The organism is Dysgonomonas termitidis (assembly GCF_042654545.1).
Lineage (GTDB): Bacteria > Bacteroidota > Bacteroidia > Bacteroidales > Dysgonomonadaceae > Dysgonomonas > Dysgonomonas termitidis.
In genome coordinates this window covers 1-56,074 of record NZ_JBHSGN010000061.1, presented here as the reverse complement: position 1 = coordinate 56,074, position 56,074 = coordinate 1, and the positions used below count along the sequence as shown (strand labels likewise).

The following is a 56,074-nucleotide window of genomic DNA, read 5'->3' as shown; positions in this document are numbered from 1 at the left end:
ATATCAAATGATTATATAAAAAAATAGTCGGAAGATATTTCTTCCGACCACTCCTGGCCGGATGGCCGGCTTTATTTTAGTTTGCAATATTCTTGATAAATAAGGGGTCTGCCTTATGTATTTTTAGAAATAGCTATAAGCGGGATAATCAGAACCCGAAATCGTCAACCTTAACTTCTTCCTTCTTCTCAACTTCGAATTCTTTCCTCTTTTGATGAATGATATTACCTTCTACAAAAATCGCCCGGTTAGGTCGTACCGGACAGATAAATTCACAACCGCCACATCCTACACAAATGTCCGGTGTGATGTGCGGTATGGTAAGTCCTTCATGGCCCTCATACGGAACCATCGTTACAGCCTGTGTCGGACAATGCTCGGCACAAGCCCCGCAATTGGTTTCTTCTACATGCACCACACAAATATCTTCGACAAAATGCACGCGTCCGATCTGTGTCATATGTTTCTCTTCCATTGTCAATGGAAGCAATGCCTGATTGGGACATACATCTGCGCATACTGTACAGTTATAGTTGCAGAAACCTTTTTCGTAAGTCATCACAGGTTGCATAATCCCCCCGATGCCATACTCCATAAAGGCCGGCTTGATTACTCTTGACGGACAACGACTTATACAAAGATGACACGATGTACAGCGATGCAGCAGATGTTCTGCGCTTTTTGCCCCCGGCGGGCATATAGGATTCTGCCGTGTAGGGACTTTGCCGTCTGTAATAATCTCTACTATTTTTTCTTGCGCCAGTACAGCGGGTACAGATACAGCGGTTGTTATCGCTGTAGCCAGAAACTGCCTTTTTCCCGAATCGGCTGTTTTTTCGATCTTGGTATCTGCTGCTCTCTTCATGTAAGGTGTGTATTTTAGAGCATTCCGGGAACAGCTGTCGAGGCAATTGAAACAATCTACACAGCGGCTATGGTCTACAGTGTGATTTTTACTGTCTATACACGAGGCCTTGCACTTCATGGCACACGAGCCGCAACTGTTGCACAGGCTGTCGTCTATTTGTACCTTGAATAATGAGAATTTACTGATAAAGCCCAGTACAGTTCCGACAGGACATATCGTATTACAAAACGTGCGTCCGTATTTCCAAGCAAAGAAACCTATGCCAAGGAAAGTGAGAATAGCAATAATGAAAGAGAATATGCTTAGTATTGCGACTTCCATTTTGTAGAATGTATAATTGCCAAAACTGGTAAAGACAGACTCCAGCACATTATTCCCGGCCATGTAAACTGGCTTGAAGACATTACTGATAATACGTCCGTAGGCGCTGTAAGGGTCTACCAAGCCTAATAAGACAGGATAGCCCGCAAAGAATGCAATGAGGACGACTACTATTACCGACCATCTGAGTATATTCTTGGCCTTACTGTACTTATATCTTTTTTTCTTCCTGGCTGTTTTTTTCGATAGCCATGCCACTATATCCTGATAGACACCCATCGGGCAGATGGAAGAACAATATACCCGCCCGAATAATAGAGTCAATATAATAAGTACAGTCAATATAATAAAGCTACTTCCCAGTATTGCCGGAATAAACTGTATGTGCGCCAGTGCATGAAACTGGTCAGGCATCAGGGCTGCAAAATCAAGGAAATAGAACGTTATCAGGGTGAATAAGATGATAGATACACCCACTCGTAGTTTTTTTAGCATTGTCGATCTTTATGAATTATATTTTTATCCTCTTGATGTTCAGTTTGTCTATGTCCATCGTTCCAAGCTTATGGGATTGTCCTCCCGCTATGTGGCCTACATGGTCGAGAGGCATTGCCCGCACCTGGCCGAAGAATTTGGCGGCTGCCGTATCTACTGCTACGATATCCTGAGAAATAAAAAGCCCCTTCGGATTTGCCACATCGGCAGTCGAACGTCCTTGCGGGCCGTTTGTTTTCACTATCCTGTATGCGTCTACAATATTGAGAACAGGTTTTTTCGAATATGTACATACATCGGCTATACACTGCTGCAAATCGGTGCTGTGGAAAATACGCCTGTCCCAGACGATACCCATATAGTTTTTCATGGAAATTGTCAGGTTGGCTCCTCCATGATGTTTCAGTACAGGAAGGTTTATCCAGGCATCACAATCGACGATAGCCTGATGTATCTTTGCGCTTTTCAGTTTCTTTCCCTGTGGGAGGGCAACCTCACGATAGTATGATTCTTCGTGTGCAGGGACTACTTTTGCTCCGGCGGCTTTAGCTGCGGCTTCAATTCCACTGTTTTTATAGCACTTGATCCAGTCGTCGCAGGTATGGTCGAATACAACCACTTCTTTTGCGCCGGCCGACAGGCACTGACGGACAACTTCGCTTACCAGTTTCGGATTGGTATTTCCTGATTGTTCGGGAGTCTTATCCCATCCGATATTCGGCTTCACGACTACTTTCCATCCTTTTTTGATGAATTTGCCCATGCCACCCATCTCTGTTATAGCGCGCCTGAACATAACCTCAGGCTCACCGCCCATGACGGCAACCATATCCACGGCAGCAGCCGATTCGGAACTAATGAGCTTCTCTGATAGTATATCTATGTTTCCGCTAGCCTTAATAGTGGCTGCGGCCCCCGTGAGCGCTATCGCTCTTAAAAAATTACGTCTATCCATAACCAATTTTTCACTTTATTTATTTTTACCTTTAATTCTTAGAATTTAAAATTGACGCCACCGAATACTGTTGCCCGTGGCATCGGATAACCTGCATTTATTTCGTATTCCTGTGCTAACAGGTTTTCACCTTTTGTGAATATTTCGACAGTTGTTATCGGTTTATAAGCAATTCTTATATTCCAAAGGGTAAATGTATCCTTTATCTCAGGCATGGCGTTTTTTGCATCGGCTAGCTGGGTATAGAGGTTACGTATAAACTGTACTCCTGTCGATAAATCCCATTTATCTTTCGAATAATTTATCCCGGCATATAATTTATGTTCCGGTGATGCAACTACTTTATTTTCCATATGCAACCAGCTATAATTAGCCGACAGGCTCAAATACGGATTAAACTGATAGCGAGTAGCAAATTCGAGTCCGTAATTTTCTATTTCCCCTGTATTCATATATATCATACCCGTTCCTGCTTCTTTCGGTACGGTTATTATGCTGTTGTCACCTTTGATGTAATACAGGCTCAAGTCGAGGCTTAATGCCTTGTTTAGCATTTTGTGCGATGCCGATAATTCATAATTCATCAGTTTTTCCGGTTTCAAACCGGGATTCTGTGTCGGGAACATAAACATCTCACGAATGGTAGGATTACGGAATCCTTTGCTTACAATCCCTTTCAATACCGTGTTGTCGGATGCTATGTAGCTGAGTCCGAACTGGGGAATCCATTCATTTCCGGTATAAGCATGGTGGTCGAATCTTATTCCTGCATTCAGCACCAGTTTATTGATAAGGATTTGCTGGAAGTTCAGGTAACCTGCGACTTCATTAAAACTTTTATCTATAATCTGAGCGTCTTCCCGTTCGTCGAGGTACCTGTTCCATGCATGGCCTCCGAAATGCTGGTAATCTATACCGGCAGTTGTCTGATTACCATCGAAAAAACTGTATGTCTGGAAGAATGTTACGCCTAACATTCTGTCGTTCGAGCGGAATCTGAAATCTTTAGGCTGTGCATCCGCCTTGTATCCGTCATTTATGTTATGTGCCCCGAAGTTGTAAAAGAACTTCAATGCTCCGGATGTTTTATCATAACTGTTTTCCAGAGAAAAAGACGTTACCCCGCGGGTAATTTTCGAATCGTTATCTATCATAGGAGCGGATTCGGTTCCCGGATTGGCTGCGTCGAATTTTGTCAAATCCAGATCTGCAAAGCTTTTCCAGTTGGGCGTGAAATCATATCCGATTTTAGTATAGCCGCTATACTGGTCGAAATCCGAGTTTAGCCTGTGCCCGTCGGTATGATTGTAACTCAACGAGACATAGCTGTTGAACTTTCCGGAACGTACAGCATTATTAACCTCCGTGCTTAATGTATTGTATGAGCCGTACATGGTTCGGACACCTGTTTGTACTCCGTCTCGCTTTTGTTTCTTAGTAATTATATTTATAACGCCCCCCATTGCATTAGAACCATAAAGGACAGAGGCCGGACCACGCACAACTTCAACACGTTCGGCCATCAGCGACTGATATGAATCGGCCAGCGGATGACCCATTAATCCCATATATTGCGGATGCCCGTCTATGAGCATCAGTACCTGCCCTGTCGGACTTCCGCCGATACCACGTATGGTCATTCCTCCCGCTGCTCCATTGGAAACGCCATAACCCATAACTCCCCGCGATGTGATGAACAATCCCGGCACTTCTTCTGTAATAATAGGTAATAATGACGGTTCGAAACGGTTCTCTATCTGTTTACTTCCTACAATTGTAATACTCATAGGCAGGTTGTTAACACTTACTGCCGGACGGCTGCCTGTGACTATAACTTCTCCTAACTGAACAGAATCACGGATTGGGGCATCGGGAGTTTCGTCTGCATAGATATTCGGCAAAGACAGCAACAACGATGCAATAACACACAATGTTTTTTGCATAAATTTTTATAATAGCCAGGGGAACTTGAAGCAGGTTTCATCGTACAATGAATAGTCTGCTTTTCCGTTGACTGCAAATGTTTTTATTTGTTTGGCTCCTTTCAGAAGTTCACATGCTTTAGTGAGGGATGCACCTGTTTTTACACGGTCTTCTACCAGCAGGATCGTTTTGTCCTTAAAGTCGAAGTCTATCGGTGCCATCAATTGCGGGCTGTCGTAGATTGGTTTCTGATTGCTGTCCCTCAGATTGATTTTTAATAGTTGTATTTCAATCCCGAGCCGTTGATTAAGTATTGCCGCAGGTATTATCCCCCCGTTGGCAATAGCCACAATCATATCGAACTCTTCGGAAAAAGATATTGCGCGGAACCGCTCCAATACTTCTTCGAATGTTTTATCATACATATGATTTGGATTTCAGGATTTCGAAATTTCAAGTTTCCAGAATATATTATTCTCAGTATAATTATATTCTAATCTTCAAACTTGAAATTTTGAAATCTTGAGATTATATATATTATCAGAGTTTAGCAATAGCTTTCAGTACGGCATATCCGCCAAATATCTGAATTAACATACCCGGTATGCCAATGCGGAAATCCTGCACAGCTACGAAGAAATCTTTTACAATCGCCCATTCAGCAAATGTACCTGCTACCTGATAAGCCAATACAGCGCCAACGATGGCCAATAAAGAAACTTTATCGGAGCGGTGAGCAGCATATGCGGCAGCAGCAGCCAGTAACGACGATTTAATAAGGATGATTGGGAGCACATCTACCGGAGGCATGCCGAATAATACATTATTGGCAAGCGGAGAAAGGATAGCTGTCAGCAACCCTACGCGAAAGCCATATTTGTAGGCGGCAATCAAGGTAAAGAAATAGATAGGCAACCACGTCAAGCCTCCACCGGGAACCAAATGGCAGATTTGAGGAAGAGCTATATTACCGGCGATGAACAGTAGGGCAAACATATATGTTTTAGCCTCTTTGTAGTTGAGAGAATAAAGTTTTACTGTTGTTGTTTCCATAATCAAAGTGAATTAAGTGCGGTGTTTATTATTTATTGAATATACTTTTGTTAAATCAGAAGAAATATACACTTCTCCTTCTTTCTGTTTTTCAGGTTGCTGCTGATAAAAAATGTAATTCCGGTATTTGTTTTACTCTGTACCCATAATATTCAAAACCAATACAATACTATATATTATCTTTGAATTAAGCAAAAAACGTGTTGTTTTTTTTATATCCTTAAGATAGTGTCACGGTAATCAGGGACAAATATAGGTAGAAAGAGAATGGCTTGCTTTGCTTATAGGCTCAAATTTACTTTTCTTGAAAGTCCATTTTATTAGAGGGTGGATATCCGAATTCTTTTTTGAATGCGGTAGAAAAGTGTGAGAGGTTTTTAAATCCTACTTCCTGATATACTTCAGACGGCTTTTGGTTTTTATTTACAATCTGATTATACGCGTCATGTAATCTCTTTTTTACAAGCCATCTGCCCGGAGGTTCATTAAAGATGGATGCAAAATCGCGCTTGAAAGAAGTGAGGCTCCGGCCTGTATAATGGGCAAATTCCTGAAGCGACAGGTCATATTTGTAATTTTTGTTCATGAACTCGGCGAGATCCGTTTTCCATGGTTCAGCAAAATCGAATAAGACACTGGCGAGCGAAGGATCTACTTCTAAAAGGACGAGGGCAGCTTCTTTCAATTTAGTTGTCATCAGTTCGTTGGATGGATATTTTTGCGAATCAAAATACTGTTCCAACGACATAAACAGGCCGGTTAAGAATGGATGTCTGGTAAGCATTGTATAACTTTTATCTTTATTTCCCGTATAAAAGTTGGTGGATATTGGAAATTTAGCTTCAGTCATCAAGGTCTTTAAGAGAGGTGTCCTAAGCTGTAAGAAAAGTCCTTTGAACGGCTCTCCGTTCTTAGTCGGCCGTTTTGTCTTTTTTGCGAGATGATTGCGTTTCATGAATACGGCATCTCCCTTTTTGAAGATGGTGCGTTTTTCTTTTGTCTGCAAAATCATTTCGCCGGAGCATATATATACCAGCATATGGTCTGTGATCATTTCTTCGCAGAGTTTGTCTTTTTCTACACAGCAACAGAAAAAGGTGTCCATGTAATTGTAAATAATCGTATCCGATTGAGTGTTCATGAGGCTAGATTTTTTTGTAAATTAAGAGAATTTATTTTTAATGGCCAAATTATAAAAAGGGTTTGTTTACTTTACTCTGAAGGCCGGAGCCGGTTTGCTGTTCCTTTTTGTTTAAAACAGGGAATATTTGTCTGTTTTTAATTGTAATATGCTTGTAGTCAGTTGGTTGATGTAAAAATGGGAGAGGCGCTTCTGAAAAAGGTTTAATATTCGTACCTTTGATAAAGTTTTTAATAGATTCTAATCAAATGAATAAAATGGACATTACAAATCTGAAAAATGATAATTTCTTCCTGCTTGCGGGACCTTGTGTTATTGAGGGGGAAGAAATGGCATTACGCATTGCCGAAAAAATAATAGGAATTACATCAAAACTTGATATACCTTATGTTTTCAAGGGGTCGTATAAAAAAGCAAATCGCTCTCGGGTCGATTCTTTTACGGGTATCGGTGACGAAAAGGCTTTGAAAATATTGCGTAAGGTGAACGAAACTTTTGGTGTGCCTACAGTTACGGATATTCATGAGACGCATGAAGCTGCGATGGCTGCCGAATATGTGGATGTATTACAAATACCTGCATTTCTCTGCCGCCAGACCGACCTGCTTATTGCTGCAGCTAAGACCGGGAAAATAGTGAATATCAAAAAAGGTCAGTTTCTTGCTCCGGGTGGGATGAAATTTGCCGCACAAAAAGTTGTGGATTCGGGAAATAATAATGTAATTATAACGGACAGGGGAACGTCTTTCGGATACTCAGATCTGGTCGTTGATTTTCGCGGGATACCCGAAATGAAAGGATTCGGTTTTCCCGTAGTTCTGGATGCTACCCATAGCCTTCAAAAGCCTAATCAGGCTTCGGGTGTTACAGGAGGGCAGCCACAGTTGATAGAAACGATGTGTAAGGCGGGGATTGCTACCGGTGTTGACGGATTGTTCATAGAAACGCACTTCGATCCTGCGAATGCTTTGTCGGATGGGGCAAATATGTTGCCACTCGACCAGTTAGAAGGATTATTGATAAAACTTACACGGATTAAAGCTGCGTTAAAAGAATGAAAGTAGAAGTTTGTTTTTCTCCGGCCTTGTATCCGTTTTATACAAATGATAACAATCATATTACGGTTGTTGTAGATATTTTCAGGGCAACGACCACTATGTGTGCCGCATTGAGAAACGGCGCGGAATCTGTTATACCTGTCGCATCTATAGAAGAAGCGCAGGATTATAAGGCTAAAGGTTATCTTGTCGGTGCAGAGCGTAATGTGAAGCGTTGTGATTTCGCAGATTTTGGGAACTCTCCATTTGATTATACAGCTGATAGAGTGAGCGGTAAGGATATTGTTTTTACTACCACAAACGGAACACAGGCTATCGATATGGCGAAAGATTCGGATATACTGACTGTTGGTGCTTTTTCCAATATTAGCGCTTTAGCTGACTTCTGTGTAGATAAACAAAAGGATGTAATAGTGCTTTGTGCCGGATGGAATAACCGTTTTAATATTGAGGATTCTCTTTTTGGTGGTGCCCTGGCCCGGAAACTGATAGACAGAGGAGGGTATGCTCCCGCCTCGGATGCAACGCAGGTAGCTTTGTCAATGTGGAAAGAGGCTTTGCCGGATGTTCGCAGTTATATTGACCGTACAGAGCATATTAAGCGGCTGGAAGCCCATAACCTGCAAGATTCGGTAGAATACTGTTTAACAGAGGATACCGTAAATTTGGTTCCTGTTTACAGCAAAGAAACCAGGAAAATAACAATCGGCTGATTTTGCTTTATGGCTGAGCATAATGATCTGGGGAAAAAGGGAGAGGATGCAGCGGAGCATTATCTCAGGCAGAAGAGTTATGAAATAATAGAGCGTAATTGGCTATATGAAAAATATGAAATAGATATAATTGTCCGGAATGAGGAATATATTGTTTTTGTAGAAGTAAAGACCCGTAGCTCAAGCCAATGGGGAAACCCGGAGGAAGCAGTATCGAAGGGAAAGATAAAACGGATTGTTGAAGCTGCCGATTTTTACCTTCGGGAATATGATATAGATCAGCCTGCCCGTTTTGATGTGGTTGCTGCAGTCTGGAATGGAGAGAAGTTTGAGATAGAACATATAGACGATGCATTCTTAGCACCTGTAAATTAAAGAAAATGAATATAGAAGAAGTTCGTGAGGCATGTATATCTATAAAAGGAGCAACCGAAAGCTTTCCTTTCGGAGATGATACACTGGTTTATAAAGTAATGGACAAAATGTTTGCCTATATGGGTCTGGAATCAAGAGACGGCGAATTCTGGCTGAATGTGAAATGTGATCCGGAGAAAGCTATTGAACTGAGAGAGTGTTATAATGGCGTCCGACCGGGCTATCATTCGAATAAAAAATATTGGAATACTATTGTTATTGAGAGTGATGTATCTGATGTATTGATAAAGGAACTTATCCAACATTCTGTTGATGAGGTGATAAGGAAATTGCCAAAAGTAAAGCAAGCCGAATATAATAATTTGTCTAATACCTAAATAATCGAACATAACTATGCCTCTGATTATTCACCTTGTCGACGAAATTGACTCTACAAATAATTACCTGAAAAGCCTGTTGTTGAAGCAGAAAGTAAAGGAAGGAACCATTATCTCGGCCGATTTTCAGACCGGAGGCAGGGGGCAGCGTGGTAATGGCTGGCTATCGGAGAAAGGGAAAAACTTATTGTTCAGTATTGTCCTGTATCCGGATACAGTGAAGGCGAACGGGCAGTTTGTTATCTCGCAGATGGTATCGTTAGCGGTAGCAGATTTTCTCCGGAAATATACTGACGGTATTACAATAAAATGGCCTAATGATATCTACTGGCAAGATAAGAAAATATGTGGAATTTTGATAGAGAATACCTTAGAAGGGGATGAGATAAAAGAGTCTGTCTGCGGGATAGGTATTAATCTTAATCAGGAAAGTTTCGGTAGCAGTCTGCCTAATCCTGTTTCTTTAAAGCAAATAACAGGAGAATATTATGAGCAGAGTATTATGCTTGAAGAAGTCAGAGAACTCCTTTTTTCTTATTACGAGCAGTTGAGGAGGGGAGAGATACAGATTATTGCAGAGAATTATAGAGATTCTCTGTTCAGAAAAACAGGTTATCATTTATTTAATGACAACACAAATGATTTTATAGCCAGGATAAAGGATGTAGTCTCCGATGGAACGCTTGTTTTGCAAACGGAAAACGGCAACGAGAGGCGCTTTGCGTTTAAAGAAGTGAGATATGTTCTGTGAATGTGACTTGCTTTAAATCAGGATGTTGTATATTGTATAAGAATGTGTTTCAACTCCCTCGTTTGTACGCTCATAGTGTTTGTCAATATCAATTTTTATACATTTCCTGATATTCAGAAGCAGGAAAATCTCATCGTTCGTCAGATCCTCCTTTTCATATACTACAATACGTGCAAAAGAGTCATCAATTGTGACTTTGGTCGCTTTCTTTTCCGGAGCATCTGACCGCAAGACAGATATTATCGGCTGCTTTTTCTCTGGTTCATCCATTCGATTTCAATAATATATAGGTTTATTTCAAGGCACGATATGCCCTGAAGTGCGAATGCACAAATATAGAAAAATAAATTAAAAAAAGGGATGTTTAACATTTTGCAGATGTGTTATTTACATTATAATATTTTTTATACATTAAATATTTTACAATATGCATAAATATGTGTAAATTTGCGCTATTATTTGCATATTTATACGAAATGACAAAAAAATACAGACATAAAATAATAAGGGAGGTATTGCAGACCAATGAGGTGAGTAGTCAGGATATGCTTCTTAAGCTGTTGATAGATAAAGGATTTGAGCTTACTCAGGCTACCTTGTCCCGTGATATAAAGGAATTGAAAATAGTGAAAGTGCCCACGGCAAGAGGCAGTTATGTGTATCAGTTTTCCGGGTCGATACAGAATGTGGAAGAAGAAACACCTCTGTCTTCTTTTGGTTTTGTAAGTATGGAATTCTCAGGGCAACTGGCAGTAATAAAGACCCGTCCGGGTTATGCTATGGCCATAGCAGGAGAAATAGACCGCAGAGCGACACGTTATATATTAGGTACAGTAGCCGGTGATGATACTATCCTTCTGATACCGAGAGAGAATATAAGCAGGGAGGAGGTAATAGCTTCACTTTCTGAGTTTATACCGAACATTGAATGATAAGACAACAATGAACAACATAGAAGAACTTGTGGTAGAAAAGCCAATGGAGCAACAACAACTTACTATACAGATAGCCAACGAAAGCCATGTCGGATACGTGCAAACGATATTGGATACAATTGAGGCTGCGGCTAAGGTGCGGGGCACGGGAATTGCAAAACGTACACCGGAATATGTGGAACTTAAAATAAAGGAAGGTAAAGCTATTATTGCCCTGATGGGAGATGAATTTGCCGGATTCTGCTATATAGAATCATGGGGAAATAAACAGTTTGTTGCCAATTCCGGGTTAATTGTAGTTGAAAAATTCAGACAGCACGGACTGGCAAAAAAAATCAAACAGCATGCCTTTTCCCTGGCTAGAGCTATGTTTCCGACAGCGAAAGTATTTGGCCTGACATCGGGTGCTGCGGTAATGAAAATAAATACAGAACTGGGGTATGTGCCCGTGACTTTTGCGCAACTGACTGATGATGAGTCTTTCTGGCGTGGTTGTCAGGGATGTGTCAATTATGATATCCTTACCCGTACCGACAGGAAATACTGTATCTGTACTGCGATGCTCTTCGATCCCGAAAAGCAGAAAGACAAGAAGGAGATAAAAGAGATAATCAAAGACCTCAAAAAGCAATTGAAATAACATAACATATATGAAAAAGAAAGTCGTTTTAGCATTCAGTGGAGGATTAGATACATCGTTCTGTGCAAAATATCTGTCCGCTGATATGGGATATGATGTATATACAGCCATAGCCAACACAGGAGGTTTTACCCCCGAAGAATTGAAAGTTATAGAGGAAAAAGCGTATAAATTAGGTGCTGTAAAGCATGTAAGCCTCGACATAACACAGGAATATTACGAAAAGAGCATCAAATATATGATTTTCGGAAATGTATTGCGTAATGGCACATATCCGATTTCGGTCAGCTCGGAACGTATATTTCAGGCGATAGCCATTATTAACTATGCAAAGGAAATAGGCGCTGACGCTGTTGCTCACGGCAGCACAGGAGCAGGAAACGATCAGGTTCGCTTCGACCTGACATTTGATGTGCTTGCTCCCGGCATTGAGATTATTACACCTACCCGCGATATGATTCTTACCCGTGAGTATGAAATCAATTATCTGAAAGAACATGGGTATGAAGCCGATTTTACAAAGATGGTGTATTCCATTAATAAAGGTCTTTGGGGCACAAGCATAGGTGGCAGGGAAACGCTGAAGTCTGAGCAGACTTTACCGGAAGATGCCTATCCGTCCCAATTGAAGAAACAAGGACAGGAAGTTCTTACGATTGATTTCGAAGAAGGTGAAATAGCAGCAGTAAACGGTGAAAAATATGCTGATAAGGTAAAGGCTATCCAGAAGATAGAAGAGATTACATCGGCTTATGCTATCGGCCGCGATATGCATATAGGTGATACTATTATCGGCATAAAGGGGCGTGTGGGCTTTGAAGCCGCGGCTCCGCTGGTAATTATCAATGCGCACAAAATGCTGGAAAAGCATACACTAACCAAATGGCAACAGTATTGGAAAGAGCAGGTAGGTAACTGGTACGGAATGTTTCTTCACGAAGCGCAATATCTGGAACCAGTTATGCGTGATATAGAGGCTTTCCTATCGAGTTCGCAGCAAAATGTAACAGGGCGTGTGAGCATTAAACTTCAGCCATATCATTACGTGCTGATTGGAGTGGAAAGTGATTTCGACCTGATGAAGGCTGATTTCGGGGAGTACGGCGAAGTGAATAAGGCATGGACATCGGATGATGCGAAAGGTTTTACGAAGATTTATGCTATGACAAACAAGATATATCATAGTGTACAGAAAAAGAACGGGAAAGAGTTGTAAATACATTTTTCGTTTATCTATATAATGGCCATAAGCGTATGGGACAGAGCAAAGGTAACATGTATTTAAAATTGAAAATACTGTTACTTTTGTTACCTTTTTGAAATAGTTACAAGTTTGCCTCGCCTTCGCTTCGGCGAATGTTATTTCTTCGCCCTGCGGGCAGTTATGAGTTACAAGTTGGCTGGCGTCTTATTTTGTTTCACGCAGAGACGCAAAGGCGCAAAGTTTTTATATTTTACCAGTTGTTAACTGTTAACTGATGACTGATAACTGTTCACTGTAAATAGTGTAACCTTTGTTACTTTTTAACAAAAGCCTCAGTAAAACTCATTGTGTCTTCTCAGTGGTTCTCAGTGTAACATGAAAAAACTGTTACTTTTGTTACCTTTTGCGCCTTTGCGAGAGAATATTGTTTATTTAAGAAAAAGTAAGGAGGGTATACTCTATAAGAAAAACCATGAAAATATTTGTAAAAAGCTTCTGAAATAAAAAATAGAACTATGATAAAAGCAGGAATTATAGGGGGAGCCGGCTATACTGCCGGAGAACTGATAAGGATATTGATCAATCATCCACAGGTTGAACTGGTATTTGTAAACAGTACAAGTAACGCGGGTAATAAACTCACGGATGTACATAGCGGATTGTTAGGCGATACGGATATGGACTTTACCGACCAGTTACCTTACGATAAAATAGACGTTTTATTCTTTTGTACGGCGCACGGTGATACAAAGAAGTTTCTGGAAACGAATGAGATCCCCGGACATCTGAAAATTATAGACCTGTCTACCGATTACAGACACAAAGCCGAAGGAAATAAATTCATTTACGGCTTACCGGAACTGAATAAAGAAGAGATACGGAAATCATCTTATATCGCAAATCCCGGGTGTTTTGCCACAGCCATACAGTTAGGCCTGTTACCACTGGCGAAAGCCGGATTGCTGAATACTGAAATCCATGTGAATGCTATCACAGGCTCCACCGGGGCGGGAGTAAAGCCGTCGGCAACCTCCCATTTCAGCTGGCGGGAGAATAATATCTCTGTTTACAAGGCTTTCGAACATCAGCACCTGACAGAGATTCGCCAGTCTTTAACTCAGTTACAGGCCGCTTTTACAGAAGATATTAACTTTATACCTGTCCGTGGAAATTTCACCAGAGGTATATTTGTTTCTACCTATCTGAAATTTGACGGAACGATTGAAGATGCAGCGAAATTATATCAGGATTTTTACAAAGAAAGTCCTTTTGTCGTTGTCTCCGATAAAAATATAGATCTCAAGCAGGTGGTAAATACAAATAAATGTATCTTGCATCTGGAAAAGCACGGAAATAGGTTGCTTATCCTTTCCTGTATAGACAATCTGGTAAAAGGAGCGTCGGGACAGGCAGTACATAATATGAACCTGATATTCGGATTGGACGAAACAGAAGGGTTGAAGATGAAAGCTAGTGCATTCTAAAATAATAATTAGATTTTCCAGAAAAGGCAAAATGAATATGGAGAGACTTACAGAGCATGATATAAAAATAATAAGAGATGAAATGAGAATTGGCTTTATATTCTCTTCTCTATTTTTATTTGCTGATCTTCTTTTTAATTTTGTTTATTATATAGAATACGGTATAGACATTTGCTTAATACTGGTAAATATTGGAATCTTGAGTTTATGTATACTTATACCTTTCTTTATGAATAAGAATTATAGGAAGGATTTGGACGCTGGAGAGAAGATTGTAGAGTTAGGTAAGATACAAATAAAAGAATGTAAAAAGAGTTATGAGGCAGGTAGTGGTAATTTATATATCCCTATATTAGGAAATCTCTTTCCTAAGTTATGGGGTTCGCAGCCGAGACTTTCTCTCCTTTGCTATTTAGTAATAAACAATGTAAGATATAAGGTTGATGATGATTTTTATAATAAAGTAAACGAGGAGGAGATTATTAAGATGTATTTTACGATTCATAGTCATATGATGATAGGATTCGAACAAAACATACATTCTTAGGATAATCAGAGAGAAGAAAACCATAAGGTTTATGGAAAATAAAAGATTTATATCTCTAAAAGATATAAACATTATAATATAGCAAGCTATGAAATTTGAAGTAGACTCCCAAACCCTGAAAGACCTTGAAATCTTTGACACAGTCAAAGACGGTACGTCTGTATTCAGCCTGTTTAATCACACTCAGTGTTATGGTGGCAGGAGGATACTCTATAATTTTTTGTCCAATCCTCTGACCGATCTGGAAAAGATAACCGAACGGACAGACACAATCGCGTTCTTTCAGAAATATTTGCCCGAAGGCCTGAGCGTGGATAAAGATTCTCTTGATTTTACTGAATATTATATCCGGCATGGTGATTATCCGACACGCATCCCTACCTGGTTTACAGCCCTGGAGAGGATGATAATGGACAGGATAAGTACGAATACGGAGTACTATCTGGTAAAGAAAGGAGTTGGCTCTACTGTCGACCTGTTGAAAACAATATATGCTTTCTCTCATATTTTGGCAGATAAGTTTAAGGGGAATAATTATCCGAAATTGCTGGAAAAGAATAACGAAAAGGTTCTGGAAATATTTTCTTCGGACGACTATGCCGGCATCATTAAACTGGGGCGGAAAATACCATCTTATGAGACATCCCGGCTCGATTATATGTTTCGCTATACTCACAAAAAGGATATTCTCTTCTTTCTTGACCTTATATACGAATACGATGCTTTTCTATCCATTGCAAAAGCCGCTGATAAATACGGACTGTCGTATGCCGAAATGCTTCCGGCCGATAATAACCGGCTGGAGATAGATGGTTTATACCATCCCTTTGTAGAAGAGGCTATTCCAAATGATATGGGCTTTGAAAAGCCATCAAACCTGTTATTTATATCGGGGCCGAATATGGCTGGCAAATCCACTTTCCTGAAAGCGCTGGGATTGTCTGCATATCTGGCGCATGTGGGATTCCCTGTTCCTGCAAAGAGGATGACTTTGAGTATATTGTCGGGATTGTGTACTACAATTAATATTTCCGACAACCTGAGTTCCGGTTACAGCCATTTTTATGCAGAGGTGATGCGTATCAAGGATGTTGCCCGTCAGCTGAAAACACACCGGAATATGCTGGTGATCTTCGATGAACTATTCAGGGGTACGAATGTGAAAGATGCTTATGACGGCACATTGGCTGTAGTGAATGCATTTACGGAGGTGAAAAGTTCGTTCTTTGTCATATCTTCCCATATTGTAGAGGTTACCAAAGAGTTGGAAGCCAATAAGAATATAGAATTTTCTTATTTCGAGATTCTCGAGCAGGACGGACATCCTGTGTACACATATAAGCTGAAAGACGGAATTTCGCAGGTCAGGTTAGGAATGTACATTATCCGGAAAGAGAACTTAATAGAAACAATTAAAGAAATAAATAATATATAAAATGAAATTATTCGATGTATTTCCGCTGTTCGACATCAATGTCGTGGAAGGTAAAGGATGTTATGTGTATGACGATAAGGGTAATGAATACTTGGACCTTTACGGAGGCCATGCCGTAATATCGGTGGGGCATACACATCCTTACTATGTGGCCAAACTTACAGAACAGTTGAATAAACTCGGGTTCTATTCCAATTCTGTAGTAAATAAGCTGCAACAGGAACTGGCGCAAAAGATGGGAGAACAATGCGGTTACCCCGACTATTTTCTGTTCCTTGTAAACTCAGGTGCAGAAGCAAACGAGAATGCTATAAAACTGGCTTCGTTCCATAATGGACGCAGGAAAGTTCTCTCGTTTAAGAAAGCGTTTCACGGACGTACTTCGGTTACTGTTGCTACAACGGATATCCCAGCGTATTCAGCGCCTGTAAATCAGTCGGAGAATGTAGTCTTCGCTCCGTTTAATGATATTGAATTTGTAAAAAAGGAGTTGGCCACAAAAGAATATTGCTCTGTTATTATAGAAGGTATTCAGGGCGTTGCAGGTATCCAGATACCATACGATGATTTCCTGAAAGAGCTTCGCGACGTTTGTACCGAAACAGGAACTATTCTGATTCTGGACGAGATACAATCGGGCTATGGCCGCAGCGGTAAATTTTTCGCCCATCAGTATGCGGAAATACAAGCCGACCTGATAACTGTTGCTAAAGGTATCGGTAACGGTTTTCCGATGTCGGGAGTTTTGATTAATCCGATGTTTAAAGCTGTATACGGACAATTGGGAACCACATTCGGGGGGAATCATCTGGCTTGTGCGGCAGCTATCGCTGTACTTGACATAATGAAGAACGAGAAGCTTATCGAAAACGCTTACAATGTCGGCGAATTCCTGATGGAAGAACTTAGAAAATTCCCTCAGATAAAAGAAGTACGCGGACGCGGGCTTATGATAGGTATGGAATTTGATGAACCTATAAAAGAAAAACGGACGAAGCTTTTATTTGAAGAAAAAGTTTTTACCGGAGCTACAGGTACACACGTATTTCGTTTACTGCCTCCGCTTTGCCTGACAGTAGAACAGGCAAAAGAGTTTCTCGAAAGGTTTAAAAAAGTGCTCTGAAATATGTGAAGGCTGGTGCCACTTCTTTATGGGGGAGGAGCCAGATAGGTAAACGGCCAGAAAGGGATATTCCTCAGGATAAAAAACAGGATAACTGTAATCAGAAGTGTATATCCGAACCAGGGTTTGAATACAAAGCTTTTCAGGTACTTTTCCTGCCCGAGTATATAAATCCTTACAGCCAGATAATAGAAGTAAGCCAGAAATGGTCCCGCTACGATGAAGAAGATATTATAGCGCAAAGCCTCTGATATATCTCCATGCAATAGGAAATGCAAAGCACGTTGCCCGCCGCATCCGGGACATTCCAGTCCGGTAGCCGCTTTGAATGTACAGGGTGTATTTTCTCCCGCTATATTATAGATTGCATAATAAACGGCTATAATAACGATTGGGAATAAAATGGCTGATATAAGCAGTATATACTTCTTCATAAAAAAGGAAAGGTAATTCCATTGAAATTACCTTTCTGTATTATAATGTTTAAACTTAGTGGCTGTTAAGCTCCGTACTGATCCATGATAGTTTGGTATTGCTCCATGATAGCGGAAATACCACCTGCCAATATGATAGAAACAATAATCCAGACAATTGACAGAATGATCGTACCTATGGCTATCAATGACAATAATTTAGCGTTCTTGGCAGCACTCTCTGCTCCGGCATAATCTCCTGCAAAATATTTGGAATCAACCTGAGTGGAGAAAACAATTGCGATAATACCGAGGATAACACCGATACAACTGACGTATCCGCAGCAGGTTATCAAACTTACAACTGTAGCTATGATAGCTAAAATCAAATTATTATTTGGTCTCGGTGGTTTAGTCGGGTTTTCCCAACTGTTAGCTTGTTGAGCAGGTTCTTGATAACCTTGGTTGCTAAATTCTGTCATGGTTATGATATTATTATTAAAAAAGTTTGTTAATACTGCTCAAATATATATAAAAATATAACATACAAAAAGAAAAATTAATCCTAACTTCGTTATTCGGTTTAAATAAGTATCAATGAAAGTAAAAGTTACCCTGTATTCCCTTATTGTGTTAGCCATGATTGTTTTTATCTGTGCCGGGGTATATGTGGCTTTTATGAATGGATATATCCGTTTGAATTATCCGTCTTTCAAAGATTATCCTGTACAGGGGATTGATGTTTCCCATCATCAGCAAGAGATAGACTGGCATAAGCTGGATAAGAAAAAGGTTCAGTTTGCTTTTATCAAAGCCACAGAAGGAGGCAATCATAAAGATTCCATGTTTCAACTTAACTGGCGCGAAGCCCGTCAGAATAAGATACTGTCGGGAGCCTACCATTTCTTTACTTTTTGTAAAGACGGAGAGGAGCAAGCACGGAATTATATACACTACGTCCCTCGTGATAGTATAGATTTACCACCTATTATCGACCTGGAGTATGGAGGAAACTGTAGCCCTGCAAACCGGAAGGAGGATCTGATCACTGAAATAGCCAACTACTTTGAGATTATAGAAGACCATTATCAGCGCAAGGTGATTATCTATACCACAAATGAATTCTATAAAAATTACCTGCAACACCAATTCCCGGATAATCCTATCTGGATACGTGATATTATCGCAAAACCCAATTTACCCGATGGCCGTGACTGGCTATTCTGGCAATTCTCGAACCGGGGCCGGATAGACGGCATAGATACCCCGGTCGACCTGAATGCCTTCAATGGAAGCCACGAAGAATTTGAAAAGCTTTTAAATAAAAAGGCTCTTGTCAGTGAATAACTCTTTTATTTTCCATTCCATAATTCCTTAATGACTTCTTCCTGTGAATATCCGAGCGGGCAATCATCGCTCCTGGTGTTCGCCCTATAGCTTCCTTCCGATTTATTAGGGCATGTGATCATACGAAAGCCCGGCATTTCGAGATGACCGTCGGGATCATATTTCCTGATCCACTTGTAGACATAACGAAGCCACTCATTTCTATATGTTTCCGGCTGGAGTGAAAACCATGATATCTCATCCCATCCCCATACAAAATGACTTTCCAGATTTGCTACATTGGGCTTTTCTCCCCGCCCGAAATTATCGAACTCTACCAGATACGGGAGGTTACCGCATTTCCATCCGCTTGGAGTGATGCAACCTTTACTTTTATTGTATATGGCATCCAGATAATTTTCTTCCAATATACCCTCATACGGTTTTTCCGGTATTTCTTTAATCCGTAATGGAAACGAATTGAAATCCAATAAACTTACCCCGTCTTTTATCATATCGCCTTTGGGTACATGCGCATCTATCAGTACCCAGTTGCGCCGTGCATGTAGCTGAGCATAATTCCGTATTTTTTTCAGAATGCTTTCCCAGGCTTCTCTCTCGGGATCGCTCATCCCCATAAGTTCGACCTGTCCGATATGGAATGCTTCACAACCAAGGTTGATATATGAACCTGCCAGAAAGTAGAACCATAGTTGAGTCTCCTGTTTGCTTATATCGGGAACGCTACTCCCTTCATGCCAGTGATTAACCAGTTTCCCTTCATTATTGAGCATACTGTCGTAAGAGAAAAAGCGGTCTTCGGCCGGGAGGTCGAAATCTTCGAATACCCATACCGGTATCTTTACATTATCTACATCCCGCGTGATAATCTCAAATATACAGGCCTGAAAAATCATTTCGGGATCAAATGCGTGCATTTCAGTAATAATGGCTTTGGCCCTCGTCCAAAACTCCGGTGAATTTAAAAGGCTTTCACCGCCCCATCGGTAAATGGAACGCCCTATGAATTTAGCTCCAATGTTTTTTACCATCCTTATATCATCCCTATGGTAGGGATATGTACGCCTGCCTTCAGGCTTATCGGGCATAAGAAAGTACACCATTGTGATTGATTTGTCGAGATAATTACCCAGAACATCTTCCCGTATGCCGTTTTTATCAAAATGATAAGATTTTTTATTACCCTTGGTTTCACAGGAGGAGAAGCTGAAAATTATAGAACTTACAATGAATGTTATGAGCAGTTTCATATCTGTATTTATTTATTTTTCGATTCGGGAGTGATTTCTATTGTCTGCCATTGTGACCCGCCTTTAAATCCGACCGGGCCGCTTTCTTTCCGCATCAGTCCGTTCAGCCGGAAAAAGTTCTCGAAATGCTTATTCATTATCGTTTCTCCCGACCCCACTGCTATGAGCGTAGGGCCATCCTGATCTGCTCCATAGCCGCCTTGCGCCGCTGATTTAATATCAGGTATATAATTCGGCCATGTACCTTTATACCATGTGTAACCAAAGAGAAATGGGATACTTCCGGCATCCCGCATCTTTTGTTTCCACTCCAACTGAAGTTGTACAAACGGTTCGCCCGGACAAGTAGAAATAGCTATATTGTCATTGAGCAGAATTGTTGAGATATGAACATCAAAAAGAGCATCGGACTTGAATCTTCCTGTAAATTGCAGTGAATCGTTCATATATCTTATGCCGGCCTGCTTGATTGCCGAGGGAGTCAGTGATCCGGTTAGTTTAATAGCCTCATATGCAAGCAGGCTTCCAACCCGTTCTATGGTTCTGTAGTCCGTCTTAAATGAATCGTCCGGACCACTTCTCCTCGAACTGATAATCAATGATTCTATATTTCCGGCGCCACCCTGTACAAACAGGCAAACCGCGTTATTCCCAAAAGCTTCCTCGACTTTTTTGCAGGCAACTCCCGGAAAATCAGCTGAAATCTCATAATTGCTGCATACTATATCGGCGTGACAGGCATAATTCATTACAATTCCCTTTGTATTTCCCTGCATATCTTCCACCTTTATAACTCCCACTTCAGGATCTACGGGGCCAAAAGGAATACGTTCCGGATTTTCAGAAGTATAATGATCGTCTGAGAACCATGATTCCCGCGAATGTCCATCTTCCCTTACTATCAATCGGTTGAACCCAAGTTGAGGGAATTTTCGGTGACCGGCAGCCAGTTTTGCCGGAAACATATTGTCTGTAGCTTCTTTCAATGCTTTGGTTAATTGGCTTATGACAAGAGTTTCGTCCCTTTTTCCGGAAGAATGGGTATGTGATGAAGATAAAAATAATACATCTAAGCCAAACTGTTCTTTACCTATTTTGGCTATCCGGTCACTTGTGTAGATGCCCTGGTCGACAGCGATAAATCCTACTCGTTTATCCCCGTCCCGTAATATCAGAACACGGGCATATAATGAGTCGTGCAGTGGTATTTCGTGTGGTGATGTGATATTTACTTTCGATAATCCGGCAGTGATTGTGCCTGATTGTGCAATACTGATCCCCGATAAGGATATACAACAAAAAATTATCAATAAAAATTTTATTCCGGACATAGAATATCAGATTTAAATCGTTAGTTAAATTAAGATGACGGTTCAAATGTAACTAATTAATTTTCAAATAACTAATGCTTGGGTTCGCAGGCCTGTTTAATCAAATGTACAGAATACAATATGGTGCAGATACTTTTCTTGTCCATAGAATGTCCTGCAAATATTTTTGTTATTTATTCTCTTATCGGAAAATTACAATATCTTTTTTTGAAAAATATGTCATATTATAAATTACTGATTCTTAAAAAATCATATCTTCGTTTACCTTATAGATAAATAATATTTCAGAAAATAACTGTACGGGACTTTTAATCATCCTGATATGTAGAAATAAAAATAGATTATATGAAAGAAATAAAGCGAATATCAGAAAATGAAAATTACACGGCAATTAATATCGGCCGTTTAGAAAACCTGAATGAATATTCCCTTATCCATCCTAAGAATAGACAGGAGATAACAGGCAAAGTTTTCCTGAAAGAAGCGACAGGTGCAACGGGTACCGAAATTTCATTTCAGATGCTACCACCCAAAACCGATATTTCCTATTTTCATATTCATAAACAAAATGAAGAGACCTATATAGTATTAAAGGGTTTTGGCGATTTTCAGGTAGATGAGGATTGCTTCCCTATAGCAGAAGGCAGTGTGGTGAGAGTATCACCGGCAGGAAAGAGGTGCTTGCGTAATTCTTCTGATGAAACAATGATCTATATGGTCATCCAGTCGAAGGAAGATTCTCTGAATCAGTATAGTTCTGCTGATGGGGAGCGGGTTCTTTACGATCCTAAATGGAAATAGCGGAGGATACACGGATTTACTTATTTTAAAATTTTTGAAATAAAAAAGACAAAATGTTTGTTTTATTCAAAAAAGTATTACTTTTGTATCCATAATCATAACAAGGTTATTGAAATGAAGAATTTTTCTACATACTTTTTCTTTTTTTACTTTTACTTTTTTAGAAGGTGAAACAGGATTTTGTATGAGAAAATTGAAAATAAAATAAAACAATCAGATATATAGAATCCTGTCAAGTATGACGGGATTTTTTTTTTGACAATAAGCTAAATAAATGAGAAAAGTTGCAATACAAGGAGGACTGGGAGCATATCACGGCATTGCCGCTGAAAATTTCTTTGAAGAAGAGGTCGAAATAGTGCCCTGCATTACATTTCGCGATATCTTTACTACCATCAAAAAAGAGCCGAATACGATTGGTATTATGGCTATAGAAAATACCATTGCCGGGAGCCTTTTGGGTAATTATGAATTACTGAAAGAGAATAAGCTTCCTATTGCAGGTGAGTTTAAGCAACGTATATCTCATTGTCTGGCAGCGCTTCCCGGACAAACCATCCATGATATAAAGGAAGTGGAATCGCATCCTATCGCGCTGATGCAATGTACTAATTTTCTGGATACATTACCCGGGGTACGCATTATTGAACATGAGGATACAGCTCTGGCAGCGAAAGATGTCGCCGAAAAGCGTTTGCATGCTACGGCTGCTATATGCAGCGTGAGAGCAGCTGAAATTTATGGACTGGATATACTGGCGAGAGGAATTGAGACGAATAAGCACAATTTTACTCGCTTTCTTATTTTTGGCAATAAATGGATAGTACAGGAGATTCAGCTAAACGAGGTCATAAACAAATCATCTATTGTGTTCACCCTGCCGCATACCGAAGGAAGCCTTTCGAAAGTATTGTCTGTATTTTCTTTCTATGGTATCAGTCTCACCAAGATACAGTCTTTGCCTATTGTCGGCCGGGAGTGGGAATATCAGTTTTATGTAGACCTCAAATTCTCGGATTTGGAACGTTATCACCAATCGCTGGATGCTATCCGTCCCCTGATAAGTGAACTTAAAACACTGGGTGAATACCCGGAAGGCCGTCAGAGCGAACTTTAATTTTGAATTCCTGGAATCTTTAAATATTGAAATCAATATGAATATAATACCCGCCGACCGCCTGAATACAGTGCAGGAATACTATTTCTCTACCAAATTGAGAGAAGTAGCGGAAATGAATGCCGCAGGGAAGAATGTGATCAGCCTTGGCATTGGTAGTCCCGATCTGCCTCCATCAGAAGAAACGGTAAGGGCTCTGAGTGAATCCGCTGCGAAAAATGACGCGCATGGTTATCAGCCGCATGTGGGTATCCCTCAGCTGCGTGATGCTTTTGCTACGTGGTACAAACGTTGGTATGGTGTGACGATCGATCCGGCAAAGGAGATACAGCCGCTAATCGGCTCAAAAGAAGGTATCCTTCACATCTCTCTGGCGTTTCTGAACCCCGGAGACGGGGTCTTGGTGCCTAATCCCGGTTATCCTACATACACATCTGTAAGTAAGATGGCAGGTGCGAAGATTCATACATACGATCTGGATGAAAATAACAACTGGCAGCCCGATTTTGAAGCATTGGAAAAAATGGATTTATCCGGTGTAAAGCTGATGTGGGTTAATTATCCGAATATGCCGACAGGAGCAAATGGTTCGTTAGGCCTGTTCGAGAAGCTGGTTGCATTTGGCAGGAAGCATGGTATTGTCATCGCCCATGATAATCCGTATAGCCTTATATTGAACGAGAATCCGCTTAGTATCATGCAAGTGGAGGGAGCAAAAGAGATTTGTATAGAGTTGAATTCTATGAGTAAATCGCATAATATGCCCGGATGGCGTATTGGTCTGGTTGTTTCCAATCCTCAGTTTATAGGGTGGATACTCAAAGTGCTCAGCAACATCGAAAGCGGCATTCTAAAACCCATGCAAATGGCTGCTATCGCTGCATTGAATAATTCGGATGAATGGCATAGGAAAAACAATATAGAACTATATGCAAACCGCCGTAGATATGCTGCTGCCATAATGGATGAACTGGACTGCACATATGATGAGAATCAGGTAGGTATGTTTCTTTGGGGAAAAATACCTGCGAAGTATAAAAGCAGCGAGGAACTGGCAGATAAAATCTTATACGATGCCAGAGTATTCCTTACACCCGGGTTTATATTTGGGAGCAAAGGGGAGAGATACATCCGTATATCGCTTTGCTGCAATGAACATATGCTGAAAGAGGCACTGGAAAGAATAAAGAAATTACAATCATAAAAACTCAGATAAAATGGAATTAGAATCAATCTTACTGCCGGGAGTTGACCCGGAACGTCCTTTGGTGATCGCGGGCCCGTGTAGCGCCGAAACGGAGGAACAAACATTAAATACAGCCCGCCAACTGGCAGCTGATGGTATCAAAATTATGCGTGCAGGCATCTGGAAACCACGCACAAAACCCGGAGGATTTGAAGGTGTAGGCAGTGAAGGTCTTGCATGGTTGAAAAAAGTGAAGCAGGAAACAGGAATGTATGTCTCAACTGAAGTTGCTACACAGAAGCATGTATATGAAGCATTGAAGTACGGCATAGATATGCTCTGGATAGGAGCCCGCACCACGGCTAACCCGTTTGCTGTACAGGAGATTGCAGAAGCTTTACAAGGTGTGGATATACCTGTATTGGTAAAGAATCCGGTAAATCCCGATTTGGAATTATGGATCGGGGCACTCGAACGCCTTAGCAATGTAGGGTTGACTAAACTGGGCGCGATCCATCGTGGATTCAGTTCGTATGATAAAAAGATCTACCGTAATCTTCCCCAATGGCATATCCCTATCGAACTGAAACGCCGTTACCCTGATTTGCCTATCATCTGCGACCCAAGCCATATCGGAGGTAAGCGCGATCTGATCCAACCTCTTTCTCAACAGGCTATGGACCTGAATTTCGAAGGGCTGATTATTGAAACACATTGCGATCCTGATAATGCATGGAGCGATGCTTCGCAACAAGTGACACCATCGAGGTTGAAAGAAATTCTTTCGGTTTTGGTTATCCGCGATGGTAAGCAGTCGACGGAAGACTTGTCGGTATTGCGCAGGCAGATTGACGAAATAGATGACCAGTTGCTGGAACTACTGGCCAAACGTATGCGTATTTCTTGCGAGATAGGTACATTCAAGAAAGAACATAACATGACTATCGTGCAGACCGACCGCTATGATGAGATACTAAGCAAGCGTATTTCCCAGGCAGAAGGTATGGGTATGAATCCTGAATTTATGCGTGTTGTTCTGGAAGCGATTCACGAAGAGTCTGTAAGACAGCAAATAGATATTCTGAATAAGTAAATATCTGTTTATCAGTTATTAAGTAAAGGGTGGATTTTGTTCACCCTTTATTTATATATCTTGATAGTTTATTGTGACAGGTGTCAGATATAATTTAACAAAGAATACTTTCCATATATTAATAATTCTAACAAAAGTACCTGTATGGTATAATGCTTACTGGTATTACTGTTACAATTATGATATTTGCAATGTTTATATGGCATATAATCTAAGAATTTGTTTACATTTGCACATATCACCTATAGAATGATTATATGGAAAATAATAAATTTTTAACGCTCATCCGGGAGGGAATAATTAATAACTGGGAACGTCCCGCATTGACCGATTATAACGGAGAAACATACCTATATAAGGATTTTGCAAAAAAAATAGCGCAATTACATATCTTGTTCGATGATCTTGAGGTTCAGAAAGGAGATAAAATCGCTATCTGCGGCAAGAATTCGGCTAACTGGGCTGTAGCCTTTTTCGGCTCGCTTACTTATGGAGCTGTTATAACTACGATTCTGCATGATTTTAGCGGGGAGAATATACATACGCTTGTAAATCATTCCGAAGCGAAAGTCCTGTTTGCGGATGAATATGTATGGTCTAAGGTAGATCCAGTACAAATGCCGTCTGTGGAAGCTATTTTACTGATAGATGACTTTTCGGCGCAGAAATCACGTTCAGCTAAGTTTTTGGAATCATGCTCTCATTTGGAACAGACATTCAATGTTAAATATCCGAAAGGATTCTCACAGGAAGATGTCATCTTTTATGACGAGTCTCCGGATGAACTGGCAGTACTTAATTATACGTCAGGAACTACCAGTAATCCTAAGGGAGTGATGATCCCGTACCGGAGTTTGTGGTCAAATACCCGTTTCGCGATAGATAGTATTGAATTTGTGAAAGCGGGTGACGGCATAGTATGTATGTTGCCTATGGCGCATATGTACGGGTTAGCCTTCGAGGTATTGCTATCTATAGCCAAGGGTTGTCACATACATTACCTGACCCGTGTCCCTTCACCTCAAATAATTCTGGATGCTTTTTCTAAAGTGAATCCGACATTAGTGCTGGCTGTACCGCTTATTATCGAAAAGATAATACAGACCCGTGTTTTTCCTCAATTGAAGAAACAACCGGTCAGGACGTTAATTAAAATCCCTTTCTTCAGAAAAAAAATATATAAAAAAATTGCTGAAAAACTTGTACCTGTCTTTGGCAATAAGCTGGTTGAGGTGGTCATTGGAGGAGCTGCCTTGAATAAAGAGGTCGGGGCATTTCTCACGGATATAAGATTTCCATACACAGTTGGTTATGGTATGACCGAATGCGGCCCGCTTATTTCCTATGAATATTGGGAAACATATAAGCAAGGGTCGTGTGGCCGCCCTGTCGACCGTATGAGTGTGCGCATAGAATCATCCAATATGGAAACTGAAGCTGGAGAAATAATAGTGAAGGGACAAAATGTGATGTTGGGATACTACAAAAATGAAGAAGCGACCAACCAGGTTCTGGATAGTGCGGGATGGTTGCGTACCGGGGATTTGGGCGTGATGGACCGCGATGGATTCCTGTTTATTCGCGGCCGTAGTAAAACGATGATACTCAGTGGATCGGGGCAGAATATCTATCCGGAAGAAATTGAAGACTATTTCAATAATTCACCTTATATTGCCGAATCACTTGTAATCGAGGAAAATGGCAAACTGATCGCCCTTATTTATCCTGATAAAGATTATTTGAAGGCGCATGATGTGAAAGAAGAGGATTATTCTGCTATTTTTGTGGCTGAATTGAAAGCGATAAACAAACGCCTGCCGGGATACAGTCAGGTGGTGAATTTCAGATTGCAGGATCAGGAATTTGAAAAGACGCCAAAACGGAGTATTAAACGCTTTTTATATCAAAAGAACTCATAACTCTAACTAATATAGACTCATGTCAGTAGACGATAAAAAGATTATTTTTTCAATGATGGGCGTCGGTAAATTATACCCGCCACAAAAACAAGTATTAAAGAACATTTACCTGTCATTCTTCTATGGAGCCAAGATCGGCATCATCGGCCTCAACGGTTCGGGTAAATCCACGCTGTTGAAGATTATAGCCGGAATAGATAAGGAATATCAGGGCGAAATAGTATCGGACAAAGGCTTTTCGGTGGGATACCTTGAACAGGACCCGAAGCTCGACCCTGCCAAAACCGTAAAGGAAATAGTGCAGGAAGGTGTACAGCCTATAATGGACCTGCTGAAAGAATATGAAGGCATTAACGAAAAATTCGGATTGCCCGAATATTACGAGGATGCAGATAAAATGGACGCTCTTTTTGCCCGTCAGGCAGTATTGCAGGATAAGATAGATGCGAGCGACGCATGGAATATAGACAATAAGCTCGAGCGTGCGATGGATGCGCTCCGTTGTCCGCCCGAAGACCAATTGACCGCAAATCTCTCGGGAGGGGAAGCCCGTCGTGTAGCACTTTGCCGCCTGTTGCTCCAGGAACCGGATGTATTGCTACTCGATGAGCCTACCAACCATTTGGACGCGGAGTCTATCGATTGGTTGGAGCAACATCTTCAACAGTATAAAGGTACAGTAATCTGTATCACCCACGACCGCTACTTTCTCGACCATGTTGCCGGATGGATTCTTGAACTCGACAGAGGAGAAGGTATCCCGTGGAAAGGAAACTATACATCATGGCTTGAGCAAAAGACCAAGCGTATGGAGCAGGAAGAAAAGCAGGCCAGCAAGCGCCGCAAAACCCTCGAACGGGAGTTGGAGTGGGTGCGTATGGCTCCCAAAGCCCGTCATGCAAAAGGTAAAGCCCGTTTGAATGACTATGAGAAGATGCTGAATGCCGACCAGAAAGAGCGGGAAGAAAAACTTGAGATATTTATTCCTAACGGCCCGCGTCTCGGTAATAAGGTAATAGAGGCACATGGAGTAACAAAAGCTTTCGGAGATAAGCTCTTGTTCGATAATCTAGAATTTATGCTGCCGCCATCGGGTATTGTCGGTATTATCGGACCAAATGGAGCAGGTAAAACCACCTTGTTCCGCTTGATTCAAGGCTTGGAAAAAGCTGATAAGGGAACATTTGAAGTAGGTGAGACCGTAAAGATAGGTTATGTAGATCAATCGCATGCTGATATCGATCCTAATAAGACTGTCTATCAGGTTATTTCGGGAGGAAGCGAGTTTGTCCGCGTAGGAGGGAAAGATATTAATGCCCGCGCTTACTTGTCCCGCTTTAATTTCTCGGGAGGAGACCAGGAAAAACTTACCGGTATACTTTCCGGAGGGGAGCGTAATCGTCTGCATCTGGCATTGACGCTGAAGTCGGAAGCCAATGTATTGCTTCTCGATGAGCCTACCAATGATATCGACGTAAATACATTGCGTGCATTGGAAGAAGGTTTGGAAAACTTTGCAGGATGCGCTGTTGTGATATCGCATGACCGTTGGTTCCTCGACCGTATCTGTACACATATCCTGGCTTTTGAAGGTAATTCGGAAGTATTCTTTTTTGAAGGGAGTTACAGCGAATACGAAGAAAATAAAAAGGCACGCTTGGGCAATGTGGAGCCGAAGCGTATCCGTTACAGAAAACTGATTAATTGATACCGGGCGGCCGGTTAAAAGGCTGCCGGATTCATCTGTTACTACGTCGTTGAGGTGTGGACTGAAAAAAAATTAAGAAATGACTTTAATATGGAAGTAATTCGATTAAAGTCATTTTCTTTGATATCCTCTTCTATATAAAAAAGGAAGAATATAAGAAAAGCCTGTCTCACAACAGGCCTAACCAAAACTTCTAAATAATCTTACGCTGACATTTAATGTATAAAACAAAGTTAAATATCAATTTTGTAGATTTTTTGAGCGTCGAAAATTATTTGGCCCGGTACTTATGTAGAACAATTCAAAGGATAATCGGGTACTGGAAAGCGGCCTTACGGTATCACGAACAAACAGCCAGGATAATAAAACATAACTGTTACCAACCGTATTCGCATTAGCAGCAAGAAATATCTATGCACAAACCCCGGAGATGGCAGTAATCCCGTTCCATGAGACAAAAGATTCAATACCCGGTACGGTAGCGGCTGATTAATTAAAAAATCATAACATCTGCAACTAAAGGTATGTTGCATACATCTAACATATGTGTATCGACAGCAGATTTAGTTACATTTGCTCTTGTTTTTATAAACGATGCGTGTCAGAGTTTGAAAACCTAGTGTTACTTTATTCGTATATTTTTATCTATAAATACAGATAACAGGTATGTATATAACAAAAGCTGACAGGGTGAAAAATTTCGAAAAGGTTGTTACCTTTGTTACTTTTTGATAAAATATATGTTGATTATCAGTAAAGTAAATATTTCTTTAGAAAAGGCAGAAGTGCCGTCCCTTCACTTGGAGATTGATTCTGGACAGAGTTTGTACCGGGCAATAGCTGCTGGGTTCTTTGAGGAAGAAACAATGAAAAATAACGTGAAAAGTGTGTCAGGTTTGTCAAGTTTTTGTCAAGTTTTTTGCAAGAATTACAAATGATTGCGCTCTGCGGGCAGTAACAAGTTACGAGTAAAATATTGTTCATTGGATAACTATTGACTCATAATTGAAAAATGTGTTACCTTTGTTACTTTCAATTATTGATTATGATAACTCCTATATAAATGAAAAGAGCAGACCTGTATCAAACTTTATTTTTATATGTGTTTTGTTGTCAGTATGTTATGTGCATTTAGACTAGATATTATTTTAATAAATAATGGAAAATAATAAAGATATGACCCGCTATATTACCGGTTTGAAGAGAATCAGTGACTATCTAGGAAAAGATACTGGAGATATGTACCATATGGGGACCGATAGCAGCGGTGGAGGAGATGATTCAAAATAGATGAGAATCTAAGGAACAAAAAAGAAAAAACGTTTTAACTGAATGAGTGAAATACCACAATATATTAGCAGAAGGAAGATAATGCTCCTATTGTCTTTCTTTTTCATCATTTGTGGTACAGTATGTGCCCAGTCGCTCACTACGGTACGTGGTACCGTCAGAGATGCAATAACCAAGGAAAAATTACCTTTTGTTACGGTCGTATTCGATAAGACGACTATCGGTACATTTTCGGATGAAGAGGGTGAATTCAGATTGAGTAACAGAGGGAATTATACATCTGTTACAGCTTCTCTTCTGGGATATAAGTCCGAAACGATAACGATTCCTATAGGTAAAACTACAACAATAGAAATAAGTCTCGAACCGGAAGATAAATTATTGAAAGAGGTCATTGTCCGCCCGCAGAAAGAGAAATATTCCAAGAAGAATAATCCTGCAGTCGAATTGATTAAAAAAGTGATCGCTCACAAAAATGAGAATAATATAACAGATCTCAGTTATTACCAGTATAAGGAATATGAACGGATATTTTTTGCACTGAATGAGTATCATCCGGATATGCCTTTGCTGAAAAAATATAAGTTCCTGCCCAATTATGCAGATACATCAATGATCGATAATAAAATCATACTGCCTTTCTCTATAAGGGAAAGGATTTCCGATGTATTTTATAAAAAAGAAAATAATTCGACCAAACGTATTGTAAAAGGCTATCATATAGAAGGATTGGATAAGACATTCGATACAGAAGGGCTTGATGCCATTATCAAGGAAGTGTTTAAAGATATATCTATATATGATAATTCTATCAATCTGCTGCTACAGCCCTTTGTGAGTCCGTTGAGCGAGCATAGTGCCGTTAATTTTTACAGATGGTACCTGTCGGATACGGTGACCATAGACAAGGACCGTTATGTAAAACTTGATTTTGCTCCTTTCAATTCCCGTGATATCGGTTTTACAGGCAATCTGTATATCTCTCTTGACAGCATGTATGCAGTAAAGAGAGCTGTGATAAGGACTCCGAAGAAAATGAATATAAACTTTGTTCAGGAACTTGTTATTCAGCACGATTATAAGAAAACGGCAGATAATAAGTGGATTCCTTTGGAGGAGCGTATGGCTATCGATGTTACTATGGCCGATCTTGTCAAGTTCTATATAGATAAAACCCGGACTTATGTGGATTTTGTCGAAAATCAGCCTATGGACCCGGTTTTTGCTCTCACTGCCCCCGAGGTATTTGAAAAAGACTATTTGAGAAGAGATAAAAATTTCTGGGCAGATAACCGGCCGGCTGAACATAAGAAAGACTACCGGATGGATCAAATGTTGGAAGATGTAAATAAAATATTACTGTTCAAAATACTATTGAGAACCGGTGATATCCTGTCCACCGGCTACTTTCCTACCTCGAAGGACCCTGAGACAAATAAGCTGGAGATAGGGACTATTCCTACATTCTACAGTTTCAATAAAACAGAAGGTAATCGCTTCCGTATGACACTATCTACTACGAAGAATTTCCATCAGAATCTTTTCTTCTATGGTTATGGAGCTTACGGAACAAGGGATGAAGAGTTTAAATATTACGGCGAAGTTACGTGGGCTTTCGACAAGGTAGAGAAGCACAAAGATGAATATCCGAAGAATAACCTGATAGTTGCCTATAAATATGATATAAATACATTAGGCCAACGCTACACGCAGGCCGAACGGGACAATATACTGATGTCGATACAAGCATCGGGTAATTCTAAAATGACATATAACCGCCAGACTCAGATTGCCTGGGATAAAGAGTTTTATGGCGGGTTCTCATTTAAACTTACCGGGCAGACCTTTGATGAACGTCCCGCTGCCAATATCGTATTTGAAAAAATGGATGAAAATGGTAATATATATGCAGTGGACAGGGTAAAGACCACCGAGGCCATGCTTGCCCTACGCTATGCCCCGAATGAAAAATTCTTTCAGCAGCGTAGGAAGAGGCACTCTATACCTTCGCCGCGGCTGGTGATGAACCTGACGCATACCATGGCTCTTGAAGACATCTTAGGAGGTCAGTATAATTACAATAAAACATCTCTGGCCATATCCAAACAGTTTTGGGTTGCACCATACGGTAAGCTCTATCTGACAGCGCAGGCTGAAAAAATATGGGGTGAGACACCATTCCCGTTTTTGATAACGCCCAGCGCCAATAGTTCATATACTATACAGCGGGGGAACTACTATCTGATAGAGCCTCTCGAATTTGTACACGATGCGCAGGCTTCATGGGAAATATATTATCATATGGGTGGATGGTTCCTCAATAGGGTTCCTTTCATTAAAGTCCTGAAGTGGCGCGAAGTATTTGGCTTCCGTGGTTTTATCGGTTCATTGAGTAATAAGAACAATCCGGAGCTCAACAGGAATCTGCTGATCTTTCCGCAGGATACATATACCACAAGCAGAGGTCCGTATATGGAATATAATATAGGGATAGAAAATATATTTAAGCTGTTCCGTATCGACTATGTACGCAGGATAAACTATCTCGATCATCCGAATGTAGATAAGGATGGCTTCAGGATATCGTTTAACCTGAATTTTTGACGCTTCTTTTCAGAGGAATGTATCCGCTATCCGCATTAATATTTCCTGAGGGTCTAAGGGGTGTTTCTTAGGCGGGTTTGCAGGTACTAATACTTTTAATCCCTGCGGGATGATCTTTACATGTATCTCCTTGCCCATTTTCACGGGGTCACCGTCTATATGCATCATTCCTTCATTTTCGCGCCTGATTGTGACCTCATTGGTAATCAGTTCGATCATTTTGCTGCTCTCATCTATTTTCTTTGTAAATAGTTGCAGGGATGTTTGCGGAACATCAAGGATAGATAACGGCTTTAATATGGCGATATTCATCATGCCGTCCTGTATGTCGGCGTGGGGGGCTATATGCGCATTGTACCCATATTGTGAAGCATTAGCGCAGGTAACCACAAATGCTTTGTCTTTTATAGTACCCTCGGGGCATATTATTTCATAGGTTTCGGGCTTCTGCCGGATAAAGGTCTCAAGCATATTCTTGAAGTACATAAACGAGCCTCTTGTCTTTTTACCTGAGGACATTGCGGCCACTTCCGCGTCAAAGCCTACACCGCAGGTACAGAAGAATATGCGGTCATTTACCATTCCATAGTCGATGGATATGATATTTTCGTCCAGAATAACAGCCATTGCTTTTTTTGCATCGATCGAAATATTCAGGTCACGGGCCAGGCCATTGCCGGACCCCATTGGGATGATGCCTAAAGCCGTGTCGGAATTGACTAATGTGCGAGCTACTTCGTTTACTGTACCATCACCGCCTACGGCAATCACATAGTCCACTTTATCTTTGATAGCTTGTTTGGCGATCTCTGAGCCATGTCCGGCATAACCGGTAATAAATATATGGATATCGAATTTGCGGGCATCAAACATATCCGCTATTTTGTGAGGAAGGTTTTGCTTCGATGATGTTCCCGATTTCGGGTTGATTATGGCATATATTTTTTTCTTGGCACTCATTTCATCAGCACATAAAAGTTTTGTCATACAAAAATAACATATTAACAGTCATAGACCAAATAATAGGCTGGAATTGCACAGAACAATCAGAATGGCTTCTTTATATAGTTGTAGAAGTAATGAGACTCTAATCTGCAATTTATATATCCTTTAAGATTAATGACATCATTAATTCAATATCTTTGTATTTATAATCTAAAATATAAAGATAAGCCATGATGGACCCATTAGAAAAAGAACAAATTGTCAGTTTGATTAAAAAAGAGGTTGTTCCGGCCATCGGCTGTACCGAACCTATTGCAGTATCATTGTGTGTGGCAAAAGCAACAGAAGTTCTTGGAAAACAGCCAGAAAAGATAAAGGTGTATCTGAGTGCCAATGTATTGAAGAATGCTATGGGGGTGGGGATTCCGGGAACCCGGATGGTAGGACTGCCTATAGCTGTGGCTTTGGGAGCGCTTATCGGAAAGAGTGAATATGGCCTGCAGGTACTGAAAGATCTTACACCGGAGGATGTTGTACAAGGAAAACAATATATATCCGAAAAACGTTTAGAAATAACCCTGAAAGAAAATATAGCAGACAGCCTGTACATAGAGGTACATTGTATGGCAGGGGTGGATGAGGCTGAAGCCATCATTCGTGGCATGCATACAAATTTTTCATATATAGCCATAAACGGAGATATACTTTGCGATGAGGCTTGTTGTGATAATGGCGATGTGTGTAAAGAAGAAGTAGCACTGACCTTCGCAAAGGTATATGAGTTCGCTACTGCTGTTCCGGTTGATGATATACGGTTTATTCTTCAGGCTGCGGAACTGAATAGGGAAGCCTCTAACCTTTCCAATGAAGGTAATTATGGACACAATGTTGCCAAAACGGTAACAGGGACTTTAGGTAAAAAGATATTCGGAGATTCCATGCTTTCGCATATGATGTCATATACGGCGGCAGCTTGCGATGCCCGTATGGATGGAGCGATGATTCCTGTGATGAGTAATTCCGGCAGCGGAAATCAGGGGATTACGGCGACCCTGCCTGTACTTACTTTTGCAGAAGATACCAATTGTACGGAAGATGAACTTGTCAGGGCATTGATACTTAGCCATCTGACTGTAGTGTATATAAAACAGAAATTAGGCCGTCTCTCAGCCCTGTGTGGTTGTGTGGCTGCGGCAACAGGGGCAAGTTGTGGTATTACTCATCTGATGGGCGGTAATTACAGTCAGGTCACCTTTGCCGTGAAAAATATGGTGGGAAATATAACTGGTATGATTTGCGACGGAGCAAAACCCAGTTGTGCTCTTAAGATATCGAGTGGCGTATCCACTGCGGTACTTTCTGCTATCATGGCTATGGAGCATAAAGTAGTATCATCTTTGGAGGGTATTGTGGATGATGATGTAGATAAAACAATTGAAAATCTTACCAGTATTGGTGCTGTTGGTATGCAGGAAACTGATAAGCTGGTATTGAAGATAATGACGAGTAAATAATTAATTAATAAAGATGGAAGTAAGAAATATCGTTAAGGTGCTGCCTGTTTGCGGGTTGGCTTTACTAACCGGCCTCTCTGCCTGTAGTTCTTCAAAGAAGAATGTGCAAGGTGAGGAGAATACGGTTGCAATTGCAGATACGATGAAACTGAATCTGGATTATACGTCGGTGGATTCAATGACAATTATCTATACAGATAAGGATGAGCTGAAAATCCAAATAGGAGATACAGACAGAGGACGGGTAGGAGAGATGTTGTCACAGCTGGTGAATGACACTGCGTGGAACAATAGCGGTATCATGGTGAAAATGGTTGCTCCCGATTATATGATAACGATGCATTATAAGGGTAAGACGCAGGATCATAACAGCTGGATATCTGTATGGAAAGAACTTGGAAAAGCCAAATTTGAAAATAAATGGTATCTGTTGCCGGAGGAAAAAGAACAAATGTTTGAATTATTAGATAGCTTAAAGCAATAAAAAACGCTCCCAACCGGGAGCGTTTTTTCAACCATTTGATAACCAATTTAGAATCTTAACCTTTTACAGTCTTTTCAATCCTTTTGTTTGCGCCTTATCAGCTTCTGTAATGCTGATGGCGTAACCTCCGGCAGGTGCGCATAGCTGCGATAACTTCGACTTGCCCGTTACCACTACTTTGCGGATAGTGTATGCCTGAGGATTTGTTTTATAGTGAGCGTCCTTCGCATCGCTGTATATAGTTGCGATGTATGTTTTAGCCGGGTCCAGGTATTCGAATGTGATATTTGATGTGCGTCCGTTCTCTCCACATACACTACCTACGAACCAGTTGTTTGAATTCTTTGCTTTACGGGCAACTGTAATATATTCACCGGGTTCGGCTTCCAGATATTTGCTTTCGTCCCAGTCTATAGCAACATCTTTAATGAACTGGAATGCATCGAGATATTGATTGTATGTTTCGGGCAGGTCGGCAGCCATCTGTAACGGGCTGTACATGGTTACATACAGTGCCAGTTGATTGGCCAGTGTACTGTTTACATGTGAATTGTTTCCGGGGTTGTACTTGCTTATATCCATCTGGAAGATACCCGGAGTATAATCCATCGGGCCTCCGATAAGGCGGGTGAACGGAAGTACGGTAACATGGTTGGGCTTATTACCGCCGAATGCCTGGTATTCTGTCCCGCGGGCCGATTCGTTTCCTATAAGGTTTGGCCATGTACGGCATACACCTGTCGGACGTACTGCCTCGTGAGCATTTACCATGATCTTATAACCGGCAGCTTTTTCGAAAGCATACTGGTAATGGTTTACCATCCATTGCCCGTAATGATGTTCGCCACGGGGAATAATATTGCCGACATAACCGCTTTTTACGGAATTGTACCCATTGTCTACCATAAATTGATAAGCCTTATCCAAGTGACGTTCATAATTGCGCACAGACGATGAAGTCTCGTGATGCATCATGATTTTCACTCCTTTACTTTTTGCATACGCATTAAGTTCTTCGACATCAAAGTCGGGATAAGGAGTCACAAAGTCGAATACATAATCTTTCGATTTGCCAAACCAGTCTTCCCATCCTTCATTCCAACCTTCTACAAGTACACCGTCGAAACCGTGTAATGCAGCAAAGTCTATATATGCTTTCACATGTGCAGTATTAGCTGCATGTTTGCCATTTGGCTTGGTTTTACTATAATCGGTAACACCCAGTTGTACACTGTACACGTCGTCAGTGTATGCCCAAGTGCTTTTGCCTGTAATCATTTCCCACCACACACCGACATATTTTACAGGTTTGATCCATGATGTATCTTCTATTTTAGAGGGCTCATTCAGGTTGAGTGTGGTGTGTGAAGCCAGTACCTTGCGGGCATCGTCGCTTACGATAACTGTACGCCACGGCGTATGGCATGGTGCCTGCATATAGCCTTTGTAACCTTGTGCATCGGGAGTAAGCCATGATTCGAATATCATATTCTTATCATCCAGATTGAGATGCATACAAGAGTAATTGATCAATGCCGCTTCGTGCAGATTAATGTATAAGCCATCGTCGGTTTTCATCATTAATGCAGTTTGCACCCCTGTCTCAGAGAAAGGAGTCTGAGATGAATTCGGTGTAATAGCTTTACTCATTAATCCTCTGATCTCGGATAGCTTAGATGTTGTATAATCATATTCCTGTGTATCATAATCGCCCGGAATCCAGAAAGCTTTGTGATCTCCGGCCATGGCAAACTGGGTTCTTTCTTCTTTGATTACGAAGTATGTGAGATTTTTTTGCTCAGGGAACTCATAACGGAATCCCAGCCCGTCATCGAACAAACGGAAACGGATAACGATATGTCTGTCTGTCGATTTCTGGTTTAGAGTAACGGCTAGTTCGTTATAATGGTTACGGATCTGGCTTACTTCTCCCCAAACCGGTTTCCATGATTCGTCAAATGTAGCGGTTTTAATATCTGTTATTTCAAAGCCGTTCAGTAAAGATACTTTATCTTCACTTGAGTTATTGTCTTTTTGTTTTACGGAAAAGTCGCTGAAGTCTGTATGCGCGTCACTGTCATCTTTGAGCTCCAGCCCGAGTTTGGATGTTTTTATAACATCTTTGTCCTTGTATATTAGAGCATATGTAGGAACGCCTCCGTTCTGGATAGAGAATTTCAGGGTGAGATTGCCATCCGGTGATTTTAGGTCCTGTGCTTTCATTGTCTGGAATATTAAACAAAAGCCGATAAAAATGGAAATACTTATTACTTTCTTCATGATTCTTTTAAAAGTTTTACACAGCAAAGAAACGCTTTTAAAGAGTTAATAGTAGTCTGTGCAATTATTAAAGCGGGCTAAAAAGTTTGCAAACGTTTGCAAGGGACCAAAAAGAAAAAGTGGGGACATATCCCCACTTTTCCGAAACAGAGTATTTTTATTTTAGTCTTTCTTTTTAGGAAGATCGTCTGCAAGTATTATAGCATAATGTCCTGTCAGGTCATTCAGTGCAATATAATATTTGCCTGATTTTGATATTTTTATATCGGCTCCATTTGGTCTTCCTAATGCAAATGGTAATTCCTGCTCATCCGGTGCGCCCCAGTTGGTATCCCATTTCTTCTCTGCCCTGAACTTCATTACTTTATCACCTTTCAGGTCTACATCAGTAGCCACCCATACATGAGCAACAACCTGTGTCATCTCTATATCGGTAATATTATCATCACCAGGCCATCCATTGGCTGCATCGCCTACAATACCGATAGACGTATAAGTTTTTGTTTCTCCTGTATATGGAGTCATGGATACACTCAGTGTATTTAAGTTCGCAGTTAATGTATAGAGGCCATCTGTAGCAGGGGTAGTGTAATCGCCTCCACCATTTGGTACAAGTGTTGCTCCATTAGTTCCATAAGCCTTTTCCCAGTCTCCGGCAAGAGTAGGGAACTTCAGACCTTTACCTCCATGGAAGAATCCTGTATAAGTGTAGATCAAATCAGATTTTCCACTATTATTAGCAAAGAATATTTGTAAGTCTTTGCCTATATTAGCTACGTCATTACCCCAGCCTACTAATCCATCACCTACAATATAAAGAGGATCTTTAGGGTTGAAGAAATAACAAGTGAAAGAAACCGATTTAACAGCAGTATAAAGTGCGGCTAAATCGCCTGTAGTACCCAGGTATGCTTTTACTGCTACATATAGTTTAACAGGCTTGGACTCTTTGGTCATGGATGAGGCTGCTCCGTTCAACATCTCGATTGTAATATCTTGTTTTTCATCAAAAGTCGAGAATGTGGTGATTTGTACTTCGGTAGCCATTGATTCCAATGTGTCGGCCACAATCGCATATGTAACCGGAGAATTTATACCAAAAGAGGCTTCAGTCCATTTTATATTACCAATTACATCCTTTTGATTTGTAGAAGCTGTTACAACAAAATCTTGTTGGCTTTCAAATTCGGTGAGGGTAGGTGAAATAAGATTACCCTCATTCAGCTTTATATGATCATCGTCGTTGGAACAGGCAACAAAGATGAACAGAGCGATGAAGCTAGTCAGTAGTATATTTAACTTTTTCATATTCTGATGTGTTTTTTTTTGTTTAGAGATGGTTAATTATAGCCTTCATTCTGAGTCAGATTAGGGTTGGCTCCCATATCATCAGCCGGAATAGGGTATATGTTGAATTTCTTATCAACAGATCTTCCCGTATATGTTCCGCCTTTCCATTGCCATGTATAAGTTCCAGTGGTCAGTTTATCGAAACGTACAAGGTCTGTACGGCGTTGAGCCTCATAGAATAATTCACGTCCCCTTTCGTCTAAAATAAAGTCTAATGTGAGATTCGATTGGCTTATTTCGGCGCTTACATCGTTGCCGTAAGCACGTTTACGAAGATCGTTTATATAGGTGAGGGCTGTAGCTTCTGATCCCCCGGTTCCTCCACGGAGAACTGCTTCGGCATAATTCAGGTATATTTCACCTAAACGGAATAAAGGAAAATCTGTATATGCAATATTGCTTGCCGGTAAAGATCCGTCTTTGTTAACATTGGAAAACTTTACCACAGGTATACCGTTCTTGTAATTAGAAGGGTCTACAATATTTATGTTATCAGCCAAAGCAGGATATAGCATATTATAACGGATGTCTTTGCTATTATTACTTTGTTTGGTAAATGTTTCCTGTAATGAAACCCGGGCGCGGTTACCTTGCCATGCACCTTGTGCGTTAATATCGGCCTGCATAGCTGAAGGTACTGTACTACAAAGAAGGAATGTCATTCCACCCCATGTCTGAGTGTCTGCACCCTCATAGCGTATCGGGAAAATCATTTCTCTGGATTTACCATTGTCGGCCTTGAATATGTCTGCATATTTTGGTTCGAGTTCATATCCTACGCTTAATACCTGTTTGCTGTATGTCAGACTTTCCGTGTACTTTTTCTCCCCGGTATATACTTCGGCATTCAGATATAAGCGTGAAAGAAGAGACCATGCGGCGGCTTTGGTTACACGCCCATAATTTTTGCTGTTGTATCCAACAAAAGGATCTAATAAGCCGTTTTGGCATTCAATAAGCTCTTTTTCAATATACGCAAATAAATTTTTGGCCATTATCTGAGGTGCGGATTCTTTTCCTACAACACTTTCTTCTGTAACGTATGGTACATTACGGAACATATCCAATAGATAATAATATGCCAATGCTCTCATAAAACGCGCATCTTCACGTAGAACGCGTATCTCTGATTTTACACTTTCCTCTACACCTCTTGACGATAGTTTATCTTCTGATGTTTCACGAAGGTACTCATTCGATAGATTTATCTGATAGTATAGCCTGTAATACATACCTTTAACGAAAACATTGGTAGAATTCCATGCAAGGGTATTAAAATCGTTTATACCGATGTCTCCCCAGCAGCAGTGAGCTTCATCTGTGGGAAGTTCCTGCAGGTTCCATAATCCGCGAAGGAATGAGGCCTGGCTACCCCCGTCTACTCCGGCTACATCCGATTCATCGTCTCCTCCTTTATTTCCCGAAATAGCCAAACCTGCATATATTTTGGCCAATCCGGACTTATAGGCCCCTATTTCTTTACCATATACAGTTTCGCCAACTACTTCATTGGGATCGATAGGCAGTGTGTTTAAATCGTCTGTACATGATGTTATAGCCAATGTGCTTAAGGCAACAGCCATAACAGTCATAAATTTATATTTCAGTGATTTCATGTTCTAATCTGTTTAATGTTAAAAATTGAGACTTAAACCAAGCATATAAATACGTGGGCGAGGATAGATATTATTGTCTATACCATCGTTATTGAACTCAGGGTCCAAGCCTTTATACTTGGTGATAATAAAAGGATTCTGAACGGTTGCATACAGACGTGCCGATTCCAATCCTTTGAATGGCTTCAGGAATGTATATCCTAAAGAGATATTGTCCATTCTCAGGAAAGATGCATTCTGTATATAGTAATCAGAGATAAACTGTGCCTGGCTGAAATTGGTATAAGATGCGCTGCTTACCCTGTTTTTAAGGAATCCGGTAGGGTCCATCAACCAAGCTCCGCCATAAGCTTCACGGTTTGACTGAATATTGTTGTATACATAATTTCCGAAACTGGCACGCAATGCAAAGTTGAAATCCCAGTTCTTATAAGAAAATTGAGATGATAATCCCATGTATACGTCAGGTGAAGCTTTCTTATATGGACGTAGATCTTCTCCGTCTATTACACCATCGTTATTCTGATCTACATAAGCTCCTTCTATAGGCTTGCCATCGGTATCATATATTTGTTCATAAACATAGAATGTACCGTAAGGTTGGCCGGTCTTGTGTACTAATACCTGGTTACCTGTACCTCCGGTGATACCTCCCCATCTGAATATGCTGGTCGGATCTTCGGCTAGTTTTGTAATTTCATTTTTATTATAGGAAACATTATATGACAGGGACCAGTTAATATCTTTTGTCTCAATCGGACGGGCAGTTATATTAAATTCAATACCCTTATTGGTCATGTTTCCGATATTGGTCAATAGTACATTGCTAAAGTTAGATCCGGCAGGTATAGGTATCTCATTCAACATATCATTAGTCTTTCTATAGTACAGGTCTACAGCTCCTGATATACGGTTGCCAAGAAATCCGTAGTCCAAACCGATATTATAAGTGGTAGTTTCTTCCCATTTCAATTCCGAATCGTAAGCGTTAGGACGGATCAATTGTACTTTTTCATCTCCCCAGTAGTAGTTTGCTCCTGGTTTGCTATATTGGTATTTAGCCATATAAGGATAATCTCCGGTTCCTAAATTTTGTTGTCCGGTGATACCATATCCCAGGCGAAGTTTCAGATCAGAAAGTAAATTCTGGTTCTTCATGAATGATTCTTCTGTTATCCGCCAAGCTAGAGCTACAGAAGGAAATAATCCCCAGCGGTTATCTTTGCTAAAGCGTGATGATCCGTCATTACGGAGTGTGGCTGTTAATAAATAGCGGTTTGCAAATGTATAGTTGAAGCGTCCGAAGTAAGATATCAGATAATTTTCTGTTTTGAAACTGTCACCATCTTTATAATATGGTGCTCCAAATTCGTTTTGCTTAGCTTCAGAATATGGATAAATATTAGATTCTGATCTGTAGAAATATTGCCATGAATAACCGCCCATAACATCAAACTTGTGACTGCCTAATTCTTTCACATAGTTGAGGTAGAAATCCATCAGCTGGTTGCGTTTCAATTGCTTATAGTCTCTGTTCTCTCCAAATCCTGTTTTGAAGTTTCCTGTTACCCAGCTCAATGGAGAGTTGTCTTCTATACTGATCCAACCGATACTGTTAGATATATCATATCCCAGATTAAGATTTGCCCTCAGATCGGGAAGAAAATGCATCTTATAGTCAAATTGTATATTTCCAATACTTCTTTTTACCCTGGATGCATCTCTTTTTTGATTCAGAGTTGCCACTGGATTCGCCAAACCTATATCGATAGGAGTACCGTCCTCTTTAAGAGACATATAATACCCGTTGCCATATTTGCTTTCGCTATTATATACAGGTTGGGTAGGGTCAAATTCTGCTGCGGCGCCAATTGCTCCTGTATCAGCGAAACGGTTTGTATTGTATATTCCTTTTAAACTAAGTTGTACAGTCAAATGATTGTCAAAAAACTTCGGATTTAAATTCAGCGATCCGGTCCAACGATCCATATAAGATGTTTTCAGAATACCGTTCTCGTTTGTGTAACCGATTGATACACGGTAAGGGAAGTTTCCTGCAGCTCCGGCTACGCTTAGATTATGGTCTGTACTGAATGCTGTACGGAATATTTCGTCCTGCCAATTTGTGTTGGCTGTTCCAAGTGCATTTACCTGACTGCTGCCTTCAGCATATTTCGATTTTACAAAATTCCTGAAGTTATCAGCACTCATCACATCGATATCGTCTGTTTTACTACTGATGGAGAATGTTCCGTTGTAATTGATTTTCGGTTTGCCGGAGCTTCCTTTTTTCGTAGTAATGATAATAACTCCATTTGAAGCGCGAGAACCGTAGATCGCAGCGGCAGAAGCGTCTTTTAATACAGAGAAGCTCTCAATATCATTAGGATTGACTGATGCCAGCGGATTGGCCATACCATTTATAGATGTTGTATTGTCTACCGGTACGCCGTCGATAACAATCAGAGGATCGTTACTGGCTTTCATCGAAGAACCTCCACGGATGCGTATTTTAGCCGCTGATCCAGGGGCACCACCGTCTGTGACGACACTTACGCCGGGGGCTTTACCTATAAGCAGGTCAGAGGCTGAAGTCGCCATCCCTTTAGCCAGGGAGTTAGCCGAGATGGCTGTTACTGAACCTGTGAGGTCTTCTTTCTTTACACTGCCATACCCGATTATCACAACTTCTTTCAAGAGTTCGGCATCTTCGCTCATTACAACGTCAATAGTTGTTTTTCCGGCAATTAGTATTTCCTGTGTAGTAAAACCAACATATGAAAAAACTAATGTACCATTTTCCGGTGCCTTAAGTTCGTAATTTCCATCTAAATCTGTGACAGTACCTACTGTTGTACCTTTAACAACAACACTACCGCTAATGATAGGTTCGCCATTGCTGTCTTTCACATTTCCTTTTACTGTAATAGTGCCGCCTTGGGCATGCATACTTGATGACAAAGTGATTATTCCTAACATAATAATCAGGAATATTTTTGCGCATCTGCTCTTTCTCTTTCTTTCCATGCGAAATAATATTAAGGATTAACTTTTATTAATATTGATTTATTTTATAAATTGATTTGTCTATAGAATTGGCCTGACTATCAGGAACTAGCTTCTGTTCTGTTGATATATGCATAAATAGCTTAGCCTCAAATAGACTGTTCAGCTATTTGAGGTAAAGTATATTGTTTGGTATAAGAAGTTATTCTCTCTCTCTCTCTCTCTCTCTCTCTCTCTCTCTCTCTCTCTCTCTCTCTCTCTCTCTCTCTCTCTCTCTCTAGCAAAATAAGGCTAACTTCCAAATTTTCAGAGCGAAAACCGGAAGGTAAAAATGTTCTATTTTGTGATTTTTTCTGCATAAGCATCAAAAGAGGGTTTTGTTTCACCAGTGTATATTTCAAATTGATCTGATTAAATTAAAATGGATAGAAATAATCATCTTGTTTCATGGTTATCTTACATTCACGATACAAATATGAGAAGTCCTATCTTGTTTTGGCTTAAAAGAATACGTAAATGTTACCTTTTTGTTATGCAAACGATTGCACGTGTGTAATATCTCTTTATTCTTGAATTTTAGGCTCGTTTAAGACCGGTATTCATACTATTTATGAAATGATTAAGTTAAAGTTTAATCAATATTCTATAAATTTGCACATATTTGGAGTTGTTTATACTGTAAACAATTCATCTGTAGAAAGTGTTCTTTACTTGAGTAAAATGCCCGGTGTTTTCGTAAAGATGATGCCTGGCATTGTGTCTTATAAATGATGAAAGACAAAAATAGCATGCTATTAAGTCGGTATGCTGCAACATATTATATATGAACAACATTAGACGTACTTTAACTGTAACTTTACTTTGCACTGTATTGTTGAGTGCATGTAAGAAGGCTTCAGTCGAATCCCCGATTGTTGAAGTAGAACCCGTAGCAACGGACAATATCGAAATTTATGGAGAATATGTAGGTTTGATCAGGGCTTCCCGTAATGTAGAGATACACGCCCGGGTAGAAGGTTTCCTCGAAAAGATGACTTTCAGTGAAGGCAAGGAAGTGAAGGCTAACGAACCGCTGTTTTATATAAACGATAAAACTTATAAGGCAAGGGTAGAAAAGGCAAAAGCGCAACTGAAAAGGGATGAGGCCAAGGAACTGAAAGCAGAGAGCGACCTCAGGCGTATAGAACCGTTATATAATCAGAATGCCGCCAGCCGGCTCGATCTGGATAATGCAGTAGCAGCATTGAATATGGCCAGGGCCGATGTTGCGATGAGCAAGGCTGATTTGGAGCAGGCCGAACTACAGCTTAGCTATACTGTGGTTCGTTCTCCATTGTCAGGCTATATAAGTGAACGCTATGTGGATATAGGGACGCTGGTAGGCAATTCGAAGTCTTTACTGGCAACCGTTGTTAAGCGCGATACGGTACTTGTCGACTTTAAGCTTACATCACTCGATTACCTGCGTAGCCAGAGACGGAACGTGCATCTCGGAGAACTCGACACTACCCGCTCATGGCAGCCCACTGTTGTAGTAACACTGGCAGATAATTCGGTCTATAATGAGAAAGGTATTGTCGACTTCGCATCACCGCAAGTGGACCCGAAAACCGGTACATTCGGTGTGCGTGCCGAATTGCCGAATCCTAACCAGGTACTTCTTCCCGGACAATTTACACGGGTCAAACTATTACTCGATGTCTTGGAAAATGTAGTCGTTGTTCCCCGGAAAGCGATTCTGATAGAAAAGGGCGGCGCCTTTATATATGTTGTCTTCCCTAATAACATAGTGGAAAAGCGTTATATAGAAACCGGCCCTGAACAGGACAACAAGATTGTTGTTACCCGTGGGCTTTCGGTAGGGGAAAATATTGTGATTGAAGGATATCAGAAACTGGCACAGGGACAGAAAGTGATTCCCCGCACAAAAGATGAAGAGCAAAAAATAATGGATCAGGAAAAAAATAAAGAAACAAAGAAGGAGGATAAATAATGAAGCCCGGATTTTTTATAGAAAGGCCTGTTTTATCTACCGTACTTTCTTTATTGATAGTTATAACCGGTATTATAGGTTTGGTATTATTGCCTATAGAGCAATATCCGCAGATAACGCCTCCGGTGGTAAAGATCGGCGCATCTTATCCCGGGGCGAACGCCACAACTGTGTCGCAGGCTGTGGCAACCCCGATAGAACAGGAATTGAACGGTACTCCGGGTATGATTTACATGGAGTCGGGCAGTTCCAATTCCGGGGGATTGTCTATAACTGTAACATTCGATGTAAATACAAATGCAGACCTTGCGGCGGTTGAGATACAAAACAGGGTAAAGCTCGCCGAGAGCCGCTTGCCTGCCGAGGTGTTACAAAGTGGCATCACAGTAGAAAAGCAGGCGCCGGGGCAGTTATTGACCATTGCCCTGACTTCGGATGATCCCAAATATGATGAGATATACCTGAGTAATTATGCCACTATAAATATACTCGATGTAATCAGGCGTATTCCCGGAGTAGGGCGTGTATCCAATGTCGGTAGCCGTTATTACGGTATGCAGATCTGGGTATATCCCGATCGGCTGGCTAGTTTCGGCTTGACGATAAAAGATCTGCAGGATGCATTGAAAGACCAGAACAGAGAGTCGGCGGCAGGAGAATTGGGTAAGCAGCCCATTGTGAATGTCGATGTGGCGATGCCTATTACAGCACAAGGGCGTTTGTCTACGGTCAGCCAGTTCGAGGATATTGTAGTGAGGGCCAACAATGACGGATCGTTTATCCGTATGCGTGATGTAGCAAGGGTTTCTCTAGAAGCGTCATCTTATAGTACCGAAAGCGGACTGAACGGGAAATATGCCACGATGCTTAGCATATATATGCTTCCGGGCGCCAACGCCATGGAAGTGGCCGAAGAGGTGAAAGAAGCTATGGTACAGATAAAACAAGATTTCCCCGAAGGGCTTGATTATCTGATTCCTTTCGATATGACGGAGTATATCGGGGAGTCCATCCATGAAGTGTATAAAACGTTATTTGAGGCTTTGGCGCTTGTTATTATAGTTGTATTCCTTTCGTTACAAAACTGGCGTGCCTCTATCATTCCTATTGTCGCGGTTCCGATATCCCTGATAGGTACCTTCGGTTTTATGCTGGCGATGGGTTTCTCCCTGAATATGTTGACCCTGTTAGGGTTGGTGCTGTCTATCGGTATTGTTGTCGATGATGCGATTGTGGTTGTGGAGAATGTGGAGCGGATTATGGCAGAAAAGAAGATCGGGGCGAGGGAAGCAACACATCTGGCTATGAATCAGCTGGCCGGAGCGCTGATCGCTACGTCTCTGGTATTGGCCGCCGTATTTGTACCTGTTAGTTTTCTCGATGGTATTACAGGTTCGCTTTACAGGCAGTTTTCGGTGACGATAGTCGTTTCCGTGTTGATATCGGCAGTGGTTGCACTAACATTAAGTCCTGCCATGTGTGCCTTGATCCTGCGTCCCGAGGAGGAAGGTAAAAAGAAGAATGTTGTTTTCCGTAAGATAAATAACTGGTTAGCTACCGGAAATAGTAAATACGCGAATATACTGATGAAGGTTATCAGTAATCCCCGCCGTGTTTTAGTGGGCTTCGGGATGGTTATGGTTTTTATATTTGTGTTGAATAAGGTTGTTCCTACCAGTTTTATACCGCAGGAAGATCAGGGTTATTTTACAGTAGAACTTGAAATGCCTGAAGGAACTACTTTGGAGCGTATGCGCACTGTAACGGACAGGGCTATCGGATATGTAGACTCTCTCGACGATGTCGAGTATGTGCAGAATGTGACAGGCTCCAGTCCCCGGGTAGGTACAAATCAAGGGCGCACTACGCTTACTGTGATACTGAAATCGTGGAAGGAAAGGAAAAAAGGTGTAGATGAAGTAATGCGCGATGTACAGAAAGAATTTTATAATTATCCGGAGATCAGGTCGTTTGTCTCCCGTCCGCCTGTTATCCCGGGGTTAGGGTCAGCCGGGGGGGTGGAAATGAAACTACAGGCAAGGTCGGACGCACAATGGGACGATCTGATAGCGGCTACGGATACATTCATGTATTATGCGGAGAAATCGAAGTTGATATCGAATGTGTCATCCTCCTTGCAATCTGAAATCCCGCAGTTGTATTTTGATGTGGACAGGGATCAGGCCATGCTGCTGGGGGTGCCTATGTCGGACATATTCTCTACAATGAAGGCCTATCTGGGTTCGGTGTATGTGAATGACTTCAATATGTTTAACCGTATATATAAAGTTTATATACAGGCCGACCAATCATACAGGGCCACAGCTAACGATATAAATCTGTTCTTCGTCAAGACTAAAACGGGCGATATGGTTCCTCTTACGGCCTTAGGAAAAACAAGCTACACCACCGGGCCGGGTAATATCACACGATTCAATATGTACACATCTGCCTCTATGCAGGTGACTCCCTCCGCCGGGCACAGTTCGGGACAGGTAATGAATGAAATACAGCGCATAGCCAAAGACCGTTTGCCCGACAACATAGCTGTGGCATGGAGCGGGTTGTCATTTCAGGAACAAAAGGCCAGCGGCCAGACGGGAGTTGTGCTGGGACTTGTATTTCTTTTCGTATTCCTTTTCCTTGCCGCTTTGTACGAAAGCTGGACGGTACCTATTTCAGTTTTGCTGTCATTACCTATTGCGGCATTGGGCGCATTCTTGGGTATATGGGTTTTAGGGCTTGACAATGATATTTATTTTCAGATAGGTCTGGTTGCCCTTATCGGCCTTGCCGCGAAAAATGCCATATTGATAGTTGAATTTGCGAAAGAACAGGTGGATGCGGGCATGCAACCCATATTTGCGGCTATGCAGGCGGCAAAACTGCGCTTTCGTCCTATTCTGATGACATCGCTGGCTTTTGTGCTGGGTATGCTGCCTATGGTGATAGCTTCAGGTCCGGGGTCTGCAAGCAGGCATTCAATTGGTACGGGCGTATTTTTCGGTATGATTGTAGCCATCACCTTTGGTATAATTCTGGTACCGTTTTTCTTTGTGTTAGTCTATAAATTTAAGGAAAAACTAAGAATACCCGAATTGAAATTTCCTAAGTTCTTGAAAATTAAAAAGCTGATAAAAAGGAATGAAAATGAGTAAACTCAAATATATATTGATCATATCTGCAATCGTTTTATCGTCGTGTAAGATAGGACAAAAATATGAGCAGCCACGGATGGATGTGCCCCGGGCTTTCGAAACCGGGAGTATGGCTACCGGTGATGCATCCGATATCGGCTGGAGTACATTATATTCCGATACCGTTTTGCAGGGATTGATCACCAGGGCCCTAGGCCACAATAAAGATATGCTTGTTGCCGTGGCCCGTATAAAGGAGATGGCTGCCAATAAGCGTATATCTTTTGCTGACTTATTTCCCGGGATAGGGGGAGAACTTGCCGGGCAGAAAGAATATTTGAATTATGGAGGCGATAATAGTAAATATACGCCCGAACTGCGGGCAAACCTGAACGTATCGTGGGAGCTGGATGTCTGGGGCAAATTCCGCTGGGCAAATGATGCGGGCGTGGCCGCTTATATGCAGACTGTAGAGGCGCAAAAAGCCCTGCACCTGACCATTGTGGCACAGGTAGCCCAATCTTATTTCGAACTGAAAGCGCTTGACCGTGAATTGGAAATCGTAAAACAAACACTGGAAGCCCGGCGGGAGGGAGTGCGTTTTGCCAAATTGCGGTATGAGGGAGGTCTGACATCAGAGATTCCATACCGGCAAAGTCTGGTGGAACTCGCACGTACCGAAACCCTGATCCCTAATCTGGAAAATGAAATAAAGCTGAAAGAGAATGATTTGTTTGTCCTGGTCGGAGAATTTCCATCAGGTACTATATCGAGGGTAGGCGATGATATAAATCACCAGTTAATTCCTCAGAGCTTGCCTGTGGATATGCCTTCATCCCTCCTGAAGCGGCGTCCGGATATGATACAGGCAGAGCAAAAACTAATAGAGGCGAATGCCCGTGTAGGTATTGCCTATACGGAGATGTTTCCGTCCCTGAGCCTGACAGGGCGCTTGGGAGGAGAGAATGACGAACTGTCCGATTTCCTGAAAAGCCCTACCTGGTTTATTTCGGGGGTTCTTACAGGGCCGATATTCAATATGGGGAAGAACAAGGCCCGGCATAGTGCGGCAAAAGCCGCTTACGAACAAGAGGTATATACTTACGAGAAGTCTGTTCTTGAAGCATTTAAGGAAGTGAATAATTCCATTGTGACTTTTAATAAGATGAAAGAAGTATATCGTTCACAGGAAGCTCTTTACAATTCGGCCAAATCGTACCACGAACTGGCTAAATTGCAGTATGTAAACGGCGTTATCAGCTATATTGACCTGCTGGATGCCCAACGTCAGTTCTTTGATGCCGAGATAGCCCTTAATACGGCTATCCTGAATGAATTGTCCTCAATGGTAGTTTTATATAAAGCATTGGGCGGGGGAGTGGTCAAATAAGTTTTGGTAACAGGTTTATTTTATAAGGTTGAATGTTTATAAAATATCTCAAAGTTTATCTATACAGATACAAATCATTTACTTATTTGTTTTGTCCGGATAAGTTCTTTGATATTTTGGGAGATGGAAACGAAAGAAAAGGTAACAATATTAGAATTGGGTAAAAACTGTTACATCTGTTACTTTTTGGGGAAGTTACGAGTATACAAGACACGAGATACAAGTTGTTGACTGATGGCTGCTAACTGTTGACTGTAAAATGTGTAACCTTTGTTACCTTTTGGGGAAGTTACGAGTATACAAGATACGAGATACGAGTTGTTGACTGATGACTGCTAACTGATGACTGTAAATAATGTTACCTTTGTTACTACAAATTTCTGATCTTAAATTAATATATTGACTATATGAAAAAAAGTTTGATTGTGATTTTCCTTTTCTGTGCTTTGGCGATAACCGCACAGAATACATATGAACTGAAAAAGGATGTACCTTATACCGGTGCTGCCGAGACGGATGCATACCGTAAGGAGCGTTGTAAACTGGATATATACTATCCTGTGGATAAGAAAGATTTTCCTGTGGTGGTCTGGTTTCATGGCGGGGGCCTTGAAGGCGGGGAAAAGCATATCCCGAACGAACTGAAGGAAAAAGGTATAGCGGTAGTGGCAGTCAATTACCGCCTTAGCCCGAAAGCAACAAATCCGGCGTATATAGAGGATGCTGCCGCTTCTGTTGCGTGGGTTTTCCAAAACATTGCTTCGTATGGCGGTAGTGTAAATGATATTTATGTGTCGGGACATTCTGCCGGGGGGTATCTGACTCTTATGGTGGGACTGGATAAGAGTTATCTTGAAAAATATGGAATTGATGCGGATAAGATAAAGGGGCTGGTGCCTATCAGCGGTCAGACTAATACGCATTATACCATAAGGAAAGAACAGGGAATACCTCAAAATCTTCCTGTCGTTGATGCTTATGCACCATTGAATCAGGCACGGGCAGGTATCCCTCCTGTTTTATTAATTTCGGGAGACCGTAATCTGGAGATGACAGCACGCTATGAGGAGAATCTGCATCTGGAAGCTATCCTAAAGTCGTTTGGGAACAAGGATGTGACCATGTACGAAGTTCAGGGCTTCGATCATGGGGGAGTAGGGGGCCCCGGCTGTTTGCTTTTGCTCGATTGGATCAAGAAATACAGTAAGAAATAAGACATAACAAAGAGGGCAGAAACCTCGTGATTCCTGCCCTTCCTGTTTTGAAATAAATCTTATCAGATATTTTCTCTAATCGTCCGGGCAATCTCTTCAAACTCGGCTTGCTCCAGCTTTACTCTGGGATTGGATAGCAGCATGTCCGACTCCTTGTTTATCGGAATCAGGTGTATATGTGCGTGAGGGACTTCCAGTCCTACTACCATAACTCCAACCCGTTGGCATGAAACAGCCTTTTCGATGGCTCCGGCGACTTTCTTGGCAAAGATGTTTATCTCGCCTATGGTCGCATCGTCCAGATCGAATACATAGTCCACTTCCTGTTTAGGAATGATTAGAGTGTGACCTTTAGCCATGGGATTTATATCAAGGAAGGCAAAGAATTTGTCATTCTCTGCCACCTTGTAAGAAGGTATCTCACCGGCTGCTATTCTGCTAAAGATACTAGCCATCCGTTGTTAGATAGAGATGTTTACGATTTCGAAACTCATCATTCCCGAAGGAACTTTTATTTCGGCAATATCTCCCACCTTTTTACCCATAAGGCCTTGCGCAACAGGAGTGCTTACGGCAATCTTATGCTCTTTCAGGTTGGCCTCGCTTTCAGCTACAAGGGTGTATGTCATTTGCTGGTTGTTCTTCGTATTGCGTATGGTTACCTTGTTTAGTATCTGTACTACGTCGATTCCTATCGCGTCTTCGTTTATTATACGGGCGTTTGCCAACAGATTCTTCATCTGCGCTATTTTTGCTTCCAGCAAACCCTGGGCCTCTTTGGCGGCATCGTATTCGGCGTTTTCCGACAGGTCGCCTTTATCACGGGCTTCAGCTATTTGTTTCGAGATAGCCGGCCTCTCGCTCTCCAGAGCGTTAATTTCTTCTTTCAACTTTTTGTAACCGTCTTCGGTCATGTAAGTGATAGCCATGGTAATTAAAGTTAAATTAGTTAGTGACTATTATTCCTTTTGATTTTTAAAGCGACAAAAAGAAAAAGAATCCTTGCCGTATAGGCCAGAACTCCTTTTCCTTTTTTCAATCTATTGTAAGCAAAGATAAGGTATAATTTTTATACCGTCAAAATATTTAGCAAACTTTTATAATAATTTTTGAACTTCAGAAGACAAATCATCCGTGGATAATACCCTTTTTACGATCTCGCCTTTTTTGTTGATAATGAAAGTAGTGGGGAATCCTTGTACATTGTATTTGGTCAGTAGGTCGGATGCCAATGATTTGTCCTCTCTTACGCAAACCCAGGGCAGATTTACTGCGCTGTTTTGCCATGCATGCAGATCGGTGTCGAATGAAACCTGATATACCTCGACATTCCCTTTGTGCTTTTCATAAGCTTTATTGATCAGAATATTGTGAGCCGGTGAAAAGTCTGTTTGGTATGCTGTGAAATCCAGTATAACGACTTTTCCTCTCAATGAAGACATGCTTATCTTCTTATTGTGCATATCCGGTAAAGTGATGTCATAATAAGTACTATGGTCCGTAACTTCCGATGCTGCTATTCTGTTTATAGCTTCTTCCTGGCTTGCCGCTTTGCGGATTTCGGACAGAGCGGATAAGGTGAAGTTTTTTAGATTAGCGGTGCGGGGAGATGCCGGATATTGTGTGTCCCATACTGTAGCGACAGCTTGGAATGCAGCGATATCTTTTTTGTTGTACGGGTCGAAAATCAAATAATTATCTACCTTTTGGAAAAGCGCAAAATATGCGGCTAAACTTTTATAATCGGAATATATGAGGTCTTTTGCTTTGGTTTTATACTCATTCACTCCATTTTGCACAGCTGCGATATATTCATCCTGTGATATCTCTTTGCTCTCAAATTTCTTTTTCAATTCGGAAAAAGTCTGGCTTAACTTGTTTTGAGCTAAAACAATATCTTTAATTTTAGCCGAACTATTAGAGCCTTCAACTGTGTAATCCATAGCGAAAGTTTCTTTAGGAGCATTCACTGTAATGGTTTCTATGGAATCTACAGCTAAATTGACTGTTTGCCCGTTTAGCTTTAGTAAATAGAATTCAGGATAGCCAACATTTACCTCTGTGAATTTAAAGTTTCCGTCTTTATCTAATTTTACAGAATCGATTATAGTTGTTTCGGTAAGAGACCTTTTCTCCAGATAGAGTATAGTTGTATCGGCATTACTTATTTTCCCCTCGATAGTAAATTGGGGCTTCTTGTCTTTGCAGGATGCAAGTAGTACTAATGAAGCAATAGCCAGAATTGTGATTTTAGATAAAAGAGACGTTTTCATGTATGATGTTATATTATAAAGTAAATCAAAGTATATATTTGGTGTATTTTTTAGCTATTACATGTGATCGAAATAAAAAAACTTTATCTATAATGTTTTAGAGCAGCAAAGATATTAATTATAATCAAATCTATTTATCTTGTATTTTATAAAATTATATTTTTTCTGACAGGTGATAATAATTACATTGATTTTATCGTATAATAATTAAAGTCATTTTGATTTTTTGTCAGTTTACGCTATATTTATTATCGTATTAATCAACTGAAAATATCTGTTACTATGCATAAAATAACAATTTTCTTAATATTTTTCATTTATAGTATATGTTTGGTTTATTCTCAGGATTCTGTCAAGGTGGAAAGACTGGATATTATATATCTGAAAAATGGTAAAACGATAAAAGGAAAACTGGTTAAGCGGCAATTCGGAACTATAAGTGTAAAAATCACAGATAGTATTTCGCAGAAAGAGAATATAGTAATATATCAACAGGGGGATATAAAAAAAATAGAGGAAGGACATTTTAGCGGAACTGAATGGGGGAGTTATCGAAAACCGATCCGCAAAAATATATAGAGGGCAGTCCTAATTCAAAGAAAAAGGGGCAACCGCAACCGGTGGCCGGAGGTGCTGTAGGCATGCCTTCAAATCCTACACAAAGTTTGACCCCGGAGCAATCACCGCATGAGGATATTCTGAGGCAAGTTCAACAGCCGGGAGGTAATTTACCGATGCCTGTGATGGTTGATCAGCCTGTTATGATCGATGGGACCAGGGCTGCAAGCCCGGATGAGTATTTTGATCCCTTTGCTGTTCCAAGGCCTAAGCGGCGGGAAAAGATATGGAATCGCGAAATAAAAGGATTCCGGGTTTTTCTTGATTATGCTTATATACATGGCATCGGCCAGATAAAGAACTATCGCTTCGAATACGGTACATCTATGGGATATCAGTTTAATCCGATTTTTTATGTGGGAGTGGGAACCAGTTATGCAATGACTCTGAACAAGAAGGATTCATCCCTCCCTGTCTTTATCAATCCCCGAATTAATTTTCTTGATGAGAACACAACTCCTTTTTGGGATGTAAAAGTCGGATATTCAGTCGCTATGGGTAAAGGCTTTTATTTCAGCACGTCGCTGGGAATGAGTATGGCGAAGAAAGGGAAGAGCGCCTGGAATATTGGGTTGGTTTATTCTTACCAAAATGCAAAATACTATGAATGGTCAGAGACTGAGCCAAGGGAAAGAGTTGGCGTTAAACCAACATATCATGGGCTGGCACTGAAACTTACTTATGAGTTTGGTATAGGACGATGACGATTTGGTGCTTTTGGACGATTATATTTATCCGGTTTAATAACATGTTGTTGATTAATGTAATAGTTATCTTGGTTAGTGATTATGTAAAAA

General features: G+C 40.9%; 49 protein-coding genes. 29 read left to right on the top strand and 20 right to left on the bottom strand.

The genetic code is table 11. The annotated features are described in order from the left end of the window. Positions 1-148: 148 nt before the first annotated feature. From ACFO6W_RS08230 to ACFO6W_RS08205, 6 genes are all read right to left on the bottom strand, one after another. Positions 149-1,684 (bottom strand): 4Fe-4S dicluster domain-containing protein, encoded by a 1,536-nt coding sequence (locus ACFO6W_RS08230; protein WP_379995189.1) that lies wholly within the window; start codon positions 1,682-1,684, stop codon positions 149-151. 16 nt (positions 1,685-1,700) lie between these two features. Continuing rightward, positions 1,701-2,639, bottom strand: coding sequence for a DUF362 domain-containing protein (locus tag ACFO6W_RS08225; RefSeq protein WP_379995187.1), 939 nt, complete (start codon positions 2,637-2,639; stop codon positions 1,701-1,703). Positions 2,640-2,677: 38 nt separating this feature from the next. Continuing rightward, a complete protein-coding gene (locus ACFO6W_RS08220) occupies positions 2,678-4,582 on the bottom strand; it encodes a TonB-dependent receptor plug domain-containing protein (RefSeq protein WP_379995185.1) in 1,905 nt (634 codons plus the stop codon). Positions 4,583-4,588: 6 nt separating this feature from the next. Next, on the bottom strand, positions 4,589-4,987 hold the full coding sequence (locus ACFO6W_RS08215) for a phosphoribosyltransferase (RefSeq protein ID WP_379995183.1): 399 nt from the start codon (positions 4,985-4,987) through the stop codon (positions 4,589-4,591). Positions 4,988-5,102: 115 nt separating this feature from the next. Continuing rightward, positions 5,103-5,615, bottom strand: coding sequence for an ECF transporter S component (locus ACFO6W_RS08210; protein WP_379995181.1), 513 nt, complete (start codon positions 5,613-5,615; stop codon positions 5,103-5,105). A gap of 295 nt (positions 5,616-5,910) precedes the next feature. Beyond that, positions 5,911-6,756, bottom strand: a complete 846-nt coding sequence (locus tag ACFO6W_RS08205; protein ID WP_379995179.1) for a helix-turn-helix domain-containing protein — start codon at positions 6,754-6,756, stop codon at positions 5,911-5,913. 248 nt (positions 6,757-7,004) lie between these two features. Here ACFO6W_RS08205 and kdsA point away from each other — a divergent pair, with 248 nt between their 5' ends. Genes kdsA through ACFO6W_RS08180 form a run of 5 tightly spaced genes read left to right on the top strand, consistent with a single transcriptional unit; the run spans position 7,005 to position 10,030 of the window. After that, positions 7,005-7,814 (top strand): 3-deoxy-8-phosphooctulonate synthase, encoded by an 810-nt coding sequence (gene kdsA, locus ACFO6W_RS08200; protein ID WP_379995177.1) that lies wholly within the window; start codon positions 7,005-7,007, stop codon positions 7,812-7,814. Next, a complete protein-coding gene (locus ACFO6W_RS08195) occupies positions 7,811-8,527 on the top strand; it encodes a 2-phosphosulfolactate phosphatase (protein WP_379995175.1) in 717 nt (238 codons plus the stop codon). The genes kdsA and ACFO6W_RS08195 overlap by 4 nt, the downstream gene beginning before the upstream one ends. A 9-nt stretch (positions 8,528-8,536) precedes the next feature. After that, positions 8,537-8,902, top strand: a complete 366-nt coding sequence (locus ACFO6W_RS08190; protein ID WP_379995173.1) for a YraN family protein — start codon at positions 8,537-8,539, stop codon at positions 8,900-8,902. Between the two features lie 5 nt (positions 8,903-8,907). Next, complete coding sequence (locus tag ACFO6W_RS08185; protein WP_379995171.1) at positions 8,908-9,279, top strand: MmcQ/YjbR family DNA-binding protein; 372 nt, start codon at positions 8,908-8,910, stop codon at positions 9,277-9,279. Between the two features lie 16 nt (positions 9,280-9,295). Then, a complete protein-coding gene (locus tag ACFO6W_RS08180) occupies positions 9,296-10,030 on the top strand; it encodes a biotin--[acetyl-CoA-carboxylase] ligase (RefSeq protein ID WP_379995169.1) in 735 nt (244 codons plus the stop codon). Positions 10,031-10,042: 12 nt separating this feature from the next. On the opposite strand, the gene ACFO6W_RS08175 is transcribed toward ACFO6W_RS08180, so the two are convergent. Further along, a complete protein-coding gene (locus tag ACFO6W_RS08175) occupies positions 10,043-10,300 on the bottom strand; it encodes a hypothetical protein (RefSeq protein WP_379995167.1) in 258 nt (85 codons plus the stop codon). 206 nt (positions 10,301-10,506) lie between these two features. Between ACFO6W_RS08175 and argR the strand changes: the two genes are divergently transcribed. From argR to ACFO6W_RS08140, 7 genes are all read left to right on the top strand, one after another. Beyond that, on the top strand, positions 10,507-10,962 hold the full coding sequence (gene argR / locus ACFO6W_RS08170) for an arginine repressor (protein ID WP_379995165.1): 456 nt from the start codon (positions 10,507-10,509) through the stop codon (positions 10,960-10,962). A gap of 46 nt (positions 10,963-11,008) precedes the next feature. Next, entirely contained in the window at positions 11,009-11,605 is a 597-nt protein-coding gene (locus tag ACFO6W_RS08165) for a GNAT family N-acetyltransferase (protein ID WP_296945126.1), read from the top strand. Positions 11,606-11,615: 10 nt separating this feature from the next. Then, the gene (locus ACFO6W_RS08160) at positions 11,616-12,821 is read left to right on the top strand and encodes an argininosuccinate synthase (RefSeq protein WP_379995163.1); all 1,206 of its coding nucleotides are present in this window, start codon (positions 11,616-11,618) and stop codon (positions 12,819-12,821) included. A 503-nt stretch (positions 12,822-13,324) separates the two neighbouring features. Then, positions 13,325-14,293, top strand: coding sequence for an N-acetyl-gamma-glutamyl-phosphate reductase (gene argC / locus ACFO6W_RS08155; RefSeq protein ID WP_379995162.1), 969 nt, complete (start codon positions 13,325-13,327; stop codon positions 14,291-14,293). A gap of 37 nt (positions 14,294-14,330) precedes the next feature. Further along, complete coding sequence (locus ACFO6W_RS08150) at positions 14,331-14,840, top strand: hypothetical protein (RefSeq protein ID WP_379995160.1); 510 nt, start codon at positions 14,331-14,333, stop codon at positions 14,838-14,840. Positions 14,841-14,928: 88 nt separating this feature from the next. Next, positions 14,929-16,275 carry a MutS-related protein gene (locus tag ACFO6W_RS08145; RefSeq protein ID WP_379995158.1) on the top strand — a complete coding sequence of 449 codons (1,347 nt, stop codon included), beginning with the start codon at positions 14,929-14,931 and terminating at the stop codon, positions 16,273-16,275. A gap of 1 nt (position 16,276) precedes the next feature. Further along, positions 16,277-17,398, top strand: coding sequence for an aspartate aminotransferase family protein (locus ACFO6W_RS08140; RefSeq protein ID WP_379995156.1), 1,122 nt, complete (start codon positions 16,277-16,279; stop codon positions 17,396-17,398). 26 nt (positions 17,399-17,424) lie between these two features. Here ACFO6W_RS08140 and ACFO6W_RS08135 read toward each other — a convergent pair whose 3' ends face one another. Together ACFO6W_RS08135 and ACFO6W_RS08130 are read right to left on the bottom strand one after the other, a co-directional pair. Continuing rightward, positions 17,425-17,832: a DUF2752 domain-containing protein gene (locus ACFO6W_RS08135; RefSeq protein ID WP_379995154.1), complete on the bottom strand. Its 408-nt coding sequence runs from the start codon at positions 17,830-17,832 to the stop codon at positions 17,425-17,427. A gap of 65 nt (positions 17,833-17,897) precedes the next feature. After that, positions 17,898-18,200 carry a CD225/dispanin family protein gene (locus ACFO6W_RS08130; RefSeq protein ID WP_379995152.1) on the bottom strand — a complete coding sequence of 101 codons (303 nt, stop codon included), beginning with the start codon at positions 18,198-18,200 and terminating at the stop codon, positions 17,898-17,900. A gap of 208 nt (positions 18,201-18,408) precedes the next feature. Here ACFO6W_RS08130 and ACFO6W_RS08125 point away from each other — a divergent pair, with 208 nt between their 5' ends. Beyond that, a complete protein-coding gene (locus ACFO6W_RS08125; protein WP_379995150.1) occupies positions 18,409-19,158 on the top strand; it encodes a glycoside hydrolase family 25 protein in 750 nt (249 codons plus the stop codon). 5 nt (positions 19,159-19,163) lie between these two features. On the opposite strand, the gene ACFO6W_RS08120 is transcribed toward ACFO6W_RS08125, so the two are convergent. Together ACFO6W_RS08120 and ACFO6W_RS08115 are read right to left on the bottom strand one after the other, a co-directional pair. Then, positions 19,164-20,408, bottom strand: coding sequence for a hypothetical protein (locus ACFO6W_RS08120; protein WP_379995148.1), 1,245 nt, complete (start codon positions 20,406-20,408; stop codon positions 19,164-19,166). A gap of 8 nt (positions 20,409-20,416) precedes the next feature. Further along, positions 20,417-21,739, bottom strand: a complete 1,323-nt coding sequence (locus tag ACFO6W_RS08115) for a hypothetical protein (protein WP_379995146.1) — start codon at positions 21,737-21,739, stop codon at positions 20,417-20,419. 345 nt (positions 21,740-22,084) lie between these two features. Here ACFO6W_RS08115 and ACFO6W_RS08110 point away from each other — a divergent pair, with 345 nt between their 5' ends. The 8 genes from ACFO6W_RS08110 (at position 22,085) to ACFO6W_RS08075 (ending at position 33,457) form a co-directional block, all read left to right on the top strand. After that, positions 22,085-22,540 (top strand): cupin domain-containing protein, encoded by a 456-nt coding sequence (locus ACFO6W_RS08110; RefSeq protein WP_379995144.1) that lies wholly within the window; start codon positions 22,085-22,087, stop codon positions 22,538-22,540. Between the two features lie 274 nt (positions 22,541-22,814). After that, a complete protein-coding gene (locus tag ACFO6W_RS08105; RefSeq protein WP_379995142.1) occupies positions 22,815-23,657 on the top strand; it encodes a prephenate dehydratase in 843 nt (280 codons plus the stop codon). Between the two features lie 37 nt (positions 23,658-23,694). Further along, a complete protein-coding gene (locus ACFO6W_RS08100) occupies positions 23,695-24,861 on the top strand; it encodes a pyridoxal phosphate-dependent aminotransferase (protein ID WP_379995140.1) in 1,167 nt (388 codons plus the stop codon). 13 nt (positions 24,862-24,874) lie between these two features. Then, entirely contained in the window at positions 24,875-25,936 is a 1,062-nt protein-coding gene (locus tag ACFO6W_RS08095) for a bifunctional 3-deoxy-7-phosphoheptulonate synthase/chorismate mutase type II (RefSeq protein ID WP_006799604.1), read from the top strand. Between the two features lie 257 nt (positions 25,937-26,193). Beyond that, a complete protein-coding gene (locus tag ACFO6W_RS08090; RefSeq protein ID WP_379995137.1) occupies positions 26,194-27,855 on the top strand; it encodes an AMP-binding protein in 1,662 nt (553 codons plus the stop codon). Between the two features lie 19 nt (positions 27,856-27,874). Continuing rightward, positions 27,875-29,563, top strand: a complete 1,689-nt coding sequence (gene ettA / locus ACFO6W_RS08085) for an energy-dependent translational throttle protein EttA (RefSeq protein ID WP_379995135.1) — start codon at positions 27,875-27,877, stop codon at positions 29,561-29,563. Positions 29,564-30,721: 1,158 nt separating this feature from the next. Next, positions 30,722-30,853: a hypothetical protein gene (locus ACFO6W_RS08080; RefSeq protein ID WP_379995133.1), complete on the top strand. Its 132-nt coding sequence runs from the start codon at positions 30,722-30,724 to the stop codon at positions 30,851-30,853. 42 nt (positions 30,854-30,895) lie between these two features. After that, complete coding sequence (locus tag ACFO6W_RS08075; protein WP_379995131.1) at positions 30,896-33,457, top strand: DUF5686 and carboxypeptidase-like regulatory domain-containing protein; 2,562 nt, start codon at positions 30,896-30,898, stop codon at positions 33,455-33,457. A gap of 9 nt (positions 33,458-33,466) precedes the next feature. Here the strand turns inward: ACFO6W_RS08075 and ACFO6W_RS08070 are convergent, their stop codons facing one another. After that, on the bottom strand, positions 33,467-34,444 hold the full coding sequence (locus tag ACFO6W_RS08070; RefSeq protein WP_379995129.1) for a diacylglycerol/lipid kinase family protein: 978 nt from the start codon (positions 34,442-34,444) through the stop codon (positions 33,467-33,469). Positions 34,445-34,635: 191 nt separating this feature from the next. Here ACFO6W_RS08070 and ACFO6W_RS08065 point away from each other — a divergent pair, with 191 nt between their 5' ends. Then, positions 34,636-35,916, top strand: coding sequence for an L-cysteine desulfidase family protein (locus ACFO6W_RS08065; RefSeq protein ID WP_379995191.1), 1,281 nt, complete (start codon positions 34,636-34,638; stop codon positions 35,914-35,916). Positions 35,917-35,929: 13 nt separating this feature from the next. Then, on the top strand, positions 35,930-36,400 hold the full coding sequence (locus ACFO6W_RS08060; protein ID WP_379995127.1) for a hypothetical protein: 471 nt from the start codon (positions 35,930-35,932) through the stop codon (positions 36,398-36,400). 63 nt (positions 36,401-36,463) lie between these two features. On the opposite strand, the gene ACFO6W_RS08055 is transcribed toward ACFO6W_RS08060, so the two are convergent. The 5 genes from ACFO6W_RS08055 to ACFO6W_RS08035 all read right to left on the bottom strand — a co-directional run bounded on the left by ACFO6W_RS08055 (position 36,464) and on the right by ACFO6W_RS08035 (position 45,053). After that, positions 36,464-38,680 carry a glycoside hydrolase family 97 protein gene (locus ACFO6W_RS08055; protein WP_379995125.1) on the bottom strand — a complete coding sequence of 739 codons (2,217 nt, stop codon included), beginning with the start codon at positions 38,678-38,680 and terminating at the stop codon, positions 36,464-36,466. Between the two features lie 162 nt (positions 38,681-38,842). Next, on the bottom strand, positions 38,843-39,988 hold the full coding sequence (locus ACFO6W_RS08050; protein WP_379995123.1) for a SusE domain-containing protein: 1,146 nt from the start codon (positions 39,986-39,988) through the stop codon (positions 38,843-38,845). A 32-nt stretch (positions 39,989-40,020) separates the two neighbouring features. After that, entirely contained in the window at positions 40,021-41,646 is a 1,626-nt protein-coding gene (locus tag ACFO6W_RS08045) for a RagB/SusD family nutrient uptake outer membrane protein (protein WP_379995120.1), read from the bottom strand. Positions 41,647-41,664: 18 nt separating this feature from the next. After that, positions 41,665-44,673 carry a SusC/RagA family TonB-linked outer membrane protein gene (locus tag ACFO6W_RS08040; RefSeq protein ID WP_379995118.1) on the bottom strand — a complete coding sequence of 1,003 codons (3,009 nt, stop codon included), beginning with the start codon at positions 44,671-44,673 and terminating at the stop codon, positions 41,665-41,667. Positions 44,674-44,801: 128 nt separating this feature from the next. Further along, a complete protein-coding gene (locus ACFO6W_RS08035; RefSeq protein ID WP_379995116.1) occupies positions 44,802-45,053 on the bottom strand; it encodes a hypothetical protein in 252 nt (83 codons plus the stop codon). Between the two features lie 422 nt (positions 45,054-45,475). On the opposite strand from ACFO6W_RS08035, the gene ACFO6W_RS08030 reads away from it, so the two are divergent. From ACFO6W_RS08030 to ACFO6W_RS08015, 4 genes are all read left to right on the top strand, one after another. Then, the gene (locus ACFO6W_RS08030; protein WP_379995114.1) at positions 45,476-46,645 is read left to right on the top strand and encodes an efflux RND transporter periplasmic adaptor subunit; all 1,170 of its coding nucleotides are present in this window, start codon (positions 45,476-45,478) and stop codon (positions 46,643-46,645) included. Then, positions 46,645-49,803 carry an efflux RND transporter permease subunit gene (locus ACFO6W_RS08025; protein WP_379995112.1) on the top strand — a complete coding sequence of 1,053 codons (3,159 nt, stop codon included), beginning with the start codon at positions 46,645-46,647 and terminating at the stop codon, positions 49,801-49,803. Before ACFO6W_RS08030 ends, ACFO6W_RS08025 begins: the two co-directional genes overlap by 1 nt. Continuing rightward, positions 49,796-51,172 carry an efflux transporter outer membrane subunit gene (locus ACFO6W_RS08020; RefSeq protein WP_379995110.1) on the top strand — a complete coding sequence of 459 codons (1,377 nt, stop codon included), beginning with the start codon at positions 49,796-49,798 and terminating at the stop codon, positions 51,170-51,172. Before ACFO6W_RS08025 ends, ACFO6W_RS08020 begins: the two co-directional genes overlap by 8 nt. Before the next feature lie 407 nt (positions 51,173-51,579). After that, on the top strand, positions 51,580-52,386 hold the full coding sequence (locus ACFO6W_RS08015; protein ID WP_379995108.1) for an alpha/beta hydrolase: 807 nt from the start codon (positions 51,580-51,582) through the stop codon (positions 52,384-52,386). Positions 52,387-52,448: 62 nt separating this feature from the next. Here the strand turns inward: ACFO6W_RS08015 and ACFO6W_RS08010 are convergent, their stop codons facing one another. The 3 genes from ACFO6W_RS08010 to ACFO6W_RS08000 form a co-directional block, all read right to left on the bottom strand. After that, positions 52,449-52,841 carry an HIT family protein gene (locus tag ACFO6W_RS08010; protein WP_379995106.1) on the bottom strand — a complete coding sequence of 131 codons (393 nt, stop codon included), beginning with the start codon at positions 52,839-52,841 and terminating at the stop codon, positions 52,449-52,451. 6 nt (positions 52,842-52,847) lie between these two features. After that, on the bottom strand, positions 52,848-53,315 hold the full coding sequence (gene greA / locus ACFO6W_RS08005) for a transcription elongation factor GreA (RefSeq protein WP_379995104.1): 468 nt from the start codon (positions 53,313-53,315) through the stop codon (positions 52,848-52,850). A gap of 168 nt (positions 53,316-53,483) precedes the next feature. Further along, positions 53,484-54,659: a thioredoxin-like domain-containing protein gene (locus tag ACFO6W_RS08000; protein ID WP_379995102.1), complete on the bottom strand. Its 1,176-nt coding sequence runs from the start codon at positions 54,657-54,659 to the stop codon at positions 53,484-53,486. A gap of 282 nt (positions 54,660-54,941) precedes the next feature. On the opposite strand from ACFO6W_RS08000, the gene ACFO6W_RS07995 reads away from it, so the two are divergent. Both ACFO6W_RS07995 and ACFO6W_RS07990 read left to right on the top strand, forming a co-directional pair. Next, complete coding sequence (locus tag ACFO6W_RS07995; protein WP_379995100.1) at positions 54,942-55,238, top strand: hypothetical protein; 297 nt, start codon at positions 54,942-54,944, stop codon at positions 55,236-55,238. After that, a complete protein-coding gene (locus ACFO6W_RS07990; RefSeq protein ID WP_379995098.1) occupies positions 55,199-55,981 on the top strand; it encodes a hypothetical protein in 783 nt (260 codons plus the stop codon). Before ACFO6W_RS07995 ends, ACFO6W_RS07990 begins: the two co-directional genes overlap by 40 nt. Positions 55,982-56,074 lie beyond the last annotated feature (93 nt).

Coding starts and splice junctions, on each gene's coding strand:
- ACFO6W_RS08015 (WP_379995108.1), top strand. CDS start 51,580: ATGAAAAAAAGTTTGATTGTGATTTTCCTTTTCTGTGCTTTGGCGATA.
- argC (WP_379995162.1), top strand. CDS start 13,325: ATGATAAAAGCAGGAATTATAGGGGGAGCCGGCTATACTGCCGGAGAA.
- ACFO6W_RS08045 (WP_379995120.1), bottom strand. CDS start 41,646: ATGAAATCACTGAAATATAAATTTATGACTGTTATGGCTGTTGCCTTA.
- ACFO6W_RS08210 (WP_379995181.1), bottom strand. CDS start 5,615: ATGGAAACAACAACAGTAAAACTTTATTCTCTCAACTACAAAGAGGCT.
- ACFO6W_RS08025 (WP_379995112.1), top strand. CDS start 46,645: ATGAAGCCCGGATTTTTTATAGAAAGGCCTGTTTTATCTACCGTACTT.
- ACFO6W_RS08100 (WP_379995140.1), top strand. CDS start 23,695: ATGAATATAATACCCGCCGACCGCCTGAATACAGTGCAGGAATACTAT.
- ACFO6W_RS08205 (WP_379995179.1), bottom strand. CDS start 6,756: ATGAACACTCAATCGGATACGATTATTTACAATTACATGGACACCTTT.
- ACFO6W_RS08145 (WP_379995158.1), top strand. CDS start 14,929: ATGAAATTTGAAGTAGACTCCCAAACCCTGAAAGACCTTGAAATCTTT.
- ACFO6W_RS08230 (WP_379995189.1), bottom strand. CDS start 1,684: ATGCTAAAAAAACTACGAGTGGGTGTATCTATCATCTTATTCACCCTG.
- ACFO6W_RS08060 (WP_379995127.1), top strand. CDS start 35,930: ATGGAAGTAAGAAATATCGTTAAGGTGCTGCCTGTTTGCGGGTTGGCT.
- ACFO6W_RS08120 (WP_379995148.1), bottom strand. CDS start 20,408: ATGAAACTGCTCATAACATTCATTGTAAGTTCTATAATTTTCAGCTTC.
- ACFO6W_RS08095 (WP_006799604.1), top strand. CDS start 24,875: ATGGAATTAGAATCAATCTTACTGCCGGGAGTTGACCCGGAACGTCCT.
- ACFO6W_RS08030 (WP_379995114.1), top strand. CDS start 45,476: ATGAACAACATTAGACGTACTTTAACTGTAACTTTACTTTGCACTGTA.
- ACFO6W_RS07990 (WP_379995098.1), top strand. CDS start 55,199: ATGGGGGAGTTATCGAAAACCGATCCGCAAAAATATATAGAGGGCAGT.
- ACFO6W_RS08115 (WP_379995146.1), bottom strand. CDS start 21,739: ATGTCCGGAATAAAATTTTTATTGATAATTTTTTGTTGTATATCCTTA.
- ACFO6W_RS08180 (WP_379995169.1), top strand. CDS start 9,296: ATGCCTCTGATTATTCACCTTGTCGACGAAATTGACTCTACAAATAAT.
- ACFO6W_RS08135 (WP_379995154.1), bottom strand. CDS start 17,832: ATGAAGAAGTATATACTGCTTATATCAGCCATTTTATTCCCAATCGTT.
- ACFO6W_RS08020 (WP_379995110.1), top strand. CDS start 49,796: ATGAGTAAACTCAAATATATATTGATCATATCTGCAATCGTTTTATCG.
- greA (WP_379995104.1), bottom strand. CDS start 53,315: ATGGCTATCACTTACATGACCGAAGACGGTTACAAAAAGTTGAAAGAA.
- ACFO6W_RS08090 (WP_379995137.1), top strand. CDS start 26,194: ATGGAAAATAATAAATTTTTAACGCTCATCCGGGAGGGAATAATTAAT.
- ACFO6W_RS08110 (WP_379995144.1), top strand. CDS start 22,085: ATGAAAGAAATAAAGCGAATATCAGAAAATGAAAATTACACGGCAATT.
- ACFO6W_RS08190 (WP_379995173.1), top strand. CDS start 8,537: ATGGCTGAGCATAATGATCTGGGGAAAAAGGGAGAGGATGCAGCGGAG.
- ACFO6W_RS08215 (WP_379995183.1), bottom strand. CDS start 4,987: ATGTATGATAAAACATTCGAAGAAGTATTGGAGCGGTTCCGCGCAATA.
- ACFO6W_RS08075 (WP_379995131.1), top strand. CDS start 30,896: ATGAGTGAAATACCACAATATATTAGCAGAAGGAAGATAATGCTCCTA.
- argR (WP_379995165.1), top strand. CDS start 10,507: ATGACAAAAAAATACAGACATAAAATAATAAGGGAGGTATTGCAGACC.
- ACFO6W_RS08160 (WP_379995163.1), top strand. CDS start 11,616: ATGAAAAAGAAAGTCGTTTTAGCATTCAGTGGAGGATTAGATACATCG.
- ACFO6W_RS08140 (WP_379995156.1), top strand. CDS start 16,277: ATGAAATTATTCGATGTATTTCCGCTGTTCGACATCAATGTCGTGGAA.
- ettA (WP_379995135.1), top strand. CDS start 27,875: ATGTCAGTAGACGATAAAAAGATTATTTTTTCAATGATGGGCGTCGGT.
- ACFO6W_RS07995 (WP_379995100.1), top strand. CDS start 54,942: ATGCATAAAATAACAATTTTCTTAATATTTTTCATTTATAGTATATGT.
- ACFO6W_RS08070 (WP_379995129.1), bottom strand. CDS start 34,444: ATGACAAAACTTTTATGTGCTGATGAAATGAGTGCCAAGAAAAAAATA.
- ACFO6W_RS08220 (WP_379995185.1), bottom strand. CDS start 4,582: ATGCAAAAAACATTGTGTGTTATTGCATCGTTGTTGCTGTCTTTGCCG.
- ACFO6W_RS08000 (WP_379995102.1), bottom strand. CDS start 54,659: ATGAAAACGTCTCTTTTATCTAAAATCACAATTCTGGCTATTGCTTCA.
- ACFO6W_RS08150 (WP_379995160.1), top strand. CDS start 14,331: ATGGAGAGACTTACAGAGCATGATATAAAAATAATAAGAGATGAAATG.
- ACFO6W_RS08105 (WP_379995142.1), top strand. CDS start 22,815: ATGAGAAAAGTTGCAATACAAGGAGGACTGGGAGCATATCACGGCATT.
- ACFO6W_RS08040 (WP_379995118.1), bottom strand. CDS start 44,673: ATGGAAAGAAAGAGAAAGAGCAGATGCGCAAAAATATTCCTGATTATT.
- ACFO6W_RS08225 (WP_379995187.1), bottom strand. CDS start 2,639: ATGGATAGACGTAATTTTTTAAGAGCGATAGCGCTCACGGGGGCCGCA.
- kdsA (WP_379995177.1), top strand. CDS start 7,005: ATGAATAAAATGGACATTACAAATCTGAAAAATGATAATTTCTTCCTG.
- ACFO6W_RS08055 (WP_379995125.1), bottom strand. CDS start 38,680: ATGAAGAAAGTAATAAGTATTTCCATTTTTATCGGCTTTTGTTTAATA.
- ACFO6W_RS08175 (WP_379995167.1), bottom strand. CDS start 10,300: ATGGATGAACCAGAGAAAAAGCAGCCGATAATATCTGTCTTGCGGTCA.
- ACFO6W_RS08010 (WP_379995106.1), bottom strand. CDS start 52,841: ATGGCTAGTATCTTTAGCAGAATAGCAGCCGGTGAGATACCTTCTTAC.
- ACFO6W_RS08165 (WP_296945126.1), top strand. CDS start 11,009: ATGGAGCAACAACAACTTACTATACAGATAGCCAACGAAAGCCATGTC.
- ACFO6W_RS08080 (WP_379995133.1), top strand. CDS start 30,722: ATGGAAAATAATAAAGATATGACCCGCTATATTACCGGTTTGAAGAGA.
- ACFO6W_RS08125 (WP_379995150.1), top strand. CDS start 18,409: ATGAAAGTAAAAGTTACCCTGTATTCCCTTATTGTGTTAGCCATGATT.
- ACFO6W_RS08195 (WP_379995175.1), top strand. CDS start 7,811: ATGAAAGTAGAAGTTTGTTTTTCTCCGGCCTTGTATCCGTTTTATACA.
- ACFO6W_RS08065 (WP_379995191.1), top strand. CDS start 34,636: ATGGACCCATTAGAAAAAGAACAAATTGTCAGTTTGATTAAAAAAGAG.
- ACFO6W_RS08185 (WP_379995171.1), top strand. CDS start 8,908: ATGAATATAGAAGAAGTTCGTGAGGCATGTATATCTATAAAAGGAGCA.
- ACFO6W_RS08050 (WP_379995123.1), bottom strand. CDS start 39,988: ATGAAAAAGTTAAATATACTACTGACTAGCTTCATCGCTCTGTTCATC.